The following is a 56,768-nucleotide window of genomic DNA, read 5'->3' as shown; positions in this document are numbered from 1 at the left end:
CACGCGGCGCCAGGCCGGGAGGACCTCGGCGATCGCCTTGGTGAAGGCCGGCGCGAAGAGCAGGTTGGCCGGCTTCTCCGCCGCGGCGTACGCCTTGGTGATCTCCTTGAGCAGTTCGGCGCGGATGATGCAGCCGCCGCGCCACAGCGAGGCGATTTCATCCAGCTTCAGGTCCCAGCCGTATTCCTTGGCCGCTGAGGTGAGCATGTCCAGCCCCTGCGCGTAGGAGACGAGCTTGGAGGCGTAGAGCGCCTGGCGGACGTCTTCGACGAAGCTTTCGGGGACCTCGACGGCGGCCTCGCCGCCGGCGAGCAGTTCCTGGGCCAGCACGCGCTGCTCGGCCTGGGAGGACAGGGCGCGGGCGAAGACGGACTCGGCAATGCCCGAGACCGGGGAGCCGAGCTCCAGCGCGGAGATGACCGTCCAGCGGCCGGTGCCCTTCTGGCCGGCGGCGTCCACCACGACGTCGACGAACGGCTTGCCGGTCTTCGCGTCGACGTGGCCGAGGACCTCGGCGGAGATTTCGATCAGGAAGGAGGCCAGCTCGCCCTTGTTCCACTCTTCGAAGATCTTGGCCTGATCGGCCGGTTCGATGCCGGCGCCGGAGCGCAGGAGATCGAAGGCCTCGCCGATGACCTGCATGTCGGCGTATTCGATGCCGTTGTGGACCATCTTGACGAAGTGTCCGGCGCCGTCGGTGCCGATCCAGGCACAGCACGGCTTGCCGTCGACGTGGGCGGCGATCTTTTCCAGCAGCGGGCCGAGGGCGTCGTAGGACTCCTTGGAACCGCCCGGCATGATCGAGGGGCCGTTGAGGGCGCCCTCCTCGCCGCCGGAGACGCCGATGCCGACGAAGTGCAGGTCCTTCTTCGCCAGGGCGGCCTCGCGGCGGCGGGTGTCCTCGTAGTGCGAGTTGCCGGCGTCGATGATGATGTCGCCGGGCTCCAGCAGCGGTTCGAGCTGCTCGATCACGGAGTCCACCGGCTTGCCGGCCTTGACCATGATCAGGACCCGGCGCGGCTTCTCCAGCGAGTCGACGAGCTCCTGCAACGTCTCGGTGCGGACGAAGTCGCCGTCGTCACCGTGCTTTGCCAGGAGGGCGTCTGTCTTTTCCACGGACCGGTTGTGCAGGGCAACGGTGAAGCCGTTCCGGGCCAGGTTGCGTGCGAGGTTGGCCCCCATCACCGCGAGGCCGGTGACACCGATGTGTGCTGACATCAAAACTCCAAGGTTAGAAGATTACAAGTGATTGAAGCGGGGTATTACCGTTCTTGCTCTATCTCGTGACGCCGGAAGGACATCGCCGAAGACTTCGTCGGGGTCCAGGCGGCGGAGTTCCTCTGCCAGGCAGTCCTTGAGGCCGCGGCGCGGCAGGGAAATCCGCTGCGCCGGCTGGCCGGGCTGGGGCAGCTCCGCGATGGCGGGGTCGGGCTGATACAGCTGGATGTCACCGCCGGGCCGGGTGAGGCGGACGCGGCGGATGCCGGGGTCCGCGGGGTCCGCGACGATCGTGACGGGAGCGTCCAGGGCCAGGGTCAGCCAGACTGCGAAAAGGATGGCCAGGAGAGCAGTGGATTTTCGTATGTGGTCCCTCATCGAAAGCGACGGCCGTGCGTCTTAGACCAGATACAGCGTTACGGGATCCCCAAGAATAAAGAGACGGCGGCAGCCGGTGCCGTTCTCGATGACCCATATCAGCCGGCCGTCGTCGGCGCGGTCATCGACATAGGCCACATAGTATGACGAATCCGTGGACCAGACCTCAACGCAATCCCCGTGCCGAAGGGAGTCCCATTGCCGAACAGACTGCTGATGGGGGAGTCTGCAACTTCCGTTCGATATCGCCAGTGATTCCTGACCCATTTTTTGGTCCTTCCCGCGGCCCGTATCAGCCTGCGCGATCCCTCGATGTTCGGCGCAGCCCAACCTGGTGGGGCAACGCAGTGACTGCGACACCTGGCAGCTACGATGCCGGGTGCCTGGGGGCCGCTGCTCGTTGGGCGTGGATGCGGCGGCCCGCACCGTTTGTCAGGTGCGGGCCGCCGCGGTCATTGGGGGCGGCCGGCTGGTTAGTTGATGGCTGCGCGGAGCTGCTTGGCGGCCAGGGCGGGGTCGGCTGCACCGTAGATGGCGCCGCCGGCGACGGCGACGTCGGCGCCTGCCTTCTGGACGTCTGCGATGGTGGCGAGCTTCACGCCGCCGGCGACGGAGAACGGAACGCGGGCTTCTGCGCCGGCGCGGAGCAGACCGTTCAGGTCGAAGCCGGGCTTGGCCTGCTCGTCCAGGCCGGCGTGCATCTCGACGAACTTCGCACCCAGGGCGCGGACTTCCTTGGCACGGGTGACCTTGTCGGCGACACCGATGAGGTCCACGACGATGCCCTTGTTGTGGGCCTTGGCGGCCTTGACGGCGCCGGCGATGGTGGAGTCGTCGGCTGCACCGAGCACGGTGACCAGGTCGGCGCCGGCCTTGAAGGCGATGTCGGCTTCAAGTTCACCGGCGTCCATCGTCTTCAGGTCAGCGAAGACGACCTTGTCCGGGTGGGCGTTCTTGATCGCGGTGATGACGGAGAGGCCTTCGGCCTTGATCAGCGGCGTACCGAGTTCGATGATATCCACGAATTCGGCAACCTGGCCGGCGAGTTCGAGGGCGGCTTCGGTGGTCAGGAAGTCGATAGCAACTTGGAGCTTCATGATGGTGTTTTCTTTCTGTTGGGCAACGCGGTGGGTGTTGAAAATTGAGTGGAAACTACGGCGGGTATGGAAATTGAGGGGCCCCGGTTATTCGAGGTTGGCGTGCCGGAGCCAGAGCTCTCGCCGGCCACGAACACCCGGCCCGGCTGGCTGAGATGACGGGCCAGGTCGGCGACCTGCTGCCCCTCGATGCCTGCGGCGGTATCCGCGATCTCGTCCAGGACAAGGGAGACGCTGCCGGTGAAGGCTTCCCCGGATACGTCCGAGGCCGGTCCGGTCATCACGGTCAAATTCACTTCTCCTCCTCCAAAGGTGGGCCTGACATCCATCGTCCTGTCATTCACGGGGAGGGGAAACGCTAATTCGGGATGGTTTAAACTACCCGTTTGGGTAGACCGCTGGGTGGATCGTCCCGCACGCCGGCTAAATGAGCCCACACACATTACCGGCAGGAACCGGAAGGTCCTGGCGCTCACATATGCAGCAAGCAACGCACTGCTCGTCATCAGCTACGCGGATAGGCCCGGAAGCCTGGTGAATGAAACCCTCGGGGAGATGCGCTACCTGGGGCTCGCAGTCTGCCGCATCCAGGAAAAGATCAGCGACGCCGCACCTTCTTGCCTGCTGGAATCCCGGGCGGCCTCGGCGGAACGGCTCCGGGTTACAAGCGAACTTGTCCACCATTAAGGCTCAAATCTGCCCAGGCAAAGTTGGTAGCAGGCTCAACGGATGCGTCCATGTATTAACGTCACCTGTCGCGCCCATATCGACGGCTGACATCCGTGAAGCCTCCGGTTGAAGCACCACCGTCGAGGTGTCGCTTGCCAGTCGGGTCCACAACCGGGAAGGCAGGCAGGGCACAGTTCAGCTTGGGCCCGACTAACGTGCTCCTCGCCGCGTTCCTCGACGTCGAGACGGTTCCGCTGGGAGGGCCACTGTGACCTCCCGTCAGGACCTGGCCCCGCCGAGATCAGCTTCGCCACGGGCTCCCGCGTGGCGACATTTTCTGCTCCTGGTTCAGCTCGTCGCTCAACCCGGTCATGGACCTCGAGGTAAATGTCGGTGTGCTCCTCAACGGGCAAGTCATCCAGCCCGTCGAGAACGGCCGCGTTCTGGTCGACGTGCGTGTCCCCGCTCAGCGGACGCAGCGCACCGTCGCGCCGTCCCCATCATCAGTTGCCTCGCGCCCTTCCTGCGCTCCGCTGAGCGGTCATTCCTGCTTCGAGCCTAACCAGCGGTTGTGAAGCTGACCTCTGGCGCGGCAGCGGGGGTCACCTCGGGGTGGACTGCCCACCATGCCGCGCATGCGGCACGCCAGCTGTCGAGGTCGTCCTCGCGTCCGCTGATGGTCACCGTCGAGTCGGTCGCAGAGGCAACTGCCCCACCGCAGGAGTACGAGACGCCGTCGAACGTTACCGCCGGGTACTCCTCGTACAGCTCCCCGAGGGAGCCAATCAAATAGTCCGGGCGCTGGTCCACCTGTGCTGCCAAGGCTGTGCCGACCGAGTCCACGCCCGTGAGGACGAGCGCCGTGGCCATCCCCGCGCGGTTTCCACCGAGGATGTCGGTGTCGAGCCGGTCCCCCACCACGATCGCACGGTCAACTCCGGAGTGGCGGGCCGCGGTCTCGAAGAGGGCGGCCCCAGGCTTTCCTGCGACCAAGGGCGACTTCGCGGTAGCAGCGGCAACCGCCGCCACGAGGGCACCGTTTCCCGGCGCGATCCCGCGCTCCTGCGGAAGGGACATATCGGTGTTCGTGGCCACCCAGACCGCACCCGCGGCCACGGCGTAGGCAGCCTCCGCCAAGTCCTTCCATCCCAGCCCCGGCGAGAACCCCTGGATGACGGCATCCGGTCGGTCATCGGCCGTGCCGACGACGACGAGCCCCTGTGCCCTGACGGCATCAGCGAGGGTCTCGCTCCCGACGACGAGGACTGCCGACCCGGCAGCAATCTGTCCGGCCAGCAGTTCCGCGCCGGCCAAGGCCGAACCGAAGACCTGCTCCGCGCTGGCTGGAGCCCCTAGCTCCCGGAGATGGGCCGCCACCTGCTCGGACGAGCGGGACGCGTTGTTCGTCACGTAGGCGAGGCTCTTGCCTTCGCCCGCGAGCTTCTCCAGGGCCTTTGTTGCCCCGTCGATTGCCCGCGGTCCGGTGTAAACGACGCCGTCGAGGTCCGCGAGCACGCCATCGTATCCGTCGATCAACCGCTCAGTCATCGACGACATCCTCCTGATTCGCCTTCGCCTCGGACATAATGGCTTTCCCTCTCAAGCCTTCCTTCTGGGTGCTTAGTGCTGAGCGGATCATTCAATTTGAATGCCGCGTTCATAATACGAACACGTGCTATTAGCAGGCCGCGGGTCACGTCATGCGCAAGAGCGTTTCGTTCATGCCGACCTAGTGTCGAACATCCGGGCCATGACGGCGGCACCGTGTTCTGGTTAAAGATGTTCCTGACGGACTGCTTGATCAGGCCTTGACCATGGATGCAGGTCACCACGTTGTTTCGCGGTACAGCCGGGCGATCACCGGAACCATGGAGGGCCCCCCTGCCCATCCACGTATCAACACACGAATTGGAGGTTTGTAGCATCGGACTTCCTTTCCAAAAGGGTCTCCTCTTTCAGAGGTGAGCCTTGCATCCAATCGTCCTGTCATTTGTTGGTAGGGGAAACGCCAATTCGGAATGGTTCAGACTACCCGTTCTGATAGGTCGCTGTGTGAATCGTCCGGGTAGGGTTTTGTTCTAGTGACACGGGTGACCTGCTGGCCGGGCTGAGAGAACACCCGTTGCACCTGATCAAACGCTTCGGAGGGTCATTGCACTGGCCGGCGTGAGGCCAGGCGGTCGCGAATCGAAGCCGTTGATGCGCCCGAAAAGCGCTCTGGACACGCCTAGGAGCCTGGCCAACAGGCGCGGGTCCGTGCCGAATCAGGCTCAGCCACCGCAACCCCAGTCATATTTGACCAGAACAAGGAATCAGCATGAACATCACACTGAACGGCAAAACCCACGCCGTGGGGGCAAAAGCCTCCCTTGCAACGCTCGTCAGCCAGGTCACAGGGCGGGAACTTGCCGCCAACGGGCAGGCCGGGGACGGCCAAAGGCTGGGTGTGGCGGCAGCGCGCAACTCCGAGGTGGTGCCCCGCAGCCAGTGGCACAGCACGGCGCTTGCCGAGGGCGATGACATCGAACTCGTTACGGCAATTCAGGGAGGATAATGATGATGACTGAAACGACTGCGCTTCCAACCGGGCTAGGAACAGGCACCGACCGCTTGGTCATCGACGGCGTGACGCTGGGCTCCCGCCTCATCATGGGCACCGGCGGCGCGCCGAGCCTGGACGGGCTGGGGGCGGCGCTTTTGGCCTCCGGGACGGAACTGACCACCGTCGCGATGCGCCGCTATTCGCCGGCGGAGACGGGCTCGCTGTTCCAGCTGCTCGTGGACCACCACATCCGGGTGCTGCCCAACACGGCCGGCTGCTTCACCGCCAAGGACGCCGTCCTCACCGCCGAGCTGGCCCGGGAGGCCCTGGAAACCGACTGGGTCAAGCTCGAGGTCATTGCCGACGAGCACACCCTGCTGCCGGACGCGGTGGAGCTCGTGGACGCGACAGAGCAACTCGTGGCCCGCGGCTTCAAGGTCTTCGCCTACACCAACGACGATCCCGTCCTTGCCCTCCGGCTGGAAAACCTCGGTGCCACCGCCGTGATGCCGCTGGGCGCCCCGATCGGCACCGGCCTGGGCATCCTGAACCCCCACAACATCGAGTTGATCGTCTCCCGGGCGTCCGTGCCCGTGGTGCTCGATGCCGGGATCGGCACGGCCTCGGACGCGGCCTTGGCCATGGAACTCGGCTGCGACGCCGTGCTGCTGGCGACGGCCGTGACCAGGGCCCAGAACCCCGCGCTCATGGGCGAGGCCTTCAAACACGCCGTCATCGCCGGCAGGCTGGCAAAAGCGGCCGGCAGGATACCGCGGCGCGAGCACGCACTGGCGTCATCGGCCATGGAGGGCCGGGCCGAGTTCCTCTAGGGATATGAACTCCGCTTCACTGTCGGAAGCAGCGGTGCTGGCACGTCCTTCCGGTTGTTGACCTCTCCGCGTTGCCACGGTTGGCGGCAGGGGAGTCTTAGACGCCGGCTCTGGTCAGCAGTGCATCAAGCGTCATGAAGAACAAGGCGCGGTGGTCGGTCGCCTTCGGGTCGGTCATGTATTGCAGGGCCGCTCCGTCGTAGATCATCAGGAAAGACCTTACGAGCGCAGGTACGCCAATACGGCACTGGTCACCATTGTTTTGGGCCGCGGAGGAGAATATATTTCCCAGTTCCACTTCGTATGCAGGATAAATCTTCGCGGCCAGAGGGCTGCCGGGGGCATTGCGTGTTGCCCACAGAATGAGTTCGATCTCAGCAAGGAGGCTGGCCGGTTCTTTTTCTAATGCTCGCCAGTAGCCTTCGGCTACTTGTTCCACCGCCTTACGAAGCCCCAGGTGGACCGGGACGTCACCGGAATAACTGCTGAGGTTCTTCAGCCAGGCCTCGGCGGCCGCCTCCATGAGCTCTTCTTTATCGCTGAAGCAATAATGGGCGGTGGCCAAGGGGGCATTAGCCTCTTTAGCGATAGCCCGCATGGTCACGGACTGAACACCCTTACGCCTCATTAGTTCCACGGTTGCTGAAATCAGCTGTTCTTTTCGATCTTTTGTGGATACCCGCATAGCTCACTCTCCAGTCTCCCGATTTCGGCCCGGCTGGGACACGTCATAAGACTATTGCTTGGAGAGCGAAATGTTCCACCTCTGTCTTGAACGACTGACCTGAACTTCTGTATGCGTGGCAGGCCGCCGCCTGGTATGCCCAGACGGCGGCCTGTAATGAGCGGGACCCCTGTTGCGTGCGGGAGGTCCGGAGGGAAGCGGCCGTCCCTCAACCTCGCTATTGGACGGGATCTACGGCGTGCGGTCTACGAGCGGGGACCAGGGGCGGCCCTCCACAATCACCTGCTTTCCCCTTGTCTTGGGGATGCCCGAACAGCCACGCCCCCTGGGCTACCTGACGGCCACGGTCTCGGTGAGATCGTCGGGTGTCACGTTGTCCAGATCCTGGGTGGGGCCGTGCAGGTACCGTTCCATGGAGTCATCCATGGCGTTGAGCCAGCGGGTGTGGTGTTTGGTCGCCATGGTGCCGGTGACCACGGAGCGGTGGAGCATGTCGCGGTAGCCGAGGATGTCGTCGTGCTTGTGGTGCATCCAGTCCTTGAACAACTGACAGACAGCGTCCAGGTCGAAGGGCGGGTAGTCGGTGGCTTCGATGAGTTCCCGCAGGTAGTCCGTTTGGAAATCGGCCTCTGCATCGTGATCCGGCAGCGCGGCGTGGCGCTCGAGCCAGAGCTGGATGTCCACCTCACGCTCAACGAGGGACGGCAGGTCAATCGCTCCAGTCATGACGTCGCGGGCAAACCAGGCCTGCGCGTCGAACATGTTGAACGTGTAGTACTGGTCCTGGGCACCCAGATAGAACAGGTTGGTGTTCTGCTGCCACACCACGCCCTTGTAAAGGTTGCCCGGGTACAGCACGTTCGGTGACTTCAGCGACAGCCCGCTGGGCAGGAACGGGTACTTGTGCTGGTATCCGGTGCAAAGCACGACGGCGTCGAAGTCATCCTGGGTGCCGTCGCTGAAGTGCGCGGTGCGGCCCTCGAAGTGAGTGACGAGTGGGCGTTCCACTGTGTTCTCCGGCCAGTGATAGCCCATCGGTGCCGTGCGGTAGCTCAGGGTGATGGACGCGGCGCCCATCTTGTGGGACTGCATGCCGATGTCCTCGGCGGAATAGCTGCTGCCGATCATGAGCAGCTTCTTGCCGTAAAAGCGCTCGGCTCCGCGGAAATCGTGAGCGTGCAGGACCTCGCCCGGGAAGGTTTTGATGCCCTTGAATTCGGGGACGGCGGGGACGGAGAAGTGGCCGGTGGCGACCACGAGCTTGTCGAACACGTGGGTCTCGGTGAGGTTGGTTTTGAGGTCCTCAACCGTAAGCGTGAATTCCTGCGTGGCCTCGTTATAGCTGGTGTGGCGTGCAACGCTGTTGAACCGGACGTACTTGCGGACGTCGGACTTTTCCACGCGGCCCTTGATGTAGTCGAACAGAACCTCGCGGGGCGGGAAGGAGGAAATCGGACGACCGAAGTGCTCGTCAAAGGAGTAGTCCGAGAACTCCAGGCACTCCTTGGGCCCATTGGACCATAGGTGGCGGTACATGCTGGAGTGCACCGGCTCGCCGTGAGCATCCAGGCCGATCCTCCAGCTGTTGTTCCACTGCCCGCCCCAGTCGTCCCCTTTCTCAAAGCACATGATTTCGGGGATGGCGGCGCCTTTTTGGCGTGCTGATTCAAACGCCCGCAGTTGTGCCAGGCCGCTGGGTCCGGCACCAATGATTCCGACTCGCAATGCCATGGTGTTCTCCTGTTCCATTAGATCTTTTGGGGTCGCCGGTGTGCGGCGGTATATGTTGCGCTACGTGTCCTGCCGGCAATCAGACAGATACCGGTTTGTGATGGCGCGGCGATGTCTTTGCGCTCGGCCACGCCATTCCGGAGTCCGGCTAGTGCAAAGCCGAGGCCGATACGTCCAGAGAGCGGTTAGAGAATGCGGGGTGGTGACGCCGTCCCTGACAGCCTGTCCGGAGAGAACCCCGAAAGCACGAGACGGAGCAGACGCGCGGACCTCCATGCACGGACACCAGGTCCGAAATGGTCTTCGGGTTGCCTACACCAACGGCATCAATGCCATTGGTCTGCCGGCCGGTTCCATGCCGGCACCTGCTGCCGAGGCATGGAACCGGACCGCGTAGCTGATCTAGGGTGCAAAAGTGCGGTCGCCAACGAAGAACCCCAGAGCATGCTCAGGGGTCTCGAACTTGACCGTCGTTCCCTTCGGGAAGAACAGCACGTCACGCTCCTTCGCGTGCGTGACTTCTCCGGTCGCCTCGTCAGTGAGGATGAACTCACCCTTGATGACGACCTTCATCTCGTCGTAGGTGTACGTGTACACCAGCGGCTCCGACGCTTTGAGCTCGAAAAACCCGGCACACATGACCGAGCCCTGCGGATTGTGGAGGGAGTCACCGATGGCAGCGTCCGTCCCGGGCTCGTTCATCGGCGGCAGACCGACGTAGCCGCCTTCCACCTTGTGGATGGATCCGGTCTTGCTGAGCTTTCCTACGAGGGTGGTTTCCATGATTTCTCCTTTGAAAATGGGGGAAAGATAGTCAGAACTGGTCGTCTGTGATGCCTGGCAGAATTGCCCTAAAGATCAGATCGATACCCCTGTAGGGGCTCCGGGGAACGTCGTAAAGCCGACATTCTCTAGTTTCGGGAAGGCCTGTCAGGCGCCGGCCCGAGCCCTCGTGCTGTGATGCCAGTCACGCTTGCTCGCTACAAAAAGGTGACATGAACGGGCGTACAAGTCAACCGTTCATGAAAACTTTTCCCCACATCGGGTTTCGGGGAGGTAATAGCGCCCATCTTGTTGGTGAACCATTGACTTGAACGCGCGTCCCTGTCACAGTGGACAGCGCCGTGACCCACATCACGAGGGCGCGATCTAACTCGGATTCACCGAAGCATCCCCCCAGCAGATGGCGCGCTTAAGAAGGGTTATAAAACAATGGCCACTACCACCACTCCTCAGCCCCTGACACCTAAGGCAGGGGAAAAGATCGACTTCTGGCCAATGAAGGCCATGAAGCCTATGAAGGAAGAATGGCAACGACTGCACTGCAGGTTCATCAACGCTGATCCTGTAGGCAGCTGGGATGATTTCATCTTGTCGGAATGGGAACTGACGTCCTGCGGGTGGGAAGACTTCCACCCCCACACCGAGACGAACTTCGTACTGGAAGGCGAGCTCCACGTCGAGAGCGAAGGCAAGACTGTCATCCTGAGGCCAGGCGATTCAGCACGCGTAAACCCCGGACAACTCGGCCGATACTGGGCCCCGGTCTACGCACGCATGGTCACCGTCTACGGCCCCAACCCGGAAGGCCTGGAGTCACATTCCTTCCGATACTTCGAAATCTGAGCCGGTCACAGCCGGTTACGGGACGCCTACACGCTTTCCTCAAGCTGAGGCCCCGGAGTTACCGGGCTCAACGCCCCCAGTAATCGGAGGACAACCCTCCAACTGCAGATCTGGCTAATGTCGCGCAACGGCTAACCCAGCTCCCAAACGTTTGAAGGTGGCAAACTACGGCCTGCCTATTCGCGTTTATATCCCGGTTGCTATTACCCAGAGATGCCATCTTTGATCACTCAGTGGTTTGTGGCAATGGCAAAGTTACGCGTCATCACTTGCCCGCAGGGCTGTTTGTAGTTTTTCACCGCAATTCAAAGGAGAATTTTTATGAGTGAAAACAGTTTGCTTGCAGTCGATCATTTGAAAAGGTCGATTGACTGGAAGCAGGGTTTGGCCATTTCGCTGGGCGTGCCCTTGCTGATACTGCCCTCTTTGGGCTATATTCCGCTGTATTTATCTGCCGCGGCGATCCTGATCTGGGGATTATCGGTCCTTCAGGGTTTCATGCAGAACGCCGCATACGCTGAAATGGCCACCACGTTTCCCAAGGCCTCGGGCCTTCCGGGCTATGCACAGCATATATTTCGCACCGAAAACTACAAGGGCAAGTACGACAAGGGCAAGCTGATCGGCGGGTTCAGCGCCTGGAGCTACTGGTTTGCTTGGAACCCGGTACTGGCGATCTTCGCCATCCTGGTCGGCGGCTACCTGCATGGGCTGTTCCCGGTGCTGGCCGCGACATTCACCGAGTACCAGCTCTCGTTGATCTCCGGTCTGGTAATTTTCGCCGGATTGTTCATGGTCAACTGGTTCGGCCTCAAGGACGGCGCCATTCTGGGTTACATCCTGGCGGCTGTTTCCTTGATACCGCTCGTTATCCTGACCGTGGCACCTTTCGCGACCGGACACGTCGAGCTAGCCAACATCACCGGCAACTGGTTACCGGCCGACTGGGCCTGGGACATGCACCACATCCTGATTCTCTTTGGCATCTTCGCGATCGCGCAGTGGAGTGCCTGTGGCTGGGAAACGGCAGCGATCTATGGCCCTGAGTACAAAAATCCGGCCAAAGATGTCCCCAAGGCGCTGTTTGCCTGCGGCATCATCTGCTTTTTCTCATATGTACTGGTCCAAACCGCAGTGATCGGGGTGCTTGGTGTTGACGGTGTACGGGCCGAGCCCGTGTCGCCACTGATTCCGGTGGCCCGGGCTGTCTTTGGCGAGGCCGGCTCCATAATCACCATCATCATGTTGATCGCGGCCATGATCCTGATCATCCAAACGGCCTATCTGGGTTCATCCCGCGCCATGCACTCCATGGCGACGGAAGGCAACCTCCCTAAGGTCTTCGGCAAAACGAACCGCCACGGCACCCCGTTCATTGCCTTGCTCGTCACCGCAGCATTTAACGTGGTCCTGATTTCGATGGGATCCCTCGCGGCAATTCTTGCGGCCGCGGCGATTGGTTACACCTGCGCCAACGGCATCAGCCTGTTCGCCTATGTCCGAGCCAGAAAACACCCGGCCTTTGTCGACCTGGAACGACCCTTCAAAGCACCCAAGGGCTGGAAGCATGTCGCCATGCTCTTTGGCCTATTCAACCTGCCCCTGTGCCTGGTCGGTGTGGTCTACCTGAACAGCCTGGAGATCGGCTGGACCTCAACCTGGCTGGGCTTCATCGTACTGGCACTCTACATCCCAATCTGGTTCTATTCCCAGGGTGAATCGAGACGCTCGAACCATATACCCGCCACTGCCCGCTCTTCAGATCATCATGCCGATACCGACGCCGCAGACCTGGAAAAGCTTCCAAGTATCACGTGATATCGACAACGCTTACAAGCTCGTCCCGTGGCGGCGCGCGGACTCAACTGCTCACCCGCAACACCGTAGTTGTTCCAGCATCACATCGTCGTAGTGCCGGGAAGGCGACGGGCTTTCGGTCTCGCCGTCTGCAGATTGTGGGGCGCGCAGTAGCTCCAGACACGGCGCTTGCGTAAGTTCCGGGGGAGCCTGGATGATCTCATCGGCAAGATCCAGATACCTGCCAGCCGCCGGGAGACCGGCACCGACCACCCGGCGCCGGGGAACAGGCGGTAACGCGAGCGGGGCAGCGTCTCATTCCGCCGCCGGCGCCCCGTACACCGCGTCTAAGCTCGCCGTCGTCGGCTTGACCAAGAACTCGGCTGTGATGGGGTTGCGGCGCGAACCTCAGCCCGGTCCCGGTCCTGAGCGTGCGGCACCGTAACCTCGATCTGCAACGTACAGGTGAGGCCCTACGTCAGATCTGGGGGAGTCCTCGGTGCCGGCAGGCTGGACCATGGGATTTACTCGTCGACAGTCCCGCCCGTTGACGCTCCGCTCAGGGTGTCGATGTAATCCAGCGTCTTGGGACTGACGTGCCGCACGGCGCCAAGTGCCTCCCGGAGAACGGTCCTGCTGGCGAGGTCACCAAGCGCTCCTCGGAGTTCGGCTACCGTCTCGATGCCCTGGCTCTCCAACACGCGCGTCATGTCCTCTACTTGGGCGAGACGGCCAGGGGACGGCCAGCTGATAACTTCGGAAAGCGTCCCGGTATCGAGGTGCTGGCGGAATCCGCTGGTCGTGGCGGCATCCGGCCATGCCTCGACCAGAGCGACAACGCGTGGCCTGACGGTCGCGTGGTAGTTCTGTCGCCGCTGCAAGGTGGCATCGACAATGATGGCCCCGATGTGGTTCCAACTACGGCTGACTTCGGTGGATTCGTCTACGCCGTGGGAGTCCAATTGCGCCGGGAGGTTGGTGTCATCATTATCGATAGTCATAAGTGAATACTTCCATGTCGGCGGTGTGCGTGCGGGTGCGGCAGCCGAGGGCCGGAGCGTACTCGCGGCTGGAGCGTCCGATGGTTCGACGATGACCTCGTTCCGCGCCCGTCCACCCTGGGGGTCTTGAGCTATATTCGGACAAGGGAATGGGTCGGCCTGGTTTTCAGGCTCAAGGAAGGCGGATTTCTGAATGGCGCGAATGCCGCCAGCCACGGTGGAAGTGAGTAACACGGTGGTCCAGCGCCTCGTCCGGGACCAGCGGCCCGACCTCGGCGATTGTTCTTTAGCGCGGGTTGCGAACGGTTGGGACAACGCGACCTTCCGACTCGGTGACGATCTGGCCGTCCGGCTGCCGCGCAGGGCGGAGGCCGTTCCACTGATACTGCATGAGCAGCTTTACCTTCCCGACATTGCTCGCCGCTCACCGGTTGCGGGCCCTGTCCCCGTCCATGCCGGCCGGCCGACGTCGGACTTTCCATGGCCGTGGAGCATCGTGCGGTGGGTCACCGGAGCCGCTGCGGCCGACGTCCGCCCGGCAGGCCGCGCGCCGGCGGCTAAAGGCCTGGCCGATTTCCTGCTGTCCCTTCACGTGCCCGCCGAAAGCGGCGTCCCGGTGAATCCTTTCCGGGGCGTGCCGCTGACAGACCGTGACGCTGTGCTGGTGGAACGGCTCGGGGACCACGAACGCTACCCGGAGGCGGCCGCGCTGAGAGCAGTGTGGGCGCAGGCCTGTGCCGCCAAAGCTTGGGATGGTCCGGCGATGATGCTCCACGGGGACCTCCACCCCGGCAACATCCTGCTGGCGGACGACGGCTCCCTGGCCGGCGTCATCGATTTTGGCGACGTCGGGGCGGGGGACCCCGCTGTCGATCTTGCGGTGGGGTGGCTGATGTTCGACGCCGGCACACGCCGCCGCTTCATGGGCGCCTTTGACTCGGCAGTAGACGGGGACACCTGGAAGAGGGCGCGCGGCTGGGCTCTCATCCTGTCCACCGCCATGCTGAGCAACTCTGACGATAATCCGCGGATGTTCGCCGTAGGGAAGTTCGGGATCAGGCAGATCCTGGATGACGGACTTAGCCTTCAACTCTGACGCCGGCGATACTGTCAGTGCCTCCTCATATGCTGTGAGTGTGGAAGACAGAGCAGCTGCGGAGACGTTGGAGGCCATGGAGGCCTCCCTTGCTGCGTTGGCTTCATTTGCCAGTCGCGGAGCCGGGAACATGGGCTCGACTGGCGCTGACCTTCTTCGGGACGAAGCGGACGCGTGCCTGGACGGCATGGCTGAGGTGGGCCGCATGGAAGCCAGGCTTGCCGCGCTGAAAGTGCACTTCGCCGCCGGGTATGCCCGCGCTGCCGCCGCCATGGCGGCCCCAGCCGTTTCCCCGCAGGAGCGCACGGCCCAGGAAATGTCGGTGACAGCAGAGGTGGCCTGTGTCCTGACAGTGAGTGAAAGATCGGCCGCGGCGCTGCTGGCTGAGTCAGCCACCCTGACCACCGGGTTGCCCCTGACGCTGTCTGCGCTGCAGGCAGGAAGCATTTCATGGCAACATGCGCGGGTGATGTGTGATGAGACGTCCGGTCTGGACCCCTCCGGGGCGGCTGCTTTGGAGGCTCATTTCCTGGACCCCGAAGCTGCCTTTGCCGCGCGTGGCTGCCCGGCGGGGGAGCTGGTGCCGGGCAGGTTCCGGGCCAAAGCGCGCAGATGGCGTGAGGTGCACCATCCTGTAAGTATCGAAGCGCGCCACCGCAAGGGCGTGGAGGACCGCCGGCTGGAATATGTGCCGGACCGGGACGGCATGGCCTGGCTCTCGGCCTACCTGACTGCGGATGTGGCGGTGGGTGTGTGGTCCCGTGCCACGGAAGCGGCCCGCGCCCTGCAGTCACCGAATGAATCCCGGACCCTGGCCCAGCTCCGTGCGGACGTCGCCGCTGAATGGCTGGTGGCGGGGGTGGCGGAAGGAACTCCGTCACCCAAAGCGCAGGTCCTGGTGACCGTGCCGGTGCTGTCTCTCTTGGGCGCCGCGTCGGAACCGGCCATGTTGGAGGGCTACGGTCCCGTTCCGCCGAGCATGGCCCGCCGGCTTGTGGGGGATGGTGCCGGATCGTTCCTGCGTGTGCTGACCGATCCGCGCAATGGAGCGCCGCTGGAGATCGGACGGACCAGCTACCGAGTTCCGAAGGCGATGCGCCAATGGTTGCGGCTTCGGGACTGCCGGTGCCATTTTCCGGGCTGTAATAACCATTCGCTGGATAACGAAGCGGATCATCTGTTGGCTTGGTCCGCGGGAGGCGGCACCGGCATCACCAACCTGGGCCAGCTATGCCGGCGGCACCACCGGCTCAGACACACCACAGCTTGGACGCCGGTTGACGCCACCCGGGACCAGCCGCCCGGCTGGATCTCACCCGCGGGACGCTCGTATCCCAGCGAACAACAGGACTGGGAGCCACCGCACTGGCCGCAGTACCTCGGCGACGCGGGTGAAGGCCGGGAGTTCGAACCGCCCGACTGGCCGGACGTACTTGCCGGTGTCACCGGACCCGGCGAGACCGGGCCACCACTACCGGCGGATCCCTTTCCCGACTGGGCGCTGTTCACCGCCGCGTAGGATCGGCGCTCCATGCTCTGCCCGTTGCCCTCCGTCCTCCGTCACCCTCCTGCCGCGGCATGGCAGCGGGATGGCGCTGCAGGGGAGCGGCAACCGAGCAAACGGACGACGGCGGGGAGTCCCGCCGTCGTCCACCGCGCAGCAAGCTACAAGCGGGCCTCAACGGTTGACTGAGGGAGCAGATGGGCCACGGGCGTCTGGCACGATTGGCGTTCGATCAGCTTGACGGGAATGACGTTCTTCCGCCTGAATTTCTTGGCGGGTGATGCAATCCGGGCGAGGATGCGTTCGGCGGCAACCCGTCCCACCTGACGCGGGTTCTGATCGATGACTGACACCGAGGGCTGGAGGACATCCGCCATGGGGAAGTCGCCAAAGCTGATCAGCGCAATGTCGGTTCGGTTCAAGCTGGTCTACCGTCTCCAAGGCGAAAGCGAGGAAGCTTACGCCGCGGCGTTCCCTGGCCTCGTTGGCGACTCTGCACGGCTGTCCGTCGAATGAGGCGCTGACGACACGGGCTCTGCCGCGTCTGCAGGAGCTCGAAGCCGTAGTCGACGGCACGCTTGTGGCTTCCAACGGCGGCTGGTCGGCGCCCTAAGGGGGCGGAACCAAGCGCAAGCGGACGACGGCGGGTGCCTCCCGTCGTCGTCCGTGGCGGAGGTTTAGGCAGAACTGCCCACCACCCGCCGTCGTAGTACATGGACATACGGCGCAATGTTCAAGCCGCGCCCGTAATCTGTTTAGATGCCTCGTTTTGCGCTCGATATCGAATCCGTCCCCCGTCCCGTTCGCTCCCAGGCGCTTCTGGATGCGGTGAACCATCGGGTCGTCATTGCCGATGGGGCGATGGGCACCATGCTGCAGGGCCGGGACCTGTCGCTCGAGGACGACTTCCTGGGGCTGGAAGGCTGCAACGAGATCCTCAATGCCACGCGCCCGGACGTCCTCGCGGACATCCATGACGCGTACTTCGCGGTGGGAATCGACGCGGTTGAAACCAACACCTTCGGTGCGAACTGGTCCAACCTCTCCGACTACGGCATCGACGACCGGATTGAAGAGCTCGCCCGGAAGGGCGCGGAGATCGCCCGGGACCGCGCCGAAGCGGCAGAAAAAACGGACGGACGGATGCGGTGGGTCCTGGGCTCGATGGGGCCGGGCACCAAGCTCCCCAGCCTCGGCCACACCACCTACGACTACCTCAAGCAGACCTTCGCCCTGCAGGCCGAGGGCCTCATCGACGGGGGAGCGGACGCCTTCCTCATCGAGACCAGCCAGGACCTCCTGCAGACCAAAGCCGCGGTCAACGGCTGCAAGCAGGCGATCGTAACCCGCGGCATCCGGCTCCCGATCTTCGTCGAGGTGACCGTCGAAACCACCGGAACCATGCTGATGGGCTCTGAGATCGGCGCGGCGCTCACGGCGCTCGAGCCGCTCGGCGTCGACGCCATCGGCCTGAACTGCGCCACCGGTCCGGACGAGATGAGCGAGCACCTCCGCCACCTCTCCAAGCAGTCCTCCGTGGCCATCGCCTGCATGCCCAACGCCGGCCTGCCCGTCCTTGGTGCCAACGGCGCGCACTATCCGCTCTCGCCCAGCGAACTCGCCACCGCGCACGAGCAGTTCGTGCGGGAATTCGGCCTGGGCCTGGTGGGCGGTTGTTGCGGTACGACGCCGGAGCACATGGCCGCCGTCGTCGAACGTCTTGCGCCCTTGCGCGACAGCGCGGCCGTCACCAGCGGCGGGAGGGGCCCCGACGGCGAACGCCTTCCCACCGAGCGTGAAGCCGGCATCGCATCCCTCTACCACCATGTAAATTTCGACCAGGAGTCTGCGTACCTCGCCATTGGCGAGCGCACCAACGCGAACGGTTCGAAGGCGTTCCGCCAGGCGATGCTCGACGAGCGCTGGGACGACTGCGTCGATATCGCCCGCGAGCAGGTCCGCGTCGGCGCGCACCTGCTTGATGTGTGCATTGACTATGTGGGGCGCGACGGCGTGGCCGACATCAAGGAGGTCGTCTCACGTTTCGCGTCGGCCTCCACCCTCCCGCTCGTCATCGACTCCACCGAACCGCCCGTGCTGCAGGCCGGGCTCGAACTCATCGGCGGTCGCCCGGTGGTCAACTCCGTCAACTACGAGGACGGCGACGGCCCGAACAGCCGCTTCGCGCGCATCATGCCGCTCGTGAAGGAGCACGGCACCGCTGTGATCGCCCTGACTATCGACGAGCACGGCCAGGCACGCACCACCGAGGGCAAGGTGGCCATCGCCTCGCGCCTCGTCGATTCCCTGGTGGGTGAATGGGGGATGCGCGTCGAAGACATCATCGTCGACGCCCTGACCTTCCCCATCGCCACCGGTCAGGAAGAAACCCGCCGGGACGCCATCGAAACCATCGAGGCCATCCGCCAGATCACCGCCAAGTACCCCGGCATCAACACCACCCTCGGCGTCTCGAACGTGTCCTTCGGCCTGAACCCGGCAGCGCGCATGGCCCTGAACTCGGTGTTCCTGCACGAGGCCGTGCAGGCGGGCCTGACCAGCGGCATCATCGACGCGGCCAAGATCGTGCCGCTTGCTTCCCTGCCGGAGGAGCAGCGCAAGGTGGCCCTGGACCTCGTCTGGGACCGCCGCGAATACGACGCCGACGGCAACCTCACGTACGACCCGCTGGCCAGCATGCTGGACCTGTTCGCCGGCGTCGACACCGCAGCGCTGAAGGACCAGCGCGCCGCGGAACTCGCGGCGCTGCCCACCGGCGAGCGCCTGGAGCGGCGCATCATCGACGGCGAAGGAAAGGGCCTCGAAGAGGACCTCGACCTCGCACGAAGCGAAGGAATGACCCCGCTGGGCATCATCAACGACTACCTGCTCGAGGGCATGAAGGTAGTGGGCGAGCGCTTCGGCGCCGGTGAGATGCAGTTGCCCTTCGTGCTGCAGTCCGCCGAGGTGATGAAGAACGCGGTGGCGCTGCTCGAGCCGCACATGGAGAAGTCGGATTCCTCGGGCAAGGGCACCATGGTGATCGCCACCGTGCGCGGCGATGTGCATGACATCGGCAAGAACCTGGTGGACATCATCCTCACCAACAACGGTTATAAAGTGATCAACATCGGCATCAAGCAGGGGATCGCCGAGATCATGGCCGCGGCCGAGCAGCACGACGCGGACGTGATCGGCATGTCCGGCCTGCTGGTGAAATCCACCGTGGTGATGAAGGAGAACCTCGCCGAACTGCAGTCCCGGGGGCTCGCGAAAAAATGGCCAATCATCCTCGGCGGCGCAGCCCTGACCCGCGCCTACGTGGAGCAGGACCTGGCGGAGCAGTTTGAAGGAACCGTCAGGTACGCCAAGGACGCCTTTGAGGGCCTGGCACTGATGGAACCGCTGGTGCAGGTGGCCCGCGGCGCCGACCCGGCCGCCGTCGGCCTTCCGCCGCTGAAGAAGCGGATCCATAAAGGCGGCCCGAAGTTCACGGTGACCGAGCCGGAGGCGATGCCCGGCCGGTCCGACGTCGCTTCCGACAATCGCGTGCCTTCGCCGCCGTTCTGGGGCACGCGCATTGTGCGCGGCGTGGCGCTCCACGACTACGCCACTTTCCTCGACGAGCGCGCCACCTTCATGGGGCAGTGGGGGCTCAAGCCCGGCCGCGGCGAGGACGGCGCCTCCTACGAGGAACTGGTGGAACGCGAGGGCCGGCCGCGCCTGCGGTATTGGCTGGACCGCATCCTCGGCGAGGGAATGCTTGATGCGTCCGTCGCGTACGGCTATTTCCCGGTGGTCTCCGAAGGAGAACAGGTGGTGGTGCTGCACCACGGGGAGGACCGCGACGGCGTCCTCGGCACCGCGGGACTGCTCGCCCCCGACGGCGGCTCAGGCGGCCCGATCGGCACCGAGCGGCTGCGGTTCGACTTCCCGCGCCAGCGCCGCGACCGGCACCTGTGCCTCGCCGACTTCGTCCGCTCGCGCGAATCGGGACAGATCGACGTCCTGCCGGTCCAGCTGGTCACCGCCGGCTCGAAGATCGACGAGGTGACATCCGAGCTGTTCAAAGGCAACCACTACCGCGACTACTACGAACTCAATGGCCTGGTCATGCAGCTCACCGAGGCGCTCGCGGAGTTCTGGCATGCACGTATCCGCTCGGAGCTGGGTTTTGCGGCCGAGGAGCCCAAGGACAAGGCCGGCCTCTTCAAGCTCGACTACCGCGGTGCGCGGTTCTCGCTGGGCTACCCCGCCTGCCCGGACATGGAGGACCGCCGCAAGGTCACGGAACTGCTGCGTCCCGAGCGGATGGGCGTGGTCCTGAGCGATGAGCTGATGCTGCACCCCGAGCAGTCCACCGACGCGTTCGTGTTTCACCACCCGGAGGCGAAGTACTTCAAGGTGTGAGTTGAAGTCTGAAACGGCCTCAATGTCTTGACGTGCGCATACACTGCCACCATGCGCATCTTCGATACCTCATTCGACTACAAGACCGACGAGTCTCGGAAGGCCAAGCGGGGCAACGCCGGCGGCTTACCACCGGACTCACCCTCAGTCACCCAAGAGCTGGGCGACCCGGACTCGAACAGCCTGAGGCTCCGGGCGGACCATGAGCTGCTGTGGACCAAGAAGCTGAACTCTGGCGCCCTTTTCGCCCCGAGCGCATCAGCGGCCCGCTGGAACGAGTACCTCATTCATACTGACGAGTCCGGGGCGAGGCATTGCTACGGCAGCGATGCCATCACCAGCTCCTACACCGGCCGGTCAAACCCGAAATCCCTGGCTGACGCGATGGCCGGTCTGAACGAGGAGCAGCGGGCCCGCTACCTCAACCCGCCGTACACCATCGGCAGTGCGATGATTTGGCCCGTCAGGGCGAAGGACAAACCCACGATGAACCAGGCCCGGGGGCTTCGCCACTCGATCGCTGACCGCATGGACCTCACCCTTGAGTGCATCCGGCGCCACTACGCAGGAGAACCGGAGAGCCCCCTCGCCGATGTCATCAACGCCTACAAAGACTTCTTCGAGCTCTTCGATGGGTTCGTGGAGTTCGTGGACTTCTTCCACCTGCAAGACCTCGTGACGCCCGACTACAAAGACATTCGGTTCTTCGTGCCCTTTGAGGGCTTTGAGCCTTCCGGGATACCGGCGGACTACGTGACGTACCGGGATGCCACGCTGGAGTTCATCGCTGCACGGAACCGCCGGATGGCCAAGTGGGTCACAGAGAACCACCCCGACATCGAGGTTCGCGAGTAGCGTCTTGAGGTTCCGGCGATAGGTCAGGGACAGCGTGCGGGGCGGGTATCCCGGCGGTGTCCTCAGACCCCGATTTGTAGCCGGTCCCTGTCCTCGGCGGATTGGGCCAGCGCGGCCTGCCCGCCCGCGCTGGAGACCGGCTTCACCCGCCGGAGTGCCGCGAGAACGGCCCGCCCCACCAGGGTGATGCCGACAATCGTCGTGATGGCACGGAGCGTGTCCCATCCGGCCGTCGAGGTCAGGAGCGAGTAGAGCAGGAAGCTGCTGAGATTGGTGGCCAGCGGCGCGCCGGGCACGTAGGAGATGCCGGTGCCTGCACCGACCGCGAAGGGCCAGAACCACAGATTCGTCATCAGGCCGAACGCGTAGGACGCCAGGGCCCCGTAGCCGCACAGCATCCATAGCTCTGCTCTGCCGCGCACACCGCGGGGGAGCAGGCCCGCTCCGGCGCCCACCCACGCGCAGGCGAAGATTTGGAACGGCGTCCAAGGCCCGAGGCCACCCCACATGACGCTGGACACGGCGATAGTGGCGGCGCCGAGGAGCAGGCCGAAACGGGCACCGAAGGCGCGGCCGGCCAGGATCAGCAGGATAAAGACCGCCTCCACGCCGCCGACGCCGGTGCTCGCCACCCGCACCGCCGAGCCAATGGCGGCCAGCACGCCGAGCAACGCCACCGTGTGCGCGGAGCGGACCGAGCCGTCGAGCGACACCACGACGGCGACGGCGGCGAGCGGCGCGATGGCCAGCGCCGCGTACGGGAGGGCAGCGGCGGCATCCTCCGGGAGGGCTGCGGCGAGCAACGGCCAACAGAACGCTGCCAGGGCAAGAAGATTCGCGGCTGCGAGGACCGCGACCTCCACGCCCCGCGGCATCCGGATGTGGCGGGCTTTTGTCGCCGCATCCGGGTTGTCTGGCGGAAGGTCGATGAGCCGCGGTGCTGCGATGCGCGGTGCGGCGATGTGTTGTGTGGTGACGCTTTGTGCTGTGTTGCTTTGTGCCGTGACGGCACATGCCGGGGCGGTTTCTGCCACGGATGATGGGGCGACGCCGTCGCGCATCGGGAGGATCCGGGCGCCGAGGCCGTTGGCAAAATCGAGGTCGTGGGTGGCGATCAGGACCGCCGCGCCGTCGTCCGCCGCGGCCCGCAGCGCCGCCGCGACCGCCGTGCGTGCCTCGGCATCGAGCCCGCGGGTCGGCTCGTCGATCAGGAGGACCTGCGGATCGTCCATGGTCTGGAGCGCGATAGCCAGGATCCTGCGCTCCCCGGCGGAGAGGTCCCGCGGGTGCTCGTGTCCGATGGGCATCCGGATGTCCCCGCGCAGGCGCGCCAGATGCGATTCCGCGGGCCGGGGCGTGACCTGGCCGTTGCCTGGGCAGCGCCGGTTGGAACGGCGCCGGTTTGAACGACGGGACGCCCGGTCCCGCCGTCGTTCCGCCGCCCTGAGCTCTGCCGCGACGGTGTCCCTCGTGAAGAGGTCGTCGGAGGCGTCCGGCACAAGGGCGACGCGGCCGCCGTCGACCATGACGCCGTCGGCCGTGCCGTCACCCAGGGCGAGTGCCACGAGGAAGGACGACTTCCCGGCCCCGTTCGGCCCCACCAGGGCGACCACTTCACCGCGGTGCAGGGCCAGGGAAGCGTCGCGCACCAGCGGCTTGCCCGCGCGGTGCACCGCGAGTTTTGTCGCAGTCAGCACGGGCGCGTGCTCCGTGTCCGGAGCGGGGGTTGCGTGCGCAACGGCCGGGGCCGGAGCGGTCGGCGCGACGCCCGCCACCAGGGCGCCGTCGTCGATGGTCCACCAGGCATCGGCCACGGAGACGAGCGACTCCGCCCGGTGCTCCGCCACGATGACGTAGACACCCGCGTCGCGGGCGAGGGCCTCGAGGACGGCGATGACACGTTCGCGTGCTGCGGTGTCAAGGTCGGCCAGGGGCTCGTCAACCAGGAGGAGAACCGGATGGTCCACAACCGCGGCGGCGATGGCTACGAGCGTCGCCTCACCCGCCGAGAGGGTGCTGACATTGCGGTCCAGCAGTGCCGACACTCCGATGCGCTCCGCGACCTCCAGCACCCGGGCCGTGGCGGCACCGGAAGCCACGCCGCGTAGCTCAAGGGCGAGGGAGATTTCGTCCCGGACCCGGGTGGTGGCGAAGGCGGCGCGGGGGTTCTGAAGGACGACGCCGATGTGGCGGGCGGTGTCGCGCGGCGGCGCGGCGGCACGGTCCGTCCCGGCGACGCGCACCGTGCCGGAAATTTCCCCGCCGTCAACATGGGAAAGCAGGCCCGCGAGACCTCGCAGAATCGTGGACTTGCCGGATCCAGTCGGCCCGGTAAGGACTGAAATTGACCCGCCCGGCGGTCTGAACCCGGCGACGCGCACCTTTGCGTCACCAATACGGAATTGTGCGTCCCGGACAAGAATCGGCGCTTCGGCGTTGTGGGCGGGCTGGTGTGCTGCCCGGCTGCCGAAGCCGCGCAACTCAAGGGCCGCGGCCACCCGGCCGGCGTGCTCGAGGGTGCGCTCGAGAACCGGGACAAGGGCGCGGGCTCCGAAGCGTTCGCCCCGCAACCGGAACGCCAGGCGCACGGAGGTGACGGCGTCGGAAAGGGCGGGAAGCGCCGCCCACGCCACTACCAGCGTCCGGGCCGTACCCTGCAGGGGGCCGCCGCGGGCCAGATGCCGGAAGCCGCGGGCCACGTCGACCCAGGCGTTGAGCAGGCCGAAGCCGAGGATCATCGCGGCGATCGGCAGGGCGGACAGGACGGCCGCCCACAGGCCGGGCGCCGTGACCGGACCGAGGAGGACCACATGGGCGAACGGGGCAGGCAGCGGCACCGGCGGCAGGTTCAGCAGAACCGGTTCGCCGATGCCCGCCCCGTTGAAGAGAATGCGGTAGACGACCCGCGCCGCGATGAAGACGGCAGCGAGAGCCGCCGCTGCGCGTATCGGCGCGGGTCGAAAGGTCATGCCGCGGGTGCGGCCGGTGCGCCGTCGACCGTGAACAGCAGTTCCAGGCTCTCGCCCGGGCTGACCTTCAACGTGCCGAGGCCTTCCTGTGCGTAGGCCCAGGCGCCGGCGGCCGGCTTAACCCAAAGCGCCCAGTATGCGAAGGCGGCGGGCATCTTGCTGCAGTCTTCCCGGTACGTGCCGCCCTTGTGGGCGATGTCGAAGTCTGCGGCGGGTACACCGTTGACACGGCACACCAGCTCCTTGGGATAGGCGGCAGTGCCTTCGGTCTTCACCTTTGCCTCGTCAAGCACCTTGGAAGCGAGAGTCGGCGCATCCACAGGCACGCAAACGGACGTATCAGCGGCGGCCTGCTTCAGGGCGCCCGAATCGGTGATGACCTTCACGCCGGCGCAGGGCTCGGAGGCGGCGCTGGACGAGGTTGCTGCCGGGGAAGCCGGTGCGGAGGTAGTGGGCTGGGTGGTGGCCGGCGCGGAACAGGCGGCGAGGGCAAACAGGAGACCTGCGGCGGCGAGGGAGCTCGCGGCGGCGGTGCGGATTCGAGTCAAAGTCACGTGTCAAGGGTAGGGCGTTGCCTGTCCGGAACCGGATGCCGTCGCCTTGTGTGACGTGAGGCCCCCATACATCCAAAGTCGCGGAAGCCATGGTTTTGTCGAATATGCGCTAACTTAAGTATAAAAGTGGCGGAATGGTTGCTACTCTGAAGTCTGCACCTAGAGAGAGTGAGCAATGATGCTTCTCGAAAGAGACCTCATCCAGTCCGTCGGCTTCCGCAACGTAACGGACGGCGGACGTGTCACCGGCTTTCAGTTCCGGGTTCGAATGCCTTCCTACCGGGGCATGGCCGCGTCCCTCGTGGACGGCATCGCCGTCCGCGTTGGCAACATCGTCGACGTCGGACCTGACGTTCCGCTGTGGACGTTCGGCGGGCGGACCTACACCCTGCAACAGCTCTGGGACAGCGACGGCGTGCGCTGGCCCCTTGAGGAAGCGGCCGTGGTGACCGTACCCCTCGACGGCGGCCTCCCGCAGGGCGTCCACGAGCTCTCCGTCGAACTGCGGCTGCGCATGTCCTACATCCCTCTGGAGCACCAGCCCACCGTGCACCGGACCAGCCGCAAGGTGACGCTCGCGCCGGAAGGCGGCGAAGGCTCCTTCCGCTACGGCGTTTCCCTGTACAGCTTCATGGGCGACTACGGCACGGTCATGGATCTGGAAACGGCGCTGGCCGCCGTCGCGGATGTGGGCGCCACCGGCGTCGAGATCCTCGGAGAAGGCCACATCCCTGGCTATCCGGAACCGTCCCCCGCCTGGATCGACAGCTGGTTCGGCCTCCTGGAGAAGTACTCGCTGGAGCCCACAAACTACGGCTCCTGGATTGACACCCGTCTACACCCGGGACGGACCATGACTGTTGCCGAGGGCGCCGATGCCCTGCAGCGGGACCTGCGGCTTGCCAGCCAATTGGGGTTTGGGTTCGTGCGCCCCAAGATCGGCGTCGTGTCCAGCGACCTGATCCCGGACCCCATCTGGACCGAGTCCGTGGAACGCTCCCTTGATCTGGCCCATGAACTGGGGATCATCATCTGCCCGGAGATCCACTCGCCAACGCCCATCAAACACCCCGTCGTCGAGGACTACATCGCACTCATCGAGCGCACGGGCACCAAGAACTTCGGCCTTCTCATCGATACCGGGATCTTCCAGGACCGGCCCATCCCCCTGCGCGAAGGGGAAACCCGCGAGACGCGGCCGGCCTTCCTTGACGGCATCGGCGTCGATCCCGCCGACTTCGCGGCCATCGCACAGTACGTTGTGTTCGTCCAGGCGAAGTTCCACGACATCAACGAGCAGCTGGAAGACCAGCAGATTCCGTGGCTGCCCGTGCTCACAGCCCTCAAGAACTCCGGTTACACCGGCTACCTCTCCAGCGAATACGAAGGCGAACGCACTCCCTGGCGTGCCATTGAGCAGGTGCGGCGCCAGCACGCCCTGATCCGCCGCATCGCCGGCGGACTTACCTGACCATCCCACCTCACAGCAAAGAGAAAAACCATGCCAAACGGACTTCTTGACGATGCAAGCCTTCGCACCCACCCAGAGGGCCTGGCGCTGGCCCTGACGCTTCCGTGGTACCGGAGCCTATGGCTCTCCTCGGTCTCCAGCCTCCGGCTCACGGTCGACGGCCAGGAAATCCCCGCCGGGGGCCTGGCCCTGGAACTGGACGGTATCCGCTATGCACTGGCGGACCTGCCCGCCCAAAGCGAAACGCTCTGGTACCTCCAGGAACATCCTCTGCTCATCGCCAAAACGGAGAGCCCTGTCGCCTTGGGCGAGCAGCACGCAATCCAGCTCATCGGTGAGCTGCGCCTGCCCTACATGCAGATTGCCCCCGGCCGGGACGGCGGTCCCGGCATGTACGTCCCCAATTTCGTCAACCAGACATTGGAGCTGACCGTCACGGACAAGGCGGCGACGGTCCCGGAGCTGACGACGGCGGTCACCCCGCCTCCGCCGAAAGCTGAGGGGGATCCTTTCGCCCTTGGGCTCACCCTGTACTCGGCAAGTGCCGAATTCCGCGCCGGCTGGTACGACTTCGACGGGCTGCTGAGCCGGGTGGCGGAGTTGGGGATCGGCCCCGGGATCGAGATCGTGGCCTCTCAAGTCCTGCCGACCTATCCCAATGTGACGGACGGCTTCGCCCGCTCGTGGCAGGAGGCCTTCGACAAACACGGGTTCACGGCCAGCTCCTTTGGCGCCAACCTGGATATGGGCCGGCGCCGGGACCGTGACATGACCCCGGACGAAGAGTACGAGTTCACCCAGACGCTCTTCCGCGGAGCCAAAAAGCTGGGGTTCCCGCTCGTCCGCATCCAAAGCGCGAAGCCGGAGCTTCTTCGCCGGCTCCTGCCGCTCGCCGAGGACCTCGAACTCAAACTTGCCTACGAGATCCATGCCCCGTTGGGGCCCAACTCGCCGGAGATCATCAAGGTCCGCGACGTTTATGCCGAGCTTGATTCGCCACTGTTGGGTTTCGTGGCTGACTTCTCTTCGACCATGCACAGCATGTCTCCCACGCTCCTGCGTGCCGTCCGCCGTGCCGGGCTGGACGACGAGGCCGTCCAGCGACTGCAGGCTATCTGGGCCACTGACGCCCCGATGCGGGTGCGGCAGGAGGAGTTCATTGCCTACCTGCGCGGACGCGATTTCGATCCTGCCCGGCTTGGGTCCTTCGCCCACCTGGCCTTTAATATGCACGGCCATGTCAGCGCCAAAGAGTGGGCTGACATCATGCCGCAAATCATGCACGTCCACGCGAAGTTCTATGACATTGATGACCAGGGCAACGAGCCGGCCATCGATTATCCGGAACTCGTCCGCGTATTCGTCGAAGGCGGCTACCGCGGCTACTGGTCCAGCGAGTGGGAGGGCCACGCCTTCGCCGAGCTCGGCGCGGTGGACCCGCTGCTGCTGGTCCGTCAGCAGCACGACCTCATCCGCAAGAGCATGCGGACGGCGCTGGCATCAGCCTGACGCTGCCACCGAAGGTCCCAACGTCTCGATGCCCGTCCAGAAGTGGGCGGGCATCGAGGCGCTTAAGGGGCTTGCTTTGCTGCGGCGGCCGCCACGATGTCAGCGGCCTCTTTGAAGAGGCCCCGCATCCATTCATGTTCCGAGTCGCGGTTGTGCACGGGGTGCCACCACAGGGCATTGACCAGCGGAGTGGCATCGAAGGGCAGCGGCAGGATCCGCACCCCGCCTATCCGCAGCGCGAACGGTACCAGCGCCGCCTGGATGAGCGCGATCCGGTTGGTTCCCACCACAAAGTGCGGCAGGGACTGGAAACTTTCAACAACCACATCCACCCGCGGCTCAACCCCCAGCTGCTGGATCTGCCGTTCCGCCGACGTTGAGGCTGAGCGGGTCTGATAGGTCATCACCCAGGGAAGTTCGGCGACGTTCTCCATGGTGATGCGATCGCCGACGGCCTCGTTTGACGAGGAGACCACGGCCACCCACCCGTCCCTCCACAGGTCCAGGTAGGGGAGCCCGGTGAGGAATCCGTGGGGGATCACCATGCCGTCCACGGAGCGAAGGCGGTTGGCGGCATCCTCCACCACCATCGGGTTGTGGAGCATAAACCGGAACCGGACCCCGGGGGCGCGCTCAGCGGCAAGTTCGGAGGCAACCCGGCCAATGGTCGTGAAGCCGTAATCCGAGCCGTAGATGGAGAACTCGCGCTCCGATTCGGCGGGCTCCCAGGTGGCCTGGCTTTCGAAGACGCGGCGTGCGGCCTCGAGCGCGGTGGTGGTGTGCCCCGCGAGCCGCAGGGCGAAGGGGGTGAGCTCGTAAGAATTTCCGCGACGGGCCAGGATCGGGTCTCCGAAGTGGGATCTGAGCCTGGCGAGCGAGGCGCTGAGCGCCGGCTGGCTGAGGTGGAGCCGCTCCGCCGCCCTGGTCACGCTGCGTTCGGTAATGAGGGCATCCAGCGAAATCAGCAGGTTGAGGTCGAGCCGGGATAGCAGAACATGATTCATCACGGCACGGCAATCCTTCAACGGTGAACTAAGTAGGGCCAGTGTATCAGCGGCGTCGATAAGTTGGGTGGCCAGCATCAGACTTCTCGATGTAAGCGCTTCCGCTCGCCCCCTGCATGACTTATGTCTGTCATCGGTAAGACTTATGTGCGTTTTCGGCACATCTCTTGCATACTGATGAGTGACCGGGGTCACGGCCCCGGATATTTTCGACAACGAAGTCAGAAAGGCTGGACATGACACAGCACCGTCGCTATTCGGGCCTCAAGGTCGGCGCCCTCGCCGTCCCCACGATCGCAGCCCTCGTCCTCACCGGCTGCTCGGCCTCCGCTGGCAGCAATTCCTCCGCTGGAGGCTCACAGGAATTTTCCCTGTCGTTCGCCACCTCCAACACCATTGAGAGCCCCTTCCAGGTCTTGGCTGAGAACTATATGAAGTCGAACCCCAACGTGAAGATCACGTTCAACCCGCAGCCCAATGATTCGTACGACCAGACCCTGCGGACCCAGCTCCAGGCCGGGAACGCGTCCGACGTCGTGGTGACCGCGCCGGGTTCAGGCACCGGCCGCAGCATCCTGCCCCTCGTTCAGGCCGGTTTCCTTGAGCCCTTGGACGACGCCGCCAAGAAGCTTGTTCCCACGGGCAGCGAAGCCCTCTTCGGAACGGACGGAAAAGTCTATGGCCAGGCCCCGGAGATCACGGTGGTCGGGATGGTCGCCAATGAGACCGCCGCTAAAGCTGCCGGCATCGCTGACTTCCCGTCAGACTTCTCCGCCCTGGCGGAGCAGTGCAAAACGCTCGAATCGTCCGGCAAATCGTTCTTCGCGCTGGCCGGCTCCGCTGCGCCAAACACCGGCCTGATGGCAATGTCGCTCGCAGCCTCCCGCGTTTACGCGGAGGACCCGAAGTGGAACGAAAAGCGCACCGCCAAGGAAGCCACCTTCGCCGGCTCGGACGGCTGGAAGGCATCGCTGGAGGCAGTCACCAAACTCAATGACGCGGGCTGCTTCCAGAAGGGCGCCGCAGGTGCCGGCTTCGACGCCATCACCAAGGGCCTTGCCAGCGGAACTTCCGTTGCTGGATTTATCCCGGGCCCCAGCTGGAAGCAGTTGAAGTCCGCGGCCGCCGACTCGGATTTCGATGTGCGCGGGCTCCCTGCAGAGCGGGGCTCGGATAAGGGTTTCGTATTTGCCAGTGCCAACTACGCGTTTTCCATCAACGCGGCGTCCAAGAACAAGGACGCGGCGAAGGCTTTCCTCGATTGGGCCTCGCAGCCTGAACAGACGAAGGCGTTCGCAGAAATCGACGGCGCCCTCCCGGTCAGCGGCCTGGACAGCTACGACTTCAACGGCGGTGCGTACAAGAATGTCGGTGATCTCATCAAGGGCGGAAAGTACGGCCCGCTGCCGAACAGCCAGTGGCCCAACTCAGCCGTGTACGATGCACTCGCCACCGGCGTCCAGGGCCTCATCACTGGCCAGAAGACTGCCGACCAGGTACTGCAGGCGATGGATACGGCCTGGGACCAGTAGCAGCTGCACATCACTAAGCTCCGAGAACTCAAAGGGATAAGCAAGGATTACCATGACTGCGACGATGCAACCGAAAAGCGAAGCAGCTGAAGCACCCCGGCGAGGTAAGCGCACCCCGGGGGCGGACCAGAAGACCCGCCCCCGGGGCAGGGGCCCACAGTTCGGGCACTGGTGGTGGGCGTTGCCCGGGATTGCCCTCGTCATCGCCATCCACTACGTGGCGACCGGCATCGGCGGCTTCTTCGCCTTCACCAACTGGACAGGCATCGGCTCGTTCAAAATAGTCGGCTGGCAGAACTTCGAAGCCATTTTCAAGGACCCCACCAAGCTCGGCGCCCTGCTGAATACCCTCTTCCTGGCCTTTGGATCGGTCTTCCTCGGCAGCGTCGGAGGCCTCATCATCGCCCTCGGCCTGAACCGGGTCCTCAAGACGCGCTACATCCTCCGCACTCTCTTCTTTATGCCCGTGGTGCTCAGCCCCCTCGCCACGGCCTACATCTGGAAGTACATCTTCGACTTCGACGGTCCGATCAACGTCTTCCTGACCTCGATAGGCGCCGGCGACCTCGCGAAGCCCTGGCTCGCGGACCCGCAGTGGGCCATCTGGACGGTGCTGGTGGTGCTTGTCTGGAGCTCCACGGGCTTCGCCATGGTGATCTTCATGGCCGGACTGGCCGGCGTGCCGGTGGAAGTCGAGGAGGCGGCCGCCATTGACGGCGCCAACCTGTGGCAGCGATTCCGGAACGTCACCCTGCCTGCTATCCGCCCCGCCATTGCCATTGCGACCACCCTGGGAATCGTCCAGGGGCTTCGGGTCTTCGACCCCATCATGGCCTTGACAGGGGGAGGACCGGCGGGGGCAACCGAAACGCTGGCCACCCAGGTCTACAAGCAGGCGTTCGCGCTCGGGAACTTCGGTGGCGGTGCCGCCCTGGCCCTAGTGCTCGCCGTCATCATCCTGTTCTTCGCCGTTCTCCAGCAGCGGCTGACGCGATCGAACCCCGAGGACTAATAAATGTTCCGTTACACCAAACTCACCCTGCTCCGGGAAATTGGTCTCTGGGCTTTGGCGCTAATCTTCCTCGCCCCGTTCTACTTCCTGGTGACCACGGCCCTTAAGCCCGACAGCGAGATGTATACGACGTCGCCCCTCGCGCCGCCCAAGAGCCCGGACTTCAGTAACTTCGTGGCTGTCCTGACGGCCACGGGCAACTCCAATGTGGTCATGGGCCTCGTGAACAGCGCCATCATCACCGCGGGCAGCATAGTCGGATTGATCGCACTGGGCTCAATCACCGGATACGTGATCTCCCGCAACACCCGCCGGTGGAGCAAAGGCGCGTACTATCTCTTCCTCATTGCCATCATCCTCCCCGGCCAGCTCGGCGCCGTGCCCCTCTACATGGGTGCGCGTGCCATGGGCCTGACGGGATCGGCGTGGGGCCTGATCATCCTGTACACCGGCATGCTCCTGCCCCTGTCGATCTTCCTTTACGCGAACTTCTTCCGGGGTCTTGGCACAGATTATGAGGAAGCGGCCACTATCGACGGCGCCAGCAAATCCCAGATCTTCTCCAAGGTGGTGTTCCCCATGATGGCTCCTGCCACCGGCACGGTCACCATCTTCGCCGGACTCATCGTATGGAACGACTTCTTCACCTCGCTGATCTTCCTGGGCGGCTCTGCGAACCAGACGCTGCCGGTGGCCATGTACTACTACATCGGCTCCCTGGTCTCGAAGTGGAACTCGATCTTCGCGATCGTGATCGTCTCCATGATTCCCATCCTGGCGCTGTTCCTGTTCGCCCAGAAGCGATTCATCCAGGGCTTCTCCGGCGGCCTGAAGGGCTGACCCGCGATGGTTGACAACCGCGCAGCGTTCGAGCGCTTCGTGGAGATCTTCTACACCCAAAAACGGGTGCGTGAAGCCTTCGACTTCCTTGTGGCCGGCGACTACCGGCAACACAACCCGACTATTCCTGACGGGCCTGAGGCGGCAGTCAGAATGCTGACACCGAAGTTCGACGGATCGCCGGACTCCCGGTTCGAGGTCCAGCGGATCCTGGTGGACGGTGACCTGGCGATGGTGCATGTGCGCGCTTCAGGTCCCGGGCGTCCCGACGCCGCCGTCGCTGACATCTACCGCTTCGAAAACGGTCGCATTGTGGAGCACTGGGACGTGCTCCAACCGGTTCCGGAGCGTCCGGTCCACGACCACCCCATGTTCTAAACCACTCTTCAACATTTCAGGAGACATCCATGTTCCAACTTTCGCCAAATATTGACCTTTTGTTCGCCGAATCAGGCGAAAGTGCGGCGGACCGGGTCCGTGCCGCCGCTGCTGCCGGCTTCGATGCAGTCGAGATGTGGGGCCCGACGGGCAAGGACATTCCGGCCCTCAAGGACGCACTCGAGGAAACCGGAGTCCAGCTCACTGCCCAACTCGCGGAACCCCGCATGCAGTTCATGATCCCGCCCCGCAACCACGAGCCCTTCTACGAGGGGCTGGACGCCGGCGTGGCGGTAGCGCAGCAGCTCGGCTGCCCACGCATCGTGGTGGGCAGCGGCACCGGCTTCGGCGGGCGCAAGCGGCAGGACCAGCTTGACGAGCTGATCGAGATCTTCACCCGCGGCGTCGCGCACATCGAGGGCTCAGGCATCACCCTGGTCCTCGAGCCGGTGAACATCCGGGTTGACCACCCCGGGGCGCTGCTGGACCGGACCGCGGAAGCCGTCTACGTCGCCCGCGGCGTGAATTCACCGAACTTCGGCGTCCTCTACGACCTGTACCACTCCACTGTCGAAGGCGAGGACGTGGCCGCCGAGCTCGCCAACGCCGGCAGCCTCATCAAGTACGTGCAGATCGCCGACGCCCCGGGCCGCGGGGAGCCGGGTTCAGGATCCATTGACTGGCCCGCCCGGTTGGCAGACCTGCAGAACAGCGGCTACTCCGGCCCCATCGGGCTCGAGTACTACCCGACCATTGACTCGGCAAAGTCCGTGCGCCGCATCCAGGAACTGGTGGCGGGGCGATGAGCAGCCGCCGGTACCCCGATACCGTCGACGTCGCCATCGTTGGCAGCGGCCCGACGGCATCAACGTACGCGCGGATCCTCAGCGAGGAAGCGCCCGGCGCCACCATCGCCATGTTCGAAGTGGGTCCCACCGTGAGCAGCCCGCCCGGCGCACACGTGAAGAACATCGAGGATCCTGAGCGCCGCAGCCTTGCCCAGCGGGCATCGGAAGGCCCCGGAGCCGGCGCCGAAACGGTGAATTCACCCGGCGCCGTCAAGAGCGGTGAACGCCGCGCCCGGCCTGGTACTTATCTGCTGCCGGACGGATACGCGTTCCCCGGAGAAGACGGGATGCCCGTCGCCGCCATGTCGAGCAACGTGGGCGGCATGGCGGCCCACTGGACCGCCGCCTGCCCGCGCCCGGGCGGCCAGGAGCGCATCGCATTCCTGCCGGACCTGGAGCAGCTTCTCGAGGATGCCGACCGCCTGCTGGGCGTGACCACCCATGCCTTTGACGGCGCCCCGTTCTCGGAGCTCGTCCGTGGACGCCTTGCAGCTACTGTGGATGAGGGCCGGGACCGGCCCTACCGCGTCCAGCCCATGCCGCTCGCTGTGCACCGCCGGGAGGACGGCGGCCTTGTATGGTCAGGCTCCGACGTCGTCATGGGGGACGTGACCCGGGAGAACCCGCAGTTTGACCTTTTCGACGAGTCGCTGGTGACCCGCGTGCTCGTAGATGACGACGGCAGGGCCCGCGGCATTGAAGTCCAGGACCGGCGCAGCGGAGAAAGCCGCCAGGTGGCTGCCCGTTACGTTGTGGTGGGCGCGGATGCCCTGCGCACGCCGCAACTGCTGTGGGCTTCCGGAATCAGGCCCGCCGCGCTGGGCCGTTATCTCAACGACCAAGCGCAGGTGGTGTTCGCGAGCAGGCTGCGTGATGTCGGGGCCGGGCATGCCCCGGCGGCTGTGGACGGCGCGCTCAGCGAACAAAGCGGGGTGGCGTGGGTTCCGTACACTGACGACGCACCATTCCATGGCCAGATCATGCAGCTGGATGCGTCCCCTGTCCCGTTGGCCGAAGATGACCCTGTTGTCCCGGGATCGATTGTTGGGCTGGGCCTGTTCTGCGCCAAGGACCTTCAGCGGGACGACCGGGTGGCGTTCGACGACAACGCCCGCGACTCGTACGGAATGCCCGCCATGCGCATCCATTACCGCCTCACGGGACGCGACCACGACGTGCTGGAACGTGCCAGGCAGGAAATTGTCCGGCTGGGCAAGGCGGTGGGCGAACCGCTCGACGAGCGCCCCTTCGTCCTCCCGCCGGGGTCTTCGCTCCACTACCAGGGCACAACGCGCATGGGCGCGGCGGACGACGGCGAGAGCGTGTGTTCCCCGGACAGCCAGGTCTGGCAGGTCCCCGGCCTCTTTGTGGCCGGCAACGGCGTGATCCCCACCGCCACGGCGTGCAATCCCACGCTGACGGCGGTGGCGCTCGCAGTGCGCGGCGCGCGGAGGATCGCGGAAGAAATCACCAGCACTTTACTTATGTCTAAATCTGACATTAGACTGACTAAATAATGAAGAAGTGGCCCACGCCACTCTGTTCAAGCACAGGCAAGACATGCCGCAGACAAGGAGGTCTCGATGATCGCCGACCGCATTATCGAGCAGGGAACACTCACCACCCAGGACGGCCGCGCAGCCGTCGAAGTCCGCATCCCCTGGTACCGGGCCCTGCCGGGCTCGTGCATTGCCGGGGCAGCGTTGAGCGTTGACGGCGTCAGCGCACCGGAGGGCTCGCTGCGCTGGACCATGAACAACCGCACCTTCAGCTTCGAGGAACTCGTGGACGAGACTGGCGAATGGTGGTTTCCCCTGGACTCGGCCGTTCTTTCGGGCGACGTTCCCGTCCCGGACCAGCAGGCTGAGCACGAGGTACGGGTCGACCTCAAGCTCTACATCCCGTACATCATCACCGACCACGGCGTGCTGCACATCGAAGAGCACGACACCAAGACCATGAAGGTGGCACAGCGATGACCAGCCTCGGCACGCCGATCCAGGGCGTCACCCTTTACAGCTTCACCCGGGCCTCCCACGCCCGGCAGTACGACCTTGATGGCCTGATCCGAAAGGTGGCGGCCGAAGGCTTCGGCCCCGGCCTTGAGGTCATCGGATTCTCCAGCCTGCGGGGCTTCCCGGACAGGATTGATGACACCTTCGTTGGGCAGTTCCGTGACCTTGTTGCCGAGGTTGACCTGGTGCCCACCTCGCTCGCGGTTAACGTTGACACGGGCATCCGCCGTGACCGGCTCATGAACCACGACGAGCTGGTCGAGTACATGCGCAAGCAGATCGAAGTGGCCGCCCGGCTCGGCTTCCCGATCGCCCGGGTACAGATCTCGCTGACTCCCGACGCGATGGAAAGCCTGCTTCCCGTGGCGGAGCAGTACGGGGTCACGCTGGCCCTGGAAGTCCACGCGGACCAGCACGGCGCCCATGAACGTATCCTTGCCCTGCGCGACCGCTATGAAAAACTCAATTCCCCGCTGTTGGGCTTCACCGCCGACTGGGGCGCCACCGTCACTGGCTTTGCTCCCTCCCTGCTAGAGGCCTACCGCCGCCGTGGTGCTTCCGAGGAGCTGCTCCGGCAGGTGGTTGAGCTGTGGAACGGTTTCTATGCCGAAGGACCGCCCAACACACAAAAAGTCCATGGTGAGCGCTTCGGGGCCTTCATCGGCTTGGCAGCGCGCAACGGCCGGCCGGACCTTGGCATCGACTTCGCCATCAACGGAACAGGGCTCTTCGGTCCGGCTCCGCTGGACACGTGGCTGGAAATCATGCCGTGGGTACGCCACGTGCACGGCAAGTTCTTCGGCATCGACGAGAACGGCGAAGAGCCCTCGGTGCCGGTGCGTGGCCTGGTCCGGCAACTCGTCGAGAACGGTTACTCCGGTGCAATCTCCAGCGAATACGAAGGCTGGCACTGGAATAACTGGCAGGACCCATTCGACATCATCCGCGGCGAGCAGGCCGTCCAGCGTTCGGCCGCGGCCAACGCCGGTTCGTCCATGATCACTGACGCCGCCGAGGCGCGCCGCATCCTCAACAGCCATCTCGCCCAGCCCGTCCGCGGCTGACAACGAAGGGACCAAAAGACATGTCAGAAGGCATCGCAGGCTCGGGTATCGAGCTAGGCATCACCCTCTATTCACTCACCTCCGAGTTCGCCGCCGGGCTTTACACGCCCGAGACGCTGATCAAGGCTGTCGCCGACGAAGGACTCGGCCCCGGCGTCGAATTCAATATCGCGCAGATGCTGCGCACCTACCCCGACGTGGACGATGACTTCATCCGCCTCTGGCGCGACGGCATGGACCGCTACGGCCTGACACCCAGCGCCGTCGGCACCAACCTGGACATGGGCCGCCGCAAGGACCGGGACATGACGCCGGACGAGGAGTACGACTTCTTTGCCGCGCAACTGCGCACCGCCAACAAGCTCGGATTCCACCGCGTGGTAATCCGCTCCGCCGGGAAGGAACTACTCCGCCGGCTGCTTCCCCTGGCCGAGAAGTACGACCAGAAGCTCGGCTACGAAATCCACGCGCCGCAGGGCCCGAACGATCCCAAGATCCTGCAGATCCGGGAAATGTACGAGGAACTTGGAAGTGACCGGCTCGGGTTCACCGCAGACTTCAGCTCCACGATGCACAGCCTTTCCCCGACGCTGTTCCGCACCCTGACGCAGATGGGACTGCCCGGCGAGCACTTCGCCGTCATGCAGGACATCTGGCGCAAACCGTTGCCCATGCACGAGCGCAACCAGGAGTTCGAGGACTACCTAGGCGCCAACAACTTCGATCCCGCACGCCTCGGCCCGTTCACCCGGCTGGCCTTCAACATGCACGGCCTGGTTCCGCCGGAGGAATGGCTGGACATCATGCCGCAGATCTTCCACGTCCACGCGAAGTTCTACGACATTGACGAGAACGGCAATGAACCTGCGATGGACATTGCCCGGATTGTGCGCCAGTTCGTTAGGGGCGGCTACCAGGGATACCTCTCCAGCGAGTGGGAGGGGCACGCGTTCGCGGATCTCGGCGAATCCGATCCGATCGACCTCGTCAAGAAGCAGCACACGCTGATGCGGCGTGCCATCGAGGAAGCCGTCGTTCCGGCCTGAGGAGGGTCCATGTCCACCATCGATACCGATCTCGCCGCCGAGGTGGAGCGCCTCCGGGCGGAACTCGGGGAAGCCTTGAAGTTGGCCCGCCGGGCCAATGACCGCGGAGAAATCGAGAACCTGTTCAACCGATATATGTACCTGCACAACGCATTTGAGGACGAGCAGATCATCCCGCTGTGGGTTAAACGCGGTACACCGGGCGTGCGGGCGAGGTACACCAACGCCGGCCAGTACACCGATTACGACAGCGTCATCCGCTATCACCGCGGACGCCCGTCACCTGTGGGCAAACTGATTCTGCACTACACCACGACGCCGGTCATCGAAGTCGCGGCCGACGGCAAGACTGCCAAGGGCGTCTGGATCATGACCGGCAATGAGTCCGGCCTGACAGACCCCGAGGTGGCCAAGGAAAGCCCCGAGTACATGTACTCACCGGGCGAAGTGCAGGGCAAGAAGGTCTGGGCGCACTGGGTCTGGTGCAAGTACGCCGTGGATTTCCTGCGCCAGGACGGGGAATGGAAGATCTGGAAGTTCCGCTGCTACGAGCTCCTGCGTGCGCCGTTCGAAGAAAACTGGATCAGCTTCGCGGAAAAGAACCAGCATGCCTTCGCCCTGGACCTCATGTACTTCGGCGACGACGGCAAGCCTGTCTTTATGCCGCCCGCCGACGAACCCGTGCCCCAGGAAAACCACCCGTACAGCCCGTCCACACGGCAGACACTAGACCCCCTGCCGCCCGCACCCCACGACACCTTCGTCGATACATTCAAGTAAGGAAAACCATGGCAACTCACAATTCCCTGTTCCAGGACACCGATGTCCGCAGGCACCCCGAGGGCATTGCCGTGTCGGTACAGCTGCCCTGGTACCGCAGCCTCTGGCTGTCCGCGGTTGACGACGTCGTCGCAACAGTCAACGGCGTGGAGATTCCCCAAGAGTCCCTCCGCTTCGAACTTCAGGGAAAGTCCTACTCCATAGCCGAGCTGCCGCAGCAATGGGAAACCCTGTGGTTCGTCGCAGACAGGCCCGACGTCATCATCCCGCTGGACCGCGTCCCCGACGCAGGCGAGGAGATCGACGTCGAAGTCATCCTCACGCTCCGCCTGCTTTACATGCAGATCGCACCCATGCGTTACGTGGGCAACCGCGTGGCGGTCGAGCGCAAGGTAGTGCTCGCATGAGCACCCTGCGCGTGGCCATGATCGGCTATGGCTTCATGGGGGCCGCCCACTCCCAGGGCTGGCGCACGGCACCGCGGGTGTTCGACCTGCCGGCCGAGCCCGAAATGGCGGTCGTTGTGGGCCGGAACGCCGAAGCGGTGGCTGCCGCCGCCCAAAAGTGGGGCTGGGCAGAATCAGCCACAGACTGGCGGGAAGTGATCGCGCGGGACGATATCGACGTCGTCGACATCGTCACCCCCGGCGATTCCCACGCCGAAATCGCGATCGCGGCGCTTGAGGCCGGGAAGCACGTCCTGTGCGAAAAGCCGCTGGCCAACACGGTGGCGGAAGCCGAAGCGATGGCGGCGGCTGCCGATCGCGCGGCAGTCCGGGGCGTCCGGGCCATGGTGGGTTTCACCTACCGTCGTGTTCCAGCCGTCACGTTCCTCCGCAACCTCATCGCCGAGGGCGCCGTGGGGACAATCAACCACGTGCGCGCCTCCTACCGGCAGGACTGGCTCGTGGACCCCGAAATGCCGCTGGCCTGGCGTCTGCAGAAGGAACACGCCGGGTCCGGGGCGCTGGGGGACATCGGAGCCCACGCCATTGACCTGGCCCAGTTTGTCACCGGGCTAAACCTGGCGAAGGTGTCCGGCGTCATCGACACCATCGTGAAGGAGCGGCCTCTCCTGGACTCAGGTTCAGCGCTGTCCGGCACTGGGCTCTCCGGCGCTGCCGGGACCGGCTACGGCCAGGTGACAGTGGACGATATCGCCATCTTCACCGGCCGCTTCGAGACCGGGGCGCTGGCGTCTTTTGAGGCCTCACGCTTTGCCACCGGCCGGAAAAACGCGCTGGAGATCGAGATCTCGGGGGACAAGGGAGCCCTGGCCTTCGACCTCGAAGACCTCAACAGCGTCCGGTTTTACGACCGCACGGCACCCGCGGACCGCCAGGGTTTTCGGAAGATCCTGGTCACCGAAGCGGAGCACCCCTACGTTTCGGCGTGGTGGCCCGCAGGCCACATGCTCGGCTACGAGCACGGTTTCTCCCACCAGGTCAAGGACCTGGTGGAAGGCATCGTGGGCGGCACCGACCCGCACCCGTCGTTCGCTGACGGGCTAAGGGTGCAGCGGGTGCTCGACGCCGTCGAGCGCAGTTCCGACAATGATTCCGCCTGGACACGCGTCGCTGCCGGCGTTCCCGTGCTGGCCGGCTGAGGAGGGGAAGTACGTGGCACGACCAATTACCCTATTTACTGGCCAGTGGGCCGACCTGCCGTTCGAGGAGGTGGCCCGCCTCGCCGGCGAGTGGGGCTATGACGGACTGGAAATCGCCTGCTGGGGTGACCACTTGGATCCCTGGCGCTGGGACGACGACGCCTATGTGCAGGGCAAAGTGGACATCCTTGAACGCCACGGCCTCAAGGTGTGGACCATCTCCAACCACCTCAAGGGCCAGGCTGTCTGTGACGACCCGATCGACGAACGGCACCGCGGCATCCTGCCGGACGTCGTGTGGGGCGACGGCGATCCTGAGGGGGTCCGTCGCCGTGCCGCCGAGGAGCTGAAGAACACCGCGCGGCTCGCCGCCAAGCTCGGCGTGAAGACGGTGACCGGGTTCACGGGATCGTCCATTTGGAAGTACGTGGCGATGTTCCCGCCTGCCTCGGAAAAGATGGTCGACGCCGGCTACCAGGATTTTGCGGACCGGTGGAACCCCATCCTGGACGTCTTTGACGAGTGTGGAGTCCGGTTCGCCCACGAGGTGCACCCGTCGGAGATCGCCTACGACTACTGGACAACGCAGCGCACCCTGGAAGCGATCGGGCACCGGGACGCCTTTGGCCTGAACTGGGACCCGAGCCACATGGTGTGGCAAGACATTGACCCGGTGGGCTTCCTGTGGGACTTCAAGGACCGCATCTACCACGTGCACTGCAAGGACACGAAGAAGCGGCTGGCCAACGGCCGCAACGGCCGCCTATCATCCCACTTGCCCTGGGCTGACCCCCGGCGCGGCTGGGACTTCATCTCCACGGGCCATGGCGACGTGCCGTGGGAAGATGCGTTCCGGATGCTCAATGCCATCGATTACCGCGGCCCGCTGTCCGTGGAGTGGGAGGACGCCGGCATGGACCGGCTGGAGGGCGCCCCGGAGGCGCTGGCGTTCGTCCGCCGGCTCTCCAGCTACGAACCCTCAGCGGCGGCTTTCGATGCCGCGTTCAGCATCAACTAGCCAAATAGCACAGCAGGAAAGAACGGCCGGCCCCGGAAGCTCCAGGGCCGGCCGTTCTTTTGTATCAGCCTTTGTTCTTGTGTTTGCTCAGACCCCGGTGCCGGCGGCCAGTGCCGCCCCTGCCAGCGCCAGATGCCGCCGCGTGATCTCGGTGGGATCATCCTGCAGCCACTCGTGGCCGCCCCATTCGCTGGTCAGAGTGCCTCTGAAACCGTTCCCGGCGAGCAGGCTGCCTAGATCCCGCAGCGGCTGCGAAACCCGGCCGCCGTCGTCGTCCAGGTCCCAGAACTTCAGATGGAAGCCACCCACCAGCGGAATAATGCTCTGAAGGTCTGCGGCATCGCTGCGGCCGAAACGGATGAGCAGGTTCATGAAGAGGGTATGGATGCGCGGCGGAACCTTCCCTGAGCGGAGCAGGGCCGTGACGGAGTCGAGCGTGGCTGGGTCCCGCCAGTCATTTTCCAGGCGCACCAGAAGTTCCGCGGGGACGCCTCCGCGCCGCAGCTCTTCAAGGTAGGTTACGGGAAGGGCAGGCATCAGCATGCTGATATCCACGAGCACCCGCACATGGTCATCTGCCAGCCCGGCTATCGCATCCAGTGCTGGAGCCACGGCGGGGTTCCGCGGGGTCTGCTGCCCTTGGATCTCTTCGTACAGCACCAGGTCGAACTCGTGCAGCAGCGGCAGCAGCAGTGTCAGCAATTCCGTGCCCGCCTGTCCGGCCGGCAACCGGACTCCGCTCGCTCCCACCCGATGCGCGGCGTGGAGCTGGGGGGCCAGGAAGTCCAGGCGCTCCTGCAGCGAGCGGCGGCCGGTTGGTGATGTGAAGTCGTCCAGGCTGGCGCCAACGATGCTGACGCGTCCCCCTCTTGCGGCCAGCGAATCCCGCAGTTCATCCACCTCGGCGTCCTGCGGAGCGGGGAAGGTCCGCCACAGCAGTCCCGGCTCGAGCTCTATTGTCTTCACCACGGAGTCCGCGATGCCAGTGACGATGTCTTGGCCCGTTCGCCGTGCTGCCGTGATCTCCGGGGTCCAGTTGAAGGAGCTGGCGCAGAGGGTCCAGTTGTCTGGTATTTCGGGAGCCATAGAGTGCCTTCCCAATTATGCTTGTTAATGACAAACTTATGTCACTTTTAGGATAAAGGACGGGAGCCATGTTGCAAACCGCTTTGCGAGAAGATGCGCTGACGGCCACGCCCGGGGGCTTTGAGCTTAGGGTGGGCCTTCCCTGGATCCGCTCGATGCCCTTGTCCAGCCTGGCCGGCCTTGCGGTTGAGATCGAAGGTGTCCGGGTGCCGCTCGCGGAGTTGACGGTGGTGCTGGGGGCCCGCAGTGTGCCGGCGGATTCGCTGCAGGCCGAGTCCGGCTGGTGGTTCGTGCAGGACAGGCTCGTCCTGGCCGGTAAGCGCGGACTGCGCCGCGGTGCGCACGCCGTGGCTGTCGAATTCCAGCTCCTGGTGCCCTACCTGCAGGCAGGTCCCGGCTCGCCGCTGGTCCTGCCGTTCCGCCTGGAGGCCCTGCTGGATCCTGACCGGGCGCCGGTGCCCAGCGTGTCCCGCGACGTGGCCTGAGGGGGCCCAGGCCACGTCCGGGCGTATCGCTATTTCTGGGAGGCGGGCTCTCCTGCCGCTACCCACTCATCGAACATGCCGCGGACCATCGGCTCCAGCGTGGTTGGCCACCAGTCGCCGCCTTCTAGGGGCTCTCCGAGGTCTCCGGGCGTGGGGATTGTCACCTCGCCGATGGCGGCCCACTCCGCGCTGCGCGGGAACAGGGCGCGGAAGGCCGGGTGTCCGATCGCCTGCGCGTTATGGCCGATGCCGATCGAGACTGACCGGCCCGCGCCGTAGTCAATGGCCCAGGCCAGCGGGTGCTCCTCGCCCATTCCCGGCAGGCTGCGCCACTGAGAGGGGACCTGGGCGTAACGCAGGGGGTTGTCCCACTCCGTCAGCAGGACGGTCCTCCTGAAGCCCTCCGGCCACTTGAGGCCCACGTAGAGGTCGTCGTTGTAATGTGGGAATTCCGCCGGCCAGCCTGCCGTGATGGGGTGGGGTTCCGCCGTATGCACCAGGAAATCGTTGTTTGGTGCCCGACGGGAAGTCTCCTCGCGCATAACCCCGCCGAGCAGGCGCTCGTACTCGGGCTCCCAGCCCACGCCGCCGGCGAGCGTGGGGTGGTATGCGATGAGGCCCTTGCCGCCCGCAACGAAATCAAAAAGCGCCTGCTCTGCGACGGGCCCGAAGCGCTCCTCCGCAACATCGCGCCAGGGGTCGGAGCGTCCGTAGTAGTTGAGAACCGCAAGATCGTAGGGTTCCAGCGTTTCGGCCGTTGCTCCCCGGGAAACCTACGCCGGAACTGCGGCCCGTTCCGGGGACGGCCGGCCCTCCGCGAACCAGCGGGGGAAAGTGACGTCGAACAGCTGCTCGCGGGCCAGTTCAGCTCCGCCGCGCAGCGGTTCGCGCTCATCGTTTACCGAGAGCGTGATGGTAAGGTCGCGGGTGGCCAGCGGCAGTGACAGTTCATAGACCCTCTGGCGCACCTCGGCCAGGAACACTTCACCGGCGGACGCGATGGCGCCGCCGATCACAATGACTCCTGGATTGAACATGTTCACCAGGGCCGAAATGGTCTCACCTGCCACCCGTGCCGACTTCTGGATGAGGGTGATGGCCAGGGGGTCCCCGTCGTGGGCTGCCAGGGTGATGTCCTCGAGGGTCAGGACTCCCTTTTTCGCCCGCGGGGCCAGGGAGCTGGTGGCACCTTCCTTGACGGCCTTTTCGGCATCCCGGACCAGGGCCCAGCCGCCGGCAACCGCTTCCAGGCAGCCGATCTTGCCGCAGCGGCATTGCGCGTCGGAATCGGAAACCCTGACGTGTCCGATGTCGCCGGCGGCCCCGTTGGCACCGCGGTGAATCCTGCCCTTGGACAACAGGCCCGCTCCGACTCCTGAACCGATCTTGCAGTAGATGAGGTCCGCCAGGGAGTCGCGCCGCCGCGCACGTTCGCCGAGGGCAAGCAGATTGGAGTCGTTATCTACCCATACCGGGGCATTGAACCGTTCCTCGAATGGCGTGCGGACATCGTAGCCGTTCCACCCCGGCATGATCGGAGGGGCCACGGGCTGACCCGAGGCGAAGTCCACCGGGCCGGGAAGACCCACCACCACGCCCCAGACGGGCACCTCGGCGTCTTTCTTCAGGATGTCGTCAATCAGGGACATCACCGCGTCGATGGTCTTCTCCGGACCCTGCGCGATATCCCACGTGCGGTGCGTGTGTTCCAGGATGTCGCCGTCGAGGGCTGCCACGCCGACCCTCATATGAGCCGCTCCGAGGGCGCAGATCACGATCCGTCCCCGCTCCGCGCGGAAACGCAGGGTCCGGGGCGCGCGGCCCCCGGACGAGGCTCCGAACTCGCCATCGCCGAGGAAGCCCATCTGGATGGCCTGATCCACGCGCTGACTAACAACGCCCCTGCCCAGGCCGGTGACCTTGCCGATTTCGGGGCGCGTGGTGGCCTCGCCCGTGCGCACCAGGTTGACGATCCGCAGGAGGCTCGTTACTTCATCCGTCTGTGCTCCAAAGCGGAGGGTGGAGTCTGTCGTCATGGCAATAATTCTCACACATTGGAGCGACTAAGGTGCGGCTTGATGTGACTATAGCCAAAACTTTTCCTACTTATGAATAATAAGAACATAAGAAGGGAGGCAACGATGCCTTGGGGAATAGGGATTCTTGGAGCGGGGCCGGGCGTCGCGGCCCTTCATCTGCCGGTGCTCGGAGGGCTGGCGGACATATTCACGGTGCAGCACATTGCCGATGCCGGCAGCGGTCGCGCCCGGGTGCTGGCGGAGAGGCTTGGCGCCCGCTGGTCGGAGGGGGACGCGGACCTCCTCGAAGACCCAATGGTGGAGGTAGTGGCCGTCTGCAGTCCGCCTGCACAACATGCGCGCCAGATTCTGGGGGCGGTGGCTGCCGGCAAGCGCGCCATCTTCTGCGAGAAGCCGTTGGCCACCAGCCGGGAGGAAGCAGATGCGGTTATTACTGCGTGCCGGACCGCAGGCGCCATCCTTGTGGTGGGAACCAACCACCTGTTTGATGCGGCCTGGGGACGCGCGAAGCACCACCTGGTGGCCCTCGAAGGCCGGGTCCAGGCAATCTCCGTGACGCTCGCGCTCCCGCCGAATGACAGGTACCACCGGCTGGTGGTCGAGGGCGGTCCCCTCCAGGCGGCCCGGCGGGGCCGCCCTGACCTGGGCGATCCAGCAGTGGCGGCCGGCGTCCTGCGGCAGCTGGTGACGGGCCTCGCGATCCATGACCTTCCAGCGGTCAGGGATATCGCGCCAGGCATCGACGAGGTGGTGTACGCGAAGGTGGCCAGGCCCATCGACTACCTGGTGGGGTACCGGGCGGGTGATGTCCTGGTCCAGCTGGCGCTTACCATGCTTCCGGAAGGGCCGGATGCCCTCTGGCGGATGAGTATCGCCACCTCCCACGACCGCATCGAGGTTAATTTCCCCCCGGCCTTCGTCCATGCCGGAAGCGCGGCCGTCCGCGTCCGGGGCGTCGGCGGGCAGTGGGCGGAATACCCCCGGGATCCGGACGACGGCTACGTGGGAGAGTGGCGCCTTTTTGCCTCCCTCCTTGAGGAAGAGGCTCCGGTGGAGTATGACGAGCTGCTGGCCGACTCGCTCCATGCAATCGACCTCGCCGATGCTGTCGCGGCGAAAGTCCTTGAAGGGGTATCGCAGTGAATTCCGCAGATCGAGTATTCGGCGTCTGCACGGCACTGCCCGCCTATGTTGCCGCTGTTGCCGGACTTCCCCTGAGCGCCGTGCGCACGGACGACGTCCGTGGCGCGGTGGCGGTGGTGCCCGGATCCGGCGATTGGTGGCACGGTATGCTGGCCGCCCGGGCCGAAGGAGCGGTGGCCGTGGTGCTTGCGGACCCCGGGGTGCTTCCGCAGGAAATACTTGCATCCCGCCCCTGGCCAGGCGATATCCCGCTGATCGCCGAGCGCCCCCGCCTGCGCCCCGACGTTGTTGCTGATGCGGTCCGGGCAAGGCAGGGAAGCCCGGCCCAAATCGTCACCGTCGAGTGTGCGGCTCCTGCCGCAAGCCTCGATGCCGTACTCCGGGACGGCTTTGGCTGGGCGCGGTCCCTGGCAAGAGGGCGGCTGACTCCCCAGGCCTGCAGGGCCACTGCCCACGGCAGGGTGGCGCTCATGGACTCCGCAGGCCCTGACGGCGGGTCGGTTCCCGCCACCCTCGTCGGGACACCGGTGGGCGGGGCCCACATCGGAGGGCTGGTCCAGGTGTTGGCCCTCGGCGAGGTGCGGACGGAAGTAACGGTGGATCAACCTGCCGGGCTGACGCGACTGGAGACGTCCACCGCGGACGGGGCACTGAGGGCTCCGGAACGCTACGAATCATCGGCCCGCCTTGCGCTCCGCCGGGCTCTTGTTGCCTGCTCCTCGGGCCGGCGCGTCACCGACCTGGATGAGCTGCTGGAGGACATGGCCCTCACCTGGGCCCTAAAGGGCAGCTGAAGGCAATGATGTCGAATTCGGGCATTCTTTTGTTGTTTTTAGACTAAAGTGAGGGTAGTGTGGCTAATGGCGCCGGGGTTCCCTCGGGACCCGCTCTCGGCCGTGATGGTGCGGCCGAGGCACAACACGTCGCGTCGATGGCCCGATCGTTCGGGTAGATCACTATGCCACTTTCACCTTTGAGACTCCGTCTCCTCGTTATCACCCTGCTCTCTGTCTCTTTCCTTGGGGCCTTGGACCACACAGTGGTGTCCACATCTCTCGCCACGATTGCCGGTGAGTTGGATGCGCTGACGCTGATGAGCTGGGTTGTTGTGGGCTACACCCTGGCCAGCACGGTGCTGCTGCCCGTGCTCGGCAAACTGGGCGACGTGCTGGGAGCGCGCCGCATCTTCCTCAGTTCCCTGGTGGTCTTCCTGGCCGCCTCCGTGGCGTGCGGCTTTGCCCAGAACATGGCGTGGCTCATCGCCGCACGCATCCTGCAGGGGATGAGCTCGGCCGGGCTGCAGCTCATGTCCCAGACCATCATTGCCCGGGTCACCACGCAGCGCGACCGCCCCCGTTACATGGCGATTATCGGCGCCGCTTTCCCGATTGCTATTCTCGTGGGTCCCGTCCTGGGCGGCGCAATCACTGATTACTGGGGCTGGCAGTGGGTCTTCTGGATCAACATCCCCGTGGGCGCCGCAGCCTTGGTCCTGGCCCTGATCGCTGTTCCCCGCCTGGAACCCGGCCCCAGGCCACGCCACTTCGATGTGGCCGGCGCCGCCGTCTTCACCACTGCCCTGGTGGCCCTAGTGCTCGCGGTTACCTGGGCAGCCGAACGGAGCGCAGACCCCGCCACTGCTCTGGCGCTCGCCGCCAGCGCCGTGGGCTTTGTTGCCTTCTTCCTGATTGAGCGGCGGGCACCCGAGCCCATCGTGCCGCTCCACTTCTTCGCCAATCGCACGATTGCGGCAGGCACCGCGCTGTCGGCGATCATCGGCGTCGGGCTTTTCTCCATCACCGCCTACCTGCCGACGTACTTCCAGATGTCCTACCAAACCACGGCCACCGTGTCCGGGCTCGTTCCCATCGCAACGGTGTTCGGCATGCTGATCAGCAACCTGCTCACAGGATGGCTGGCCGGCAGGACGGGGCGGTACCGGGTCTTCCCGATCGCGGGAACCTCCCTTGGCGCGGCCGGCCTGTTTGTCATGGCGGTGCTGCCTGCCGGGCTTCCGCTGTGGGTTCCCATGATTGTCATGGGGGTTGTTGGAATGGGCACCGGAGCGTTCATGAGCCTGATCGTCGCGGTGGTGCAGGGCGCCGTGCCGGCCAGCCAGACCGGCACCATCACCGCAACCATTAACCTGGTGCGCCAGGTCGGATCAACCGTCGCGACAGCGATCATCGGCGGGGTGATCGGCTTCGGCGTGGCGGCGCTCCTGCCGCCCGGCCTCGACGCTTCCACGTTGACCCCCCACCTGGTTCACGGGGCGGCACCGGAAGTTCAGGCAAACGTCGCTTGCATCTACGGCTCAGTCTTCACTCCCATCTTCCTTGCCTTGGCGGCCACATACGCCGTGGGAATTGTCGCCGCGGTCCTGCTTCCGCACGGCCGCCTGTCCGACGAACCCGTTCCCGCTCCCCACGCACCTTCCGAATCCCTTTCGGCCTGATTTCAAAGGAGACATCATGTCCAACCCCACTATCGCCATTGTCGGCAGCGGGCCCATCGGCTCCACCTACGCACGGGTGCTCCTGGAGCAAGTCCCAAGTGCCCGGGTGATCATGTTCGAGGCCGGGCCGCAGTTGACCGACATTCCCGGCGAGAGTGTCCGCAACATCCCCGACGCCGACGAAAAGGCCCGCGCGCGGGAGATGTCGCAGGGGCCGCAGGCCGGCTCCTACCGCGAAACGCTCGGAATCCCCGCTGGAACAGTCACCGAAGGAATGTTTACCGCCCGCCAGGGCACCCACCTGCTCGACTTCGGCGGGACGGGCTCCGCCCGCGCCTCAAGCTTTCCCGCGGCGGCGGCGGCCACTAACGTCGGCGGCCAGGGTGCGCACTGGACCTGCGCCACGCCGTCGCCGGCCTTCAGCGAGAAGGTTCCGTTCATCGCAGATGACGAATGGGACGAGCTCATCGCCGATGCAAAGCAGCTGCTGCACGTCCACAGTGCCGCGTTCGCCGATTCCACCGTCGGCGAAGCCATCCGGTCCCTCCTTGACGAAGAATTCGGCGCGGAACTGCCGGAAGGGTACGGCGTGAGCACCCTTCCGGTGGCCGGCGACCCGCAACCGGACGGCTCCGTGCGCTGGGCGGGCGCCGACGTCGTCCTCGGCCCGCTCATCGATATGGACAGCCCGCTCTCGAAGCGGTTCGAACTCCGCGACCTCACCCTGGTCCGCCGCGTGGAGCTGGACGGACAGCGGGCCGCCGGGGTCGCCGTCCGGGACCTGCGCACGGGGGAGGAGTCCTTTGTGGCAGCCGACGTCGTTGTGGTGGCTGGTGATGCCTTCCGCTCACCGCAGCTCCTGTGGGCTTCGGGCGTGCGACCGCAGGCGCTCGGCCACTACCTGACCGAGCATCCCGTGGTCATCTCCACGGTGGCGCTGGACGCTGAAAAGATGCGCCGCTTCGCCACGGAGGAGGACCTCGACGCCGAACTGGCCCGGCGCGCACTGAACCCGGCAGACCCCGTTGCGGCAGTGAACCGCATCCCGTTCTCCGAGCCGGAGCACCCGTTCTCGGTCCAGGTGATGTATTCCGAATCGACTCCCTTCCCGATGGAGCAGGGAACCCCGTACTCCGAGAACCGCTGGGGCTACGTCAACATGGGCTACGGCATGCGCAAGCACCCGCGCTACGAGGATGCCGTCATTTTCGACGACAACGAGCCGGACTACCGGGGATTCCCCAACATGACCATCGAGTACGCGCTCACGGAGCGGGAAAACGCGGAAATCGCCGAGGCCACTGAGCGGCTGCGGCGTGCCGGCAAAACCCTTGGCGCCTTCGTCGCCGAGCCCCGCCTCATGCCGAACGGCTCGAGCCTGCACTACCAGGGCACTATGCGGATGGGTGAAACCGACGACGGCACCTCGGTGGCAGATCCGTGGTCACGCGTCTGGGGCTACGACAACCTGGTGGTGGGCGGAAACGCTCTCATTCCGACGGCAACGGCCATGAATCCAACGCTGATGAGTGTTGCCATCGCCGTCCGCGGCGCCCGGAAGGTCGCCGAAGACCTTGGATCGGAGGGCGCCTGAGCCGGCAGCTCCATCGAAGTCAGGTGCCCTCCGCCGCCAATCCGGCCGGGCTCGGAGCCCGGATAACCTATGGGTATGAAGAACCTGGACCTGAACCTGTTGCCCCAATTGCAGGTCCTGCTGGAACTGCGAAACGTTTCGAGGGCGGCTGAACGGCTCCAGCTCAGCCAGCCGGCCACCAGCGCCGCAATGGCCAGGCTCCGGCGCCATTTCGACGACGAACTCCTGGTGCGGAACGGCCGGACGTATGACCTCACGCCCTTCGCGCAGTCCCTGGTCCCGCTGGTTGATGAAGCAATGCTGCACATCCAGCGGGCCACGCGGGTACGCTCCGGCTTCGACGCCGCCACGAGCGAGCGGGAATTCATCATCGCAGCCTCGGATTATGCGGCGGCGCTGATTGTGGGTCCGCTGCGGGGGATCCTGCGCGAGGCCGCACCCGGCGTATCAGTGGACTTCGTTCCCACAGCCAAGTCCGGAATCCAAGGCCAGATGGCTGACTATTCCAAGATTGACCTGCTCGTCGGGCCCACGGGATACCACATGCAGGGAGCGAGCAAGCAGCTCTTCCGGGACAGCTTCGTGGCTGTGGCTGACACCGGAAATCCCCTGCTCCAGCAGCCCGGGCTCACCCTGGAGGACCTGGCCACCGTTCCCCACGCCGTCGGCTATTTCGGCGAGGGAATCAGTACGCCGGCGGACAAACTGTTCGAGTCGCGGGGCATCCAGCGCCGCGTGGCGGCTGTGGTGGCCGGATTCCTGTCCCTGCCACTTTTGGTGGAGGGAACTGACCTCGTGGCGCTGGTCCCGGGCATGCTGGCAGCACGGGCCCAGCGCGGCGCGCATATCGTGGTGCTGGAGTTCACGGAAGACACTGAAGCGTCCCTTGTGGAAGCGATGTACTGGCACCCGTCCCAGACCGAGGACCCTGCCAGCGTCTGGCTGCGTTCCGTGGTCCAGCGGGCCTGTTCACGGCTGCACGAACTTTTCCCCGTCGCCGCCCACCCGGTGACTATTCGTGCGGCGGATACCACCTAGAGCCAAGGCGCCATTCCCCGTTCGGACCAACCCTGCGAGAGTCGAAGAAACGTACTTTCGGAAGGGACCCCTATGCCTGTCTCCAGCCAGCGCCTGGCCGGCAAAACCGCCGTCATCACCGGAACGTCCAGCGGACAAGGCAGGGCGGCGGCGCTCGCCTTCGCGGAGGCAGGGGCTTTAGTGGTCGGTTGCGACATGGACGACGACGGCGCCGCGGCCACCGTCCGCCAGGTCACCGCGGCCGGGGGCCGGATGAGCAGCAGCCGGGTAGACCTGACGGACGAGACCGCCGTGGCGGCATGGGCGCAGGACGTCGCCGCAAACCATGGCCAGGTCCACATCCTGTACGCTAACGCGGCAGTCACCCGCTTCGCCCCGGTGGAGCAGCTCACGTTTGCCGACTGGAAGTGGAATGTTGAACACGAGATGGACGTGGTGTTCCTGCCGGTCAAATACTTCTGGCCACAACTGATCCGGGCGCAGAACGCCGCCATTGTGCTGGTGGGATCCACGGCAGGAGTCACCGGATCCATGACCAACGGCCGGCTGGCCCACACTGCCACAAAGGGAGCCGTGGTGGCCATGACCAGGCAGCTGGCGGCCGAGGGGGCCCCGCATGGACTGCGCGTCAATGCTGTCAGCCCCGGAATGATCCGCACCGCGGCCACCGAGGGCAACCTCCTGTCCGCCGACCACCCCATGCGTTCCATCGCCGGCAGCATCCCGCTGGGCCGGATTGGCTCGCCGGAGGAAGTGGCCAAATGTGCGCTGTTCCTTGCTTCCGAGGAAGCGTCGTACGTGACGGGCGCCAACCTGATGGTCGACGGCGGCTGGTCGGCGGTGCTGCCGGGCTAGCGAGCGTGCATTATCCCAACTAGCTCGCAGTTAAGGCCGTTATGAGCGCTCATAACGGCCTTAACTGCGAGCTAGTTGGGGTTCGGAAGGCGGTCCAGTCAGCGCATGGCGTCGGAGACAGACTTTGCTCCGCCGTGGCCTGACTGGCCCCCGTCCACCGGGATCTCGGCACCGGTGACAAACGAAGAGAGCGGGCTGAGGAGGAACAGCACGACGCCGGCCACTTCTTCCACGCTGCCCGTGCGCCCCAGCGGAGTCTCGGCCAGCGTGGCCTGCCTGAACTCGGGCTTGGCGCTTGCCGTCATGGGCGTTTCGATGAAGCCCGGGTGGACAGTATTAACGCGGATCCCGCGCGGGCCGAGTTCCATGGCCGCCACCTGGGAGAGCCCCCGCAGCGCCCATTTGCTGGCGGTGTAGGCCACCGGGTAGTGCGCGGTCAGGCCCGCCACGGAGCCCACGTTCACGATCGCGGAGCCACTGGCCATCAGCGGTGCGAGGGCCTGGATACCGAGCAGGGCTCCGGCAACGTTCACCTCGTAGACGCGCTGAAGGTCAGCCACAGAGGCCTCCAGCAGCCGGCTCCGCTGGGTGATGCCTGCATTGTTGACCAGCCCGTCCACCTGCCACCCTTGGAACTGGATCCATTGAGCGAGATCGGACCAGCCGGAGGCATCGCTGACGTTCAGCTGCCGGTACACCAACGCGCCGGCCGAAGCCGGTGACACGAGGTCCAGCCCAGCCGGCATGTCCACGGCGAGGTCTGTGGCGATGACACGGGCCCCGGCCTCCACGAGCATGCGCGCCTCGGCAGCGCCCTGGCCCTGGCCCGCGCCGGTGACCACCACAGTCCGGCCATCGAGCTGAAGGGAGACCACCCTACGTCCCGGAGGTAACCGCGGAGGCAACCCGGTTGCGCGGGCGCTGCCGGGCACTCACGCGGGCCCCGGCGTTGCGGCGTTCACCCACCGTGTTCTCGATGCTGCCGATGCCTTCCACGCTCATGCGGACCACGTCGCCGGTTTTCAGCGGCGGGGGAGTCTTTGAGCCGTTCCGCCCCCACAGCTCCGCGAGGCAACCGCTGCCGCAGGTGCCGGAGCCCAGCACATCGCCGGGCCCCACCACGGAGTCCTGCGAGGCGTAGGCCACGAGCTCGGCGAAGGGCCAGCCCATGTTGGAGAGCAGGTCCTGGCCGATGGCTTCGCCGTTGACCTCGACCGACATGGAGATCGGCAGGAACCCTTCGGCGTCGTGCAGGTCCTCGAACTCGTCGGCGGTGACAATCCAGGGCCCCAGTGTGTTGGCGAAGTCCTTGCCCTTGCAGGGTCCCAGGCCGACTTTCATTTCCCGGCGCTGCAGGTCCCGTGCTGACCAGTCATTGAGCACGGTGTACCCGAAAATGTGGCGGTGCGCTTCCGTCGCGGTCAGGTTCCTGCCGTCGCTTCCGGGGACGCGCCCGACGACGGCGGCGACTTCCGTTTCAAAGTCCAGGTCGTCGCAGCCCGCCGGAATGCCGATCAGCTCACCGGTGCCGGTCACCGTGTGGGGGTTGGTGAAGTAGAAGGTGGGCGCCTCGTACCATTCGGGCACCACGCCGGCCACGCCGTCGATGCTTTTCCGTACCCCTTCGACGTGCTCCTCGAACGCCACGAAGTCCCGGATGGTGGCGGGCACCAGCGGGGCGAGCAGCCGCACTTCGGCGAGCGGAACGGCCGGGGCGGATCCGATGGTCTGCCCGGCACGACGCAGCGTTTCTTCCAGTCCGGCGTCCAAAAGATCCTGGACGCCCTGGCCTGCGGGCAGGGCGTAGCAGGTTCCGCCATCAACGAAGCCGGACTCCGTCCCGCCGTCGTGGTTCCAGCGTGCAATCTTGACCATGAAAAATCTTCCTTAGGCTGTGCGGCGGGGAGTAAGGATCGAGGCGGGCGTGATGCCCAGGGCGGCAGCATTGCCGGCCAGCACCCTGGCTTCATCTTCGGCGGGAAGCCGTGCCTGGAGAACTTCCGCCACCGGGCGGTCGGAGCCCATATCGAACGGGTAGTCCGAACCGAGCAGCACCCGTTCCGGGCCCGCGGCGGCCACGAGGGCGCGCAGTTCGGCAGCGCTGTGGACCAGCGAATCGAAGTACAGCTTCTTCAGGTACGACGACGGCGGCTGGGCGCAGGCGTGTGCCTCCGGCCGGACCCGCCAGGCATGGTCGGAGCGGCCCAGCGTGGTCGGGAGGTAGCCGCCGCCGTGCGCGGCGATGACCAAGAGGCGCGGGTGCCTGTCCAGGACGCCGCTGAAGATCAGGTGGGACAGGGCCACCGCGTTTTCTGCGGGCTGGGAAACGGTGTTGGCGAGGTAGAAACGGTCCAGCCGCTCATCCAGCGAGCAGCCGAACGGGTGCAGGAACACCACGGCTCCGAGCTCCTCGGCACGGGTCCAGAACGATTCCAGCCGGGGGTCGGAAAGCTCAACGGAGCTGCGGTCCGGGTCCCCGGGGGTGGCGGCGAACGAGCCGATTTCCACGCCGAGCAGCCCGCACTCCAGGACGGCGTGTTCCAGGGCTTCCACCATCAGGGCGGGGTGCTGGAGCGGGACCAGGCCGAGCCCGTTGAGCCGTTCCGGCGCGCGGTCCACGAACTCGCGCACCGCTCGGTTGGCGGACTTGGCCACCTGCAGGGCCAGCTCTTCTTGGGCGAAGTAGTAGAAGTGCGACGGGGACGGCGAGACCAGCTGGGCGTCAACGCCTTGGGCGTCCATGTCCGCCAGCCGGCGGTCCAGGTCCGTCAGCTGCGGCCACCGCTCCTTGATCATCCGGCCCGAAGCGGCCATGGACTCCGGTCCGTTGCGCCGCACTTCCAGGGCCTGCTGGGCGCCGAACCCCTCGGGATCGGCTTCGGCCACCAATTGCTGCAGGGCCGGAAGCAGGATGTGGGCGTGGACGTCCACGGTGGGCGTTTCAGCAGAGCGGGTGCTCATGCGGGTTCCCTCAGCATGGTGGACAGCGAGTGCATCAGGCCCGGCACGTCGGCGTCCCGAACACCGTCAAGCATCCACTGGCCCAGCTGGACGGAGGCGCTGACCACTGCCTTTGCCCGGTCGAGGCGGCGGTCGGTGAACTCCTTCCACAGGGTCTCCGTGAGGTCGTCGGCCTTGATCAGCAGCTCGGCCAGCACGGCGGCGTCTTCCAGGGCCATGGCAGCCCCTTGGGCCACCGTGGGCGGGCAGCTGTGGGCGGCGTCGCCGATGATGACACTGCGGCCGCGGTTCCACGGCCCGTCGACCAGATGGGTGGTGAACCACGTGTAGTTGATGCGGGCGCTCTGGTCCAGGCTCACGCGGATTTCGTTCCAGGGGCCGCCGTAGGCTGCCGCGAGTTCGGTCATGATGCGGGGGCCGTCTTCGTGCTTGCGCTCCTGGGCTTTCTCTACGAGGTAGGCGTAGATGGTGTCCGGGCCGGTGGGGCAGTAGCCGGCGATGAAGCAGGGGCCGCCGTAGGTCAGGTCGGTGCGGACCACCTCCGCTGGCCGCTCCACGAACGCGCGCCAGATGCCCATGCCGGTGGGCTGGGGTTCGACGTCGATACCGATGGCCTTGCGGACAGCGGAGTGCAGGCCGTCGGCGCCAATCAGGAGGTCGTAACGGGCGGTGCCGCCGTCGGCGGTGCTGACGGTGACGGAGCCGCCGTCGTCCGTTATTCCGATGACGGTCTTGCCGTAGCTGATCCGTGCACCGGCCTGCTCAGCCCGCTCGCGGAGAATGGCGGTGAGGTCTGGGCGGTACATTCCCAGCGTGGCGGGAAGGTCCTCGCCGCCGGTCCGGATGTCCTCGAGAACCGCGATCACGGTGCCGTCGGGGTTCGGGGCGCGCAGGCCAAGGGTGCTGAACGCGTAGCCTTTCGCCTCGATCTGCTCCCAGACGCCGAGCTGGCGGAAGATCCTTAAAGCGTTGCCCTGCAGCGTGATTCCGGATCCGAGAGTCTGCGGGACTTCCGCCTTCTCCAGGACTTCCACGTGGATTCCGGCGTCGGCCAGAAGGATGGCTGCGGTCAGCCCCGCGGCTCCCGCCCCGACGATTCCGACGTTCTGTACTGCTGCCATCGCTGACTCCTTTGTATTGACGGCGTAACTGCTGGTGGTTGTGTTGCTGTTGTACTGAAAGCTACCGGACTGTGATTTCCGGACCCGATTACCGGACTGTGATTACCGGACTGCGATCGGGTTGACGGGTGACCCCACGGCGCCGGTGATGGGAAGCGGGGCGGCGGTGAGCAGGAAGTCATACCTGCCGTCCGCCGCGCACGCGTCCGCCAGGCCGTCCGGGTCCCACATTTCACCCAGGAACAGCCCGAGATTCGGAATGGCGATCTGGTGGAGTGGCTGGAAAGCGCCCTCAAACTCGTTGGGACGGACCTCGAAGCCCCAGGTGTCGGTGGCGATCCCGGCGATTTCGCTGCGGTGCAGCCACGGCGCGGTGCTGAAGGAGAGCCCGGGGGCCGAGCCGCCGGCGTAGTCGCCCCAGCCCTCGCGGCGGACCCGGGTGTGCTGGCCGGTGCGGATCACCACGATGTCGCCCCGGCCTACTCTGGAACTTGGCCCCTGCAGTTCAATGGTCCGCTGGAGGTGCTCCGGGGTGATGGCGAAGCCGTCCGGCAGCTCGCCGTCGCTCCGTCCCACCTCGGGTCCGAGCGCGCGGCCAACGTCCAGCAACACGCCGCGGGTCACGATCTTCGCCGCGGCCGTTTCGATTCCCGTCACCAGGTCGCCTTCAGAGGTGACCACGTCCCCGGCAGCACGGCCATTCCAAGCCTTGCCCTGGTCGAAAATGTGGCCCAGACCGTCCCACTGTGTGGAGCACTGCAACGGCATGGCAATGACGTCGTCTGCTCCGCCGAAGCCGTGCGGGAATCCCTGGTTGCCGCGTTCGGCGTCCACACCGGTGTCGGTCATGGTGTGCACGGGGTTGGTGCGGCGGCGCCAGCCCTTCTGCGGTCCGTTGGTGTCGAA

At 65.2% G+C, this 56,768-nt stretch carries 51 protein-coding genes and 2 pseudogenes (2 of these 53 only partly in view); 31 read left to right on the top strand and 22 right to left on the bottom strand.

Annotated elements, in window-relative coordinates; translation table 11 throughout:
• The 4 genes and pseudogenes from gndA to LDO15_RS19670 form a co-directional block, all read right to left on the bottom strand.
• Positions 1–1,218, bottom strand: the 5' portion of a protein-coding gene (gndA, locus tag LDO15_RS19685; protein ID WP_223979531.1) for an NADP-dependent phosphogluconate dehydrogenase. Its footprint begins 219 nt before the window's first position; the window shows 1,218 of its 1,437 coding nt (coding positions 1–1,218); the start codon lies at positions 1,216–1,218; the stop codon falls past the left edge of the window.
• A gap of 21 nt (positions 1,219–1,239) precedes the next feature.
• Positions 1,240–1,557 (bottom strand): annotated as a pseudogene (locus LDO15_RS19680) (OpcA/G6PD domain-containing protein); the annotation flags it as partial.
• A gap of 512 nt (positions 1,558–2,069) precedes the next feature.
• Positions 2,070–2,693: a 3-hexulose-6-phosphate synthase gene (gene hxlA, locus LDO15_RS19675; RefSeq protein WP_223981488.1), complete on the bottom strand. Its 624-nt coding sequence runs from the start codon at positions 2,691–2,693 to the stop codon at positions 2,070–2,072.
• The gene (locus LDO15_RS19670; protein ID WP_223981485.1) at positions 2,690–2,989 is read right to left on the bottom strand and encodes a hypothetical protein; all 300 of its coding nucleotides are present in this window, start codon (positions 2,987–2,989) and stop codon (positions 2,690–2,692) included. The genes hxlA and LDO15_RS19670 overlap by 4 nt, the downstream gene beginning before the upstream one ends.
• A gap of 238 nt (positions 2,990–3,227) precedes the next feature.
• Here LDO15_RS19670 and LDO15_RS19665 point away from each other — a divergent pair, with 238 nt between their 5' ends.
• Entirely contained in the window at positions 3,228–3,380 is a 153-nt protein-coding gene (locus LDO15_RS19665; RefSeq protein WP_223981482.1) for a hypothetical protein, read from the top strand.
• An 88-nt stretch (positions 3,381–3,468) separates the two neighbouring features.
• Here LDO15_RS19665 and LDO15_RS19660 read toward each other — a convergent pair.
• Together LDO15_RS19660 and LDO15_RS19655 are read right to left on the bottom strand one after the other, a co-directional pair.
• Positions 3,469–3,570, bottom strand: a pseudogene (locus LDO15_RS19660) (16S/23S rRNA (cytidine-2'-O)-methyltransferase); the annotation flags it as partial.
• A gap of 350 nt (positions 3,571–3,920) precedes the next feature.
• Positions 3,921–4,910, bottom strand: a complete 990-nt coding sequence (locus LDO15_RS19655; protein ID WP_223981479.1) for an HAD-IIA family hydrolase — start codon at positions 4,908–4,910, stop codon at positions 3,921–3,923.
• 769 nt (positions 4,911–5,679) lie between these two features.
• Here LDO15_RS19655 and thiS point away from each other — a divergent pair.
• Both thiS and LDO15_RS19645 read left to right on the top strand, forming a co-directional pair.
• Positions 5,680–5,916: a sulfur carrier protein ThiS gene (gene thiS, locus LDO15_RS19650; RefSeq protein ID WP_223981476.1), complete on the top strand. Its 237-nt coding sequence runs from the start codon at positions 5,680–5,682 to the stop codon at positions 5,914–5,916.
• A 5-nt stretch (positions 5,917–5,921) separates the two neighbouring features.
• Positions 5,922–6,734, top strand: a complete 813-nt coding sequence (locus LDO15_RS19645) for a thiazole synthase (RefSeq protein ID WP_223981473.1) — start codon at positions 5,922–5,924, stop codon at positions 6,732–6,734.
• Positions 6,735–6,831: 97 nt separating this feature from the next.
• On the opposite strand, the gene LDO15_RS19640 is transcribed toward LDO15_RS19645, so the two are convergent.
• From LDO15_RS19640 to LDO15_RS19630, 3 genes are all read right to left on the bottom strand, one after another.
• Positions 6,832–7,419, bottom strand: a complete 588-nt coding sequence (locus tag LDO15_RS19640) for a TetR/AcrR family transcriptional regulator (protein WP_223981470.1) — start codon at positions 7,417–7,419, stop codon at positions 6,832–6,834.
• Between the two features lie 330 nt (positions 7,420–7,749).
• Positions 7,750–9,150, bottom strand: coding sequence for an NAD(P)/FAD-dependent oxidoreductase (locus tag LDO15_RS19635; RefSeq protein ID WP_223981467.1), 1,401 nt, complete (start codon positions 9,148–9,150; stop codon positions 7,750–7,752).
• A 402-nt stretch (positions 9,151–9,552) separates the two neighbouring features.
• On the bottom strand, positions 9,553–9,933 hold the full coding sequence (locus LDO15_RS19630) for a cupin domain-containing protein (protein WP_223981464.1): 381 nt from the start codon (positions 9,931–9,933) through the stop codon (positions 9,553–9,555).
• Between the two features lie 588 nt (positions 9,934–10,521).
• Here LDO15_RS19630 and LDO15_RS19625 point away from each other — a divergent pair.
• A complete protein-coding gene (locus tag LDO15_RS19625) occupies positions 10,522–10,776 on the top strand; it encodes a cupin domain-containing protein (protein ID WP_223981461.1) in 255 nt (84 codons plus the stop codon).
• 321 nt (positions 10,777–11,097) lie between these two features.
• Entirely contained in the window at positions 11,098–12,594 is a 1,497-nt protein-coding gene (locus LDO15_RS19620; RefSeq protein WP_223981458.1) for an APC family permease, read from the top strand.
• A gap of 503 nt (positions 12,595–13,097) precedes the next feature.
• Here the strand turns inward: LDO15_RS19620 and LDO15_RS19615 are convergent.
• Entirely contained in the window at positions 13,098–13,574 is a 477-nt protein-coding gene (locus tag LDO15_RS19615; RefSeq protein ID WP_223981455.1) for a hypothetical protein, read from the bottom strand.
• Between the two features lie 193 nt (positions 13,575–13,767).
• Between LDO15_RS19615 and LDO15_RS19610 the strand changes: the two genes are divergently transcribed.
• Both LDO15_RS19610 and LDO15_RS19605 read left to right on the top strand, forming a co-directional pair.
• On the top strand, positions 13,768–14,670 hold the full coding sequence (locus tag LDO15_RS19610; protein WP_346655972.1) for an aminoglycoside phosphotransferase family protein: 903 nt from the start codon (positions 13,768–13,770) through the stop codon (positions 14,668–14,670).
• 76 nt (positions 14,671–14,746) lie between these two features.
• Complete coding sequence (locus LDO15_RS19605; protein ID WP_223987558.1) at positions 14,747–16,189, top strand: HNH endonuclease signature motif containing protein; 1,443 nt, start codon at positions 14,747–14,749, stop codon at positions 16,187–16,189.
• 146 nt (positions 16,190–16,335) lie between these two features.
• Here LDO15_RS19605 and LDO15_RS19600 read toward each other — a convergent pair whose 3' ends face one another.
• Positions 16,336–16,596: a substrate-binding domain-containing protein gene (locus tag LDO15_RS19600; protein ID WP_223981452.1), complete on the bottom strand. Its 261-nt coding sequence runs from the start codon at positions 16,594–16,596 to the stop codon at positions 16,336–16,338.
• A gap of 337 nt (positions 16,597–16,933) precedes the next feature.
• Between LDO15_RS19600 and metH the strand changes: the two genes are divergently transcribed.
• The gene (gene metH / locus LDO15_RS19595; protein WP_223981448.1) at positions 16,934–20,584 is read left to right on the top strand and encodes a methionine synthase; all 3,651 of its coding nucleotides are present in this window, start codon (positions 16,934–16,936) and stop codon (positions 20,582–20,584) included.
• Between the two features lie 51 nt (positions 20,585–20,635).
• Positions 20,636–21,439 (top strand): hypothetical protein, encoded by an 804-nt coding sequence (locus LDO15_RS19590; RefSeq protein ID WP_223981445.1) that lies wholly within the window; start codon positions 20,636–20,638, stop codon positions 21,437–21,439.
• Positions 21,440–21,501: 62 nt separating this feature from the next.
• Here LDO15_RS19590 and LDO15_RS19585 read toward each other — a convergent pair whose 3' ends face one another.
• Complete coding sequence (locus tag LDO15_RS19585; RefSeq protein WP_223981442.1) at positions 21,502–24,408, bottom strand: ATP-binding cassette domain-containing protein; 2,907 nt, start codon at positions 24,406–24,408, stop codon at positions 21,502–21,504.
• Positions 24,405–24,962 (bottom strand): hypothetical protein, encoded by a 558-nt coding sequence (locus LDO15_RS19580; RefSeq protein ID WP_223981438.1) that lies wholly within the window; start codon positions 24,960–24,962, stop codon positions 24,405–24,407. The genes LDO15_RS19585 and LDO15_RS19580 overlap by 4 nt, the downstream gene beginning before the upstream one ends.
• Positions 24,963–25,140: 178 nt before the next feature.
• Here LDO15_RS19580 and LDO15_RS19575 point away from each other — a divergent pair, with 178 nt between their 5' ends.
• On the top strand, positions 25,141–26,433 hold the full coding sequence (locus LDO15_RS19575; protein ID WP_223987556.1) for a DUF6379 domain-containing protein: 1,293 nt from the start codon (positions 25,141–25,143) through the stop codon (positions 26,431–26,433).
• A 30-nt stretch (positions 26,434–26,463) separates the two neighbouring features.
• Positions 26,464–27,942 carry a DUF6379 domain-containing protein gene (locus LDO15_RS19570; protein ID WP_223981435.1) on the top strand — a complete coding sequence of 493 codons (1,479 nt, stop codon included), beginning with the start codon at positions 26,464–26,466 and terminating at the stop codon, positions 27,940–27,942.
• Between the two features lie 62 nt (positions 27,943–28,004).
• On the opposite strand, the gene LDO15_RS19565 is transcribed toward LDO15_RS19570, so the two are convergent.
• Positions 28,005–28,949: a LysR family transcriptional regulator gene (locus LDO15_RS19565; protein ID WP_223981432.1), complete on the bottom strand. Its 945-nt coding sequence runs from the start codon at positions 28,947–28,949 to the stop codon at positions 28,005–28,007.
• A 233-nt stretch (positions 28,950–29,182) separates the two neighbouring features.
• Between LDO15_RS19565 and LDO15_RS19560 the strand changes: the two genes are divergently transcribed.
• From LDO15_RS19560 to LDO15_RS19500, 13 genes are all read left to right on the top strand, one after another.
• The gene (locus LDO15_RS19560; RefSeq protein WP_223981429.1) at positions 29,183–30,478 is read left to right on the top strand and encodes an extracellular solute-binding protein; all 1,296 of its coding nucleotides are present in this window, start codon (positions 29,183–29,185) and stop codon (positions 30,476–30,478) included.
• A 52-nt stretch (positions 30,479–30,530) separates the two neighbouring features.
• Positions 30,531–31,490, top strand: a complete 960-nt coding sequence (locus LDO15_RS19555; RefSeq protein ID WP_223981426.1) for a sugar ABC transporter permease — start codon at positions 30,531–30,533, stop codon at positions 31,488–31,490.
• A 3-nt stretch (positions 31,491–31,493) separates the two neighbouring features.
• Positions 31,494–32,330 carry a carbohydrate ABC transporter permease gene (locus LDO15_RS19550; protein ID WP_223981423.1) on the top strand — a complete coding sequence of 279 codons (837 nt, stop codon included), beginning with the start codon at positions 31,494–31,496 and terminating at the stop codon, positions 32,328–32,330.
• Between the two features lie 6 nt (positions 32,331–32,336).
• Positions 32,337–32,708, top strand: coding sequence for a nuclear transport factor 2 family protein (locus LDO15_RS19545; protein WP_223981421.1), 372 nt, complete (start codon positions 32,337–32,339; stop codon positions 32,706–32,708).
• Positions 32,709–32,737: 29 nt separating this feature from the next.
• Entirely contained in the window at positions 32,738–33,514 is a 777-nt protein-coding gene (locus tag LDO15_RS19540; RefSeq protein WP_223981419.1) for a TIM barrel protein, read from the top strand.
• Entirely contained in the window at positions 33,511–35,073 is a 1,563-nt protein-coding gene (locus LDO15_RS19535; RefSeq protein ID WP_223981417.1) for a GMC oxidoreductase, read from the top strand. Before LDO15_RS19540 ends, LDO15_RS19535 begins: the two co-directional genes overlap by 4 nt.
• Positions 35,074–35,139: 66 nt before the next feature.
• Complete coding sequence (locus tag LDO15_RS19530; RefSeq protein WP_223981415.1) at positions 35,140–35,535, top strand: DUF6379 domain-containing protein; 396 nt, start codon at positions 35,140–35,142, stop codon at positions 35,533–35,535.
• Positions 35,532–36,635, top strand: a complete 1,104-nt coding sequence (locus tag LDO15_RS19525; RefSeq protein ID WP_223981413.1) for a sugar phosphate isomerase/epimerase — start codon at positions 35,532–35,534, stop codon at positions 36,633–36,635. Before LDO15_RS19530 ends, LDO15_RS19525 begins: the two co-directional genes overlap by 4 nt.
• 20 nt (positions 36,636–36,655) lie before the next feature.
• The gene (locus tag LDO15_RS19520) at positions 36,656–37,681 is read left to right on the top strand and encodes a TIM barrel protein (protein WP_223981411.1); all 1,026 of its coding nucleotides are present in this window, start codon (positions 36,656–36,658) and stop codon (positions 37,679–37,681) included.
• Positions 37,682–37,690: 9 nt separating this feature from the next.
• Complete coding sequence (locus tag LDO15_RS19515; RefSeq protein ID WP_223981409.1) at positions 37,691–38,461, top strand: nuclear transport factor 2 family protein; 771 nt, start codon at positions 37,691–37,693, stop codon at positions 38,459–38,461.
• A gap of 8 nt (positions 38,462–38,469) precedes the next feature.
• Complete coding sequence (locus tag LDO15_RS19510) at positions 38,470–38,868, top strand: DUF6379 domain-containing protein (protein ID WP_223981407.1); 399 nt, start codon at positions 38,470–38,472, stop codon at positions 38,866–38,868.
• Complete coding sequence (locus LDO15_RS19505; RefSeq protein ID WP_223981405.1) at positions 38,865–40,067, top strand: Gfo/Idh/MocA family oxidoreductase; 1,203 nt, start codon at positions 38,865–38,867, stop codon at positions 40,065–40,067. Before LDO15_RS19510 ends, LDO15_RS19505 begins: the two co-directional genes overlap by 4 nt.
• A gap of 13 nt (positions 40,068–40,080) precedes the next feature.
• Positions 40,081–41,085, top strand: coding sequence for a sugar phosphate isomerase/epimerase family protein (locus tag LDO15_RS19500; protein WP_223981403.1), 1,005 nt, complete (start codon positions 40,081–40,083; stop codon positions 41,083–41,085).
• Between the two features lie 87 nt (positions 41,086–41,172).
• Here LDO15_RS19500 and LDO15_RS19495 read toward each other — a convergent pair whose 3' ends face one another.
• Entirely contained in the window at positions 41,173–42,171 is a 999-nt protein-coding gene (locus tag LDO15_RS19495; protein ID WP_223981401.1) for a restriction endonuclease subunit R, read from the bottom strand.
• Between the two features lie 68 nt (positions 42,172–42,239).
• On the opposite strand from LDO15_RS19495, the gene LDO15_RS19490 reads away from it, so the two are divergent.
• Positions 42,240–42,656, top strand: a complete 417-nt coding sequence (locus tag LDO15_RS19490) for a DUF6379 domain-containing protein (RefSeq protein ID WP_223981399.1) — start codon at positions 42,240–42,242, stop codon at positions 42,654–42,656.
• A gap of 29 nt (positions 42,657–42,685) precedes the next feature.
• Here LDO15_RS19490 and LDO15_RS19485 read toward each other — a convergent pair whose 3' ends face one another.
• A complete protein-coding gene (locus tag LDO15_RS19485) occupies positions 42,686–43,402 on the bottom strand; it encodes a ThuA domain-containing protein (RefSeq protein WP_223987554.1) in 717 nt (238 codons plus the stop codon).
• A 27-nt stretch (positions 43,403–43,429) separates the two neighbouring features.
• A complete protein-coding gene (locus LDO15_RS19480) occupies positions 43,430–44,692 on the bottom strand; it encodes an ROK family protein (protein WP_223981397.1) in 1,263 nt (420 codons plus the stop codon).
• Positions 44,693–44,797: 105 nt separating this feature from the next.
• Between LDO15_RS19480 and LDO15_RS19475 the strand changes: the two genes are divergently transcribed.
• From LDO15_RS19475 to LDO15_RS19450, 6 genes are all read left to right on the top strand, one after another.
• Positions 44,798–45,838, top strand: coding sequence for a Gfo/Idh/MocA family oxidoreductase (locus LDO15_RS19475; RefSeq protein ID WP_223981395.1), 1,041 nt, complete (start codon positions 44,798–44,800; stop codon positions 45,836–45,838).
• Entirely contained in the window at positions 45,835–46,632 is a 798-nt protein-coding gene (locus LDO15_RS19470; RefSeq protein ID WP_223981393.1) for a hypothetical protein, read from the top strand. The genes LDO15_RS19475 and LDO15_RS19470 overlap by 4 nt, the downstream gene beginning before the upstream one ends.
• A 245-nt stretch (positions 46,633–46,877) precedes the next feature.
• Positions 46,878–48,293, top strand: coding sequence for an MFS transporter (locus LDO15_RS19465; RefSeq protein WP_263428284.1), 1,416 nt, complete (start codon positions 46,878–46,880; stop codon positions 48,291–48,293).
• Positions 48,294–48,309: 16 nt separating this feature from the next.
• Positions 48,310–49,887: a GMC oxidoreductase gene (locus LDO15_RS19460; RefSeq protein ID WP_223981389.1), complete on the top strand. Its 1,578-nt coding sequence runs from the start codon at positions 48,310–48,312 to the stop codon at positions 49,885–49,887.
• A 75-nt stretch (positions 49,888–49,962) separates the two neighbouring features.
• Positions 49,963–50,925, top strand: a complete 963-nt coding sequence (locus LDO15_RS19455) for a LysR family transcriptional regulator (protein ID WP_223981387.1) — start codon at positions 49,963–49,965, stop codon at positions 50,923–50,925.
• A gap of 72 nt (positions 50,926–50,997) precedes the next feature.
• Positions 50,998–51,780: an SDR family NAD(P)-dependent oxidoreductase gene (locus LDO15_RS19450; protein ID WP_223981385.1), complete on the top strand. Its 783-nt coding sequence runs from the start codon at positions 50,998–51,000 to the stop codon at positions 51,778–51,780.
• A gap of 98 nt (positions 51,781–51,878) precedes the next feature.
• Here the strand turns inward: LDO15_RS19450 and LDO15_RS19445 are convergent, their stop codons facing one another.
• The 5 genes from LDO15_RS19445 to LDO15_RS19425 all read right to left on the bottom strand — a co-directional run.
• On the bottom strand, positions 51,879–52,655 hold the full coding sequence (locus LDO15_RS19445) for an SDR family NAD(P)-dependent oxidoreductase (RefSeq protein ID WP_223981382.1): 777 nt from the start codon (positions 52,653–52,655) through the stop codon (positions 51,879–51,881).
• 1 nt (position 52,656) lies between these two features.
• Entirely contained in the window at positions 52,657–53,655 is a 999-nt protein-coding gene (locus LDO15_RS19440) for a fumarylacetoacetate hydrolase family protein (protein ID WP_223981379.1), read from the bottom strand.
• A 12-nt stretch (positions 53,656–53,667) separates the two neighbouring features.
• Positions 53,668–54,741, bottom strand: coding sequence for an amidohydrolase family protein (locus LDO15_RS19435; protein WP_223981376.1), 1,074 nt, complete (start codon positions 54,739–54,741; stop codon positions 53,668–53,670).
• Complete coding sequence (locus LDO15_RS19430; RefSeq protein ID WP_223981374.1) at positions 54,738–55,862, bottom strand: FAD-dependent oxidoreductase; 1,125 nt, start codon at positions 55,860–55,862, stop codon at positions 54,738–54,740. Before LDO15_RS19430 ends, LDO15_RS19435 begins: the two co-directional genes overlap by 4 nt.
• A 102-nt stretch (positions 55,863–55,964) precedes the next feature.
• Positions 55,965–56,768: the 3' portion of a cyclase family protein gene (locus LDO15_RS19425; RefSeq protein WP_223981371.1), read on the bottom strand. The gene runs 255 nt beyond the window's last position; 804 of the gene's 1,059 nt are visible here — the last part of the coding sequence; its start codon lies off the right edge, out of view; the stop codon is at positions 55,965–55,967.

Origin of the sequence: Arthrobacter sp. NicSoilB8 (assembly GCF_019977355.1) — a bacterium.
Classification (GTDB): domain Bacteria; phylum Actinomycetota; class Actinomycetes; order Actinomycetales; family Micrococcaceae; genus Arthrobacter.
The sequence above is the reverse complement of the archived record's forward strand: the minus strand, read 5'-3'. Positions and strand labels throughout refer to the sequence as shown.

What these genes read in the sequence shown, in the direction of transcription:
- hxlA (WP_223981488.1), bottom strand. Translation starts at nt 2,693, where the DNA reads ATGAAGCTCCAAGTTGCTATCGACTTCCTGACCACCGAAGCCGCCCTC.
- LDO15_RS19655 (WP_223981479.1), bottom strand. Translation starts at nt 4,910, where the DNA reads ATGACTGAGCGGTTGATCGACGGATACGATGGCGTGCTCGCGGACCTC.
- thiS (WP_223981476.1), top strand. Translation starts at nt 5,680, where the DNA reads ATGAACATCACACTGAACGGCAAAACCCACGCCGTGGGGGCAAAAGCC.
- LDO15_RS19645 (WP_223981473.1), top strand. Translation starts at nt 5,922, where the DNA reads ATGACTGAAACGACTGCGCTTCCAACCGGGCTAGGAACAGGCACCGAC.
- LDO15_RS19640 (WP_223981470.1), bottom strand. Translation starts at nt 7,419, where the DNA reads ATGCGGGTATCCACAAAAGATCGAAAAGAACAGCTGATTTCAGCAACC.
- LDO15_RS19635 (WP_223981467.1), bottom strand. Translation starts at nt 9,150, where the DNA reads ATGGCATTGCGAGTCGGAATCATTGGTGCCGGACCCAGCGGCCTGGCA.
- LDO15_RS19630 (WP_223981464.1), bottom strand. Translation starts at nt 9,933, where the DNA reads ATGGAAACCACCCTCGTAGGAAAGCTCAGCAAGACCGGATCCATCCAC.
- LDO15_RS19620 (WP_223981458.1), top strand. Translation starts at nt 11,098, where the DNA reads ATGAGTGAAAACAGTTTGCTTGCAGTCGATCATTTGAAAAGGTCGATT.
- LDO15_RS19615 (WP_223981455.1), bottom strand. Translation starts at nt 13,574, where the DNA reads ATGACTATCGATAATGATGACACCAACCTCCCGGCGCAATTGGACTCC.
- LDO15_RS19610 (WP_346655972.1), top strand. Translation starts at nt 13,768, where the DNA reads ATGGCGCGAATGCCGCCAGCCACGGTGGAAGTGAGTAACACGGTGGTC.
- LDO15_RS19605 (WP_223987558.1), top strand. Translation starts at nt 14,747, where the DNA reads ATGGAGGCCTCCCTTGCTGCGTTGGCTTCATTTGCCAGTCGCGGAGCC.
- metH (WP_223981448.1), top strand. Translation starts at nt 16,934, where the DNA reads ATGCCTCGTTTTGCGCTCGATATCGAATCCGTCCCCCGTCCCGTTCGC.
- LDO15_RS19590 (WP_223981445.1), top strand. Translation starts at nt 20,636, where the DNA reads ATGCGCATCTTCGATACCTCATTCGACTACAAGACCGACGAGTCTCGG.
- LDO15_RS19585 (WP_223981442.1), bottom strand. Translation starts at nt 24,408, where the DNA reads ATGACCTTTCGACCCGCGCCGATACGCGCAGCGGCGGCTCTCGCTGCC.
- LDO15_RS19575 (WP_223987556.1), top strand. Translation starts at nt 25,141, where the DNA reads ATGCTTCTCGAAAGAGACCTCATCCAGTCCGTCGGCTTCCGCAACGTA.
- LDO15_RS19570 (WP_223981435.1), top strand. Translation starts at nt 26,464, where the DNA reads ATGCCAAACGGACTTCTTGACGATGCAAGCCTTCGCACCCACCCAGAG.
- LDO15_RS19560 (WP_223981429.1), top strand. Translation starts at nt 29,183, where the DNA reads ATGACACAGCACCGTCGCTATTCGGGCCTCAAGGTCGGCGCCCTCGCC.
- LDO15_RS19555 (WP_223981426.1), top strand. Translation starts at nt 30,531, where the DNA reads ATGACTGCGACGATGCAACCGAAAAGCGAAGCAGCTGAAGCACCCCGG.
- LDO15_RS19550 (WP_223981423.1), top strand. Translation starts at nt 31,494, where the DNA reads ATGTTCCGTTACACCAAACTCACCCTGCTCCGGGAAATTGGTCTCTGG.
- LDO15_RS19545 (WP_223981421.1), top strand. Translation starts at nt 32,337, where the DNA reads ATGGTTGACAACCGCGCAGCGTTCGAGCGCTTCGTGGAGATCTTCTAC.
- LDO15_RS19540 (WP_223981419.1), top strand. Translation starts at nt 32,738, where the DNA reads ATGTTCCAACTTTCGCCAAATATTGACCTTTTGTTCGCCGAATCAGGC.
- LDO15_RS19535 (WP_223981417.1), top strand. Translation starts at nt 33,511, where the DNA reads ATGAGCAGCCGCCGGTACCCCGATACCGTCGACGTCGCCATCGTTGGC.
- LDO15_RS19530 (WP_223981415.1), top strand. Translation starts at nt 35,140, where the DNA reads ATGATCGCCGACCGCATTATCGAGCAGGGAACACTCACCACCCAGGAC.
- LDO15_RS19525 (WP_223981413.1), top strand. Translation starts at nt 35,532, where the DNA reads ATGACCAGCCTCGGCACGCCGATCCAGGGCGTCACCCTTTACAGCTTC.
- LDO15_RS19520 (WP_223981411.1), top strand. Translation starts at nt 36,656, where the DNA reads ATGTCAGAAGGCATCGCAGGCTCGGGTATCGAGCTAGGCATCACCCTC.
- LDO15_RS19515 (WP_223981409.1), top strand. Translation starts at nt 37,691, where the DNA reads ATGTCCACCATCGATACCGATCTCGCCGCCGAGGTGGAGCGCCTCCGG.
- LDO15_RS19510 (WP_223981407.1), top strand. Translation starts at nt 38,470, where the DNA reads ATGGCAACTCACAATTCCCTGTTCCAGGACACCGATGTCCGCAGGCAC.
- LDO15_RS19505 (WP_223981405.1), top strand. Translation starts at nt 38,865, where the DNA reads ATGAGCACCCTGCGCGTGGCCATGATCGGCTATGGCTTCATGGGGGCC.
- LDO15_RS19495 (WP_223981401.1), bottom strand. Translation starts at nt 42,171, where the DNA reads ATGGCTCCCGAAATACCAGACAACTGGACCCTCTGCGCCAGCTCCTTC.
- LDO15_RS19490 (WP_223981399.1), top strand. Translation starts at nt 42,240, where the DNA reads ATGTTGCAAACCGCTTTGCGAGAAGATGCGCTGACGGCCACGCCCGGG.
- LDO15_RS19480 (WP_223981397.1), bottom strand. Translation starts at nt 44,692, where the DNA reads ATGACGACAGACTCCACCCTCCGCTTTGGAGCACAGACGGATGAAGTA.
- LDO15_RS19475 (WP_223981395.1), top strand. Translation starts at nt 44,798, where the DNA reads ATGCCTTGGGGAATAGGGATTCTTGGAGCGGGGCCGGGCGTCGCGGCC.
- LDO15_RS19460 (WP_223981389.1), top strand. Translation starts at nt 48,310, where the DNA reads ATGTCCAACCCCACTATCGCCATTGTCGGCAGCGGGCCCATCGGCTCC.
- LDO15_RS19455 (WP_223981387.1), top strand. Translation starts at nt 49,963, where the DNA reads ATGAAGAACCTGGACCTGAACCTGTTGCCCCAATTGCAGGTCCTGCTG.
- LDO15_RS19450 (WP_223981385.1), top strand. Translation starts at nt 50,998, where the DNA reads ATGCCTGTCTCCAGCCAGCGCCTGGCCGGCAAAACCGCCGTCATCACC.
- LDO15_RS19440 (WP_223981379.1), bottom strand. Translation starts at nt 53,655, where the DNA reads ATGGTCAAGATTGCACGCTGGAACCACGACGGCGGGACGGAGTCCGGC.
- LDO15_RS19435 (WP_223981376.1), bottom strand. Translation starts at nt 54,741, where the DNA reads ATGAGCACCCGCTCTGCTGAAACGCCCACCGTGGACGTCCACGCCCAC.
- LDO15_RS19430 (WP_223981374.1), bottom strand. Translation starts at nt 55,862, where the DNA reads ATGGCAGCAGTACAGAACGTCGGAATCGTCGGGGCGGGAGCCGCGGGG.